Annotated in this window: 35 protein-coding genes; 17 read left to right on the forward strand and 18 right to left on the reverse strand. The window is 59.1% G+C overall.

Annotated elements, in window-relative coordinates; all coding sequences use genetic code 11:
- From ACU8YE_RS22740 to ACU8YE_RS22785, 10 genes are all read left to right on the forward strand, one after another.
- The coding region (locus tag ACU8YE_RS22740) for an efflux RND transporter permease subunit (protein WP_446929657.1) at positions 1 to 1,778 on the forward strand (1,778 nt) is incomplete at its 5' end.
- 14 nt (positions 1,779 to 1,792) lie between these two features.
- On the forward strand, positions 1,793 to 2,800 hold the full coding sequence (locus tag ACU8YE_RS22745) for a WD40/YVTN/BNR-like repeat-containing protein (protein ID WP_446929658.1): 1,008 nt from the start codon (positions 1,793 to 1,795) through the stop codon (positions 2,798 to 2,800).
- Between the two features lie 666 nt (positions 2,801 to 3,466).
- A complete protein-coding gene (locus tag ACU8YE_RS22750; protein WP_446929659.1) occupies positions 3,467 to 4,360 on the forward strand; it encodes a LysR substrate-binding domain-containing protein in 894 nt (297 codons plus the stop codon).
- Between the two features lie 149 nt (positions 4,361 to 4,509).
- The gene (locus ACU8YE_RS22755) at positions 4,510 to 5,259 is read left to right on the forward strand and encodes an SDR family NAD(P)-dependent oxidoreductase (RefSeq protein WP_446929660.1); all 750 of its coding nucleotides are present in this window, start codon (positions 4,510 to 4,512) and stop codon (positions 5,257 to 5,259) included.
- Between the two features lie 99 nt (positions 5,260 to 5,358).
- Complete coding sequence (locus ACU8YE_RS22760) at positions 5,359 to 6,684, forward strand: MFS transporter (protein WP_343619141.1); 1,326 nt, start codon at positions 5,359 to 5,361, stop codon at positions 6,682 to 6,684.
- 52 nt (positions 6,685 to 6,736) lie between these two features.
- Positions 6,737 to 7,588, forward strand: a complete 852-nt coding sequence (locus ACU8YE_RS22765; RefSeq protein WP_440839118.1) for a thiamine pyrophosphate-dependent enzyme — start codon at positions 6,737 to 6,739, stop codon at positions 7,586 to 7,588.
- A complete protein-coding gene (locus ACU8YE_RS22770; RefSeq protein WP_446929661.1) occupies positions 7,585 to 8,586 on the forward strand; it encodes a transketolase family protein in 1,002 nt (333 codons plus the stop codon). The genes ACU8YE_RS22765 and ACU8YE_RS22770 overlap by 4 nt, the downstream gene beginning before the upstream one ends.
- Before the next feature lie 807 nt (positions 8,587 to 9,393).
- Positions 9,394 to 10,773 carry an APC family permease gene (locus tag ACU8YE_RS22775; RefSeq protein WP_446929662.1) on the forward strand — a complete coding sequence of 460 codons (1,380 nt, stop codon included), beginning with the start codon at positions 9,394 to 9,396 and terminating at the stop codon, positions 10,771 to 10,773.
- 336 nt (positions 10,774 to 11,109) lie between these two features.
- Complete coding sequence (locus ACU8YE_RS22780; protein WP_446929663.1) at positions 11,110 to 12,006, forward strand: sugar phosphate isomerase/epimerase family protein; 897 nt, start codon at positions 11,110 to 11,112, stop codon at positions 12,004 to 12,006.
- Positions 12,007 to 12,146: 140 nt separating this feature from the next.
- Positions 12,147 to 13,214: a LacI family DNA-binding transcriptional regulator gene (locus ACU8YE_RS22785; protein ID WP_446929664.1), complete on the forward strand. Its 1,068-nt coding sequence runs from the start codon at positions 12,147 to 12,149 to the stop codon at positions 13,212 to 13,214.
- Between the two features lie 106 nt (positions 13,215 to 13,320).
- On the opposite strand, the gene ACU8YE_RS22790 is transcribed toward ACU8YE_RS22785, so the two are convergent.
- The 8 genes from ACU8YE_RS22790 to hisD all read right to left on the reverse strand — a co-directional run bounded on the left by ACU8YE_RS22790 (position 13,321) and on the right by hisD (position 22,476).
- Positions 13,321 to 13,680 carry a RidA family protein gene (locus ACU8YE_RS22790; RefSeq protein WP_446929665.1) on the reverse strand — a complete coding sequence of 120 codons (360 nt, stop codon included), beginning with the start codon at positions 13,678 to 13,680 and terminating at the stop codon, positions 13,321 to 13,323.
- A 25-nt stretch (positions 13,681 to 13,705) separates the two neighbouring features.
- Positions 13,706 to 14,404 carry a GntR family transcriptional regulator gene (locus ACU8YE_RS22795; RefSeq protein WP_446929666.1) on the reverse strand — a complete coding sequence of 233 codons (699 nt, stop codon included), beginning with the start codon at positions 14,402 to 14,404 and terminating at the stop codon, positions 13,706 to 13,708.
- A gap of 10 nt (positions 14,405 to 14,414) precedes the next feature.
- Positions 14,415 to 15,671, reverse strand: coding sequence for an NAD(P)/FAD-dependent oxidoreductase (locus tag ACU8YE_RS22800; RefSeq protein WP_446929667.1), 1,257 nt, complete (start codon positions 15,669 to 15,671; stop codon positions 14,415 to 14,417).
- The gene (locus ACU8YE_RS22805; protein WP_446929668.1) at positions 15,668 to 17,440 is read right to left on the reverse strand and encodes an ABC transporter permease subunit; all 1,773 of its coding nucleotides are present in this window, start codon (positions 17,438 to 17,440) and stop codon (positions 15,668 to 15,670) included. The genes ACU8YE_RS22800 and ACU8YE_RS22805 overlap by 4 nt, the downstream gene beginning before the upstream one ends.
- Entirely contained in the window at positions 17,433 to 18,653 is a 1,221-nt protein-coding gene (locus ACU8YE_RS22810) for an ABC transporter ATP-binding protein (RefSeq protein ID WP_446929669.1), read from the reverse strand. The genes ACU8YE_RS22805 and ACU8YE_RS22810 overlap by 8 nt, the downstream gene beginning before the upstream one ends.
- Entirely contained in the window at positions 18,638 to 19,723 is a 1,086-nt protein-coding gene (locus ACU8YE_RS22815; protein WP_446929670.1) for an ABC transporter substrate-binding protein, read from the reverse strand. The genes ACU8YE_RS22810 and ACU8YE_RS22815 overlap by 16 nt, the downstream gene beginning before the upstream one ends.
- A gap of 313 nt (positions 19,724 to 20,036) precedes the next feature.
- Positions 20,037 to 20,996 carry a LysR family transcriptional regulator gene (locus tag ACU8YE_RS22820; protein WP_446929671.1) on the reverse strand — a complete coding sequence of 320 codons (960 nt, stop codon included), beginning with the start codon at positions 20,994 to 20,996 and terminating at the stop codon, positions 20,037 to 20,039.
- A 166-nt stretch (positions 20,997 to 21,162) separates the two neighbouring features.
- Complete coding sequence (gene hisD / locus ACU8YE_RS22825) at positions 21,163 to 22,476, reverse strand: histidinol dehydrogenase (RefSeq protein ID WP_446929672.1); 1,314 nt, start codon at positions 22,474 to 22,476, stop codon at positions 21,163 to 21,165.
- Positions 22,477 to 22,604: 128 nt separating this feature from the next.
- Between hisD and ACU8YE_RS22830 the strand changes: the two genes are divergently transcribed.
- Positions 22,605 to 23,390: an inositol monophosphatase family protein gene (locus tag ACU8YE_RS22830; RefSeq protein ID WP_446929673.1), complete on the forward strand. Its 786-nt coding sequence runs from the start codon at positions 22,605 to 22,607 to the stop codon at positions 23,388 to 23,390.
- A gap of 131 nt (positions 23,391 to 23,521) precedes the next feature.
- On the opposite strand, the gene ACU8YE_RS22835 is transcribed toward ACU8YE_RS22830, so the two are convergent.
- On the reverse strand, positions 23,522 to 23,830 hold the full coding sequence (locus ACU8YE_RS22835; RefSeq protein WP_446929674.1) for a YciI family protein: 309 nt from the start codon (positions 23,828 to 23,830) through the stop codon (positions 23,522 to 23,524).
- A 65-nt stretch (positions 23,831 to 23,895) separates the two neighbouring features.
- Complete coding sequence (locus ACU8YE_RS22840) at positions 23,896 to 24,519, reverse strand: FMN-dependent NADH-azoreductase (RefSeq protein ID WP_446929675.1); 624 nt, start codon at positions 24,517 to 24,519, stop codon at positions 23,896 to 23,898.
- A gap of 140 nt (positions 24,520 to 24,659) precedes the next feature.
- Here ACU8YE_RS22840 and ACU8YE_RS22845 point away from each other — a divergent pair, with 140 nt between their 5' ends.
- Entirely contained in the window at positions 24,660 to 25,607 is a 948-nt protein-coding gene (locus ACU8YE_RS22845) for a LysR family transcriptional regulator (protein WP_446929689.1), read from the forward strand.
- 56 nt (positions 25,608 to 25,663) lie between these two features.
- On the opposite strand, the gene ACU8YE_RS22850 is transcribed toward ACU8YE_RS22845, so the two are convergent.
- The 7 genes from ACU8YE_RS22850 to ACU8YE_RS22880 form a co-directional block, all read right to left on the reverse strand.
- Complete coding sequence (locus ACU8YE_RS22850) at positions 25,664 to 26,395, reverse strand: alpha/beta fold hydrolase (protein ID WP_446929676.1); 732 nt, start codon at positions 26,393 to 26,395, stop codon at positions 25,664 to 25,666.
- Positions 26,396 to 26,505: 110 nt separating this feature from the next.
- Complete coding sequence (locus tag ACU8YE_RS22855; protein ID WP_446929677.1) at positions 26,506 to 27,471, reverse strand: dienelactone hydrolase family protein; 966 nt, start codon at positions 27,469 to 27,471, stop codon at positions 26,506 to 26,508.
- Between the two features lie 20 nt (positions 27,472 to 27,491).
- Entirely contained in the window at positions 27,492 to 28,571 is a 1,080-nt protein-coding gene (hppD, locus tag ACU8YE_RS22860) for a 4-hydroxyphenylpyruvate dioxygenase (protein ID WP_446929678.1), read from the reverse strand.
- 31 nt (positions 28,572 to 28,602) lie between these two features.
- Positions 28,603 to 29,538, reverse strand: coding sequence for an electron transfer flavoprotein subunit alpha/FixB family protein (locus ACU8YE_RS22865; protein WP_446929679.1), 936 nt, complete (start codon positions 29,536 to 29,538; stop codon positions 28,603 to 28,605).
- Between the two features lie 52 nt (positions 29,539 to 29,590).
- Positions 29,591 to 30,340: an electron transfer flavoprotein subunit beta/FixA family protein gene (locus ACU8YE_RS22870; protein ID WP_446929680.1), complete on the reverse strand. Its 750-nt coding sequence runs from the start codon at positions 30,338 to 30,340 to the stop codon at positions 29,591 to 29,593.
- A gap of 20 nt (positions 30,341 to 30,360) precedes the next feature.
- Positions 30,361 to 31,746 carry an FAD-binding oxidoreductase gene (locus ACU8YE_RS22875; RefSeq protein WP_446929681.1) on the reverse strand — a complete coding sequence of 462 codons (1,386 nt, stop codon included), beginning with the start codon at positions 31,744 to 31,746 and terminating at the stop codon, positions 30,361 to 30,363.
- 45 nt (positions 31,747 to 31,791) lie between these two features.
- Positions 31,792 to 33,081: an MFS transporter gene (locus tag ACU8YE_RS22880; RefSeq protein ID WP_446929682.1), complete on the reverse strand. Its 1,290-nt coding sequence runs from the start codon at positions 33,079 to 33,081 to the stop codon at positions 31,792 to 31,794.
- A gap of 125 nt (positions 33,082 to 33,206) precedes the next feature.
- On the opposite strand from ACU8YE_RS22880, the gene ACU8YE_RS22885 reads away from it, so the two are divergent.
- Positions 33,207 to 34,142 (forward strand): LysR family transcriptional regulator, encoded by a 936-nt coding sequence (locus ACU8YE_RS22885; protein WP_446929683.1) that lies wholly within the window; start codon positions 33,207 to 33,209, stop codon positions 34,140 to 34,142.
- Between the two features lie 180 nt (positions 34,143 to 34,322).
- On the opposite strand, the gene ACU8YE_RS22890 is transcribed toward ACU8YE_RS22885, so the two are convergent.
- On the reverse strand, positions 34,323 to 35,498 hold the full coding sequence (locus ACU8YE_RS22890) for a LacI family DNA-binding transcriptional regulator (protein ID WP_446929684.1): 1,176 nt from the start codon (positions 35,496 to 35,498) through the stop codon (positions 34,323 to 34,325).
- Positions 35,499 to 35,700: 202 nt separating this feature from the next.
- Here ACU8YE_RS22890 and ACU8YE_RS22895 point away from each other — a divergent pair, with 202 nt between their 5' ends.
- The 4 genes from ACU8YE_RS22895 to ACU8YE_RS22910 all read left to right on the forward strand — a co-directional run bounded on the left by ACU8YE_RS22895 (position 35,701) and on the right by ACU8YE_RS22910 (position 41,129).
- Positions 35,701 to 36,366 (forward strand): ThuA domain-containing protein, encoded by a 666-nt coding sequence (locus ACU8YE_RS22895; RefSeq protein ID WP_446929685.1) that lies wholly within the window; start codon positions 35,701 to 35,703, stop codon positions 36,364 to 36,366.
- A gap of 43 nt (positions 36,367 to 36,409) precedes the next feature.
- On the forward strand, positions 36,410 to 38,197 hold the full coding sequence (locus ACU8YE_RS22900) for a thiamine pyrophosphate-binding protein (protein ID WP_446929686.1): 1,788 nt from the start codon (positions 36,410 to 36,412) through the stop codon (positions 38,195 to 38,197).
- Between the two features lie 15 nt (positions 38,198 to 38,212).
- Positions 38,213 to 39,808, forward strand: coding sequence for a GMC oxidoreductase (locus ACU8YE_RS22905; RefSeq protein ID WP_446929687.1), 1,596 nt, complete (start codon positions 38,213 to 38,215; stop codon positions 39,806 to 39,808).
- Positions 39,809 to 39,902: 94 nt separating this feature from the next.
- The gene (locus ACU8YE_RS22910; RefSeq protein WP_446929688.1) at positions 39,903 to 41,129 is read left to right on the forward strand and encodes an MFS transporter; all 1,227 of its coding nucleotides are present in this window, start codon (positions 39,903 to 39,905) and stop codon (positions 41,127 to 41,129) included.
- Positions 41,130 to 41,301: the final 172 nt, after the last annotated feature.

Genomic DNA, 41,301 nt, shown 5'->3' on the forward strand with positions numbered 1-41,301 from the left:
TGCTGGAAGATAAGATTCGCAAGAAGTTCGAAGACGGTAACTACGAGATCCAGATCATCGGCTTTGCCAAGCAGATTGGCGACATCGCCGACGGCGCAAAGGGCGTGCTGGTGTACTGCGGCATTGCGCTGGTGCTGACCGCGTTGGCCGTCTATTGGTACTGCCGCTCCATCCGCTTCACGATCCTCCCCGTTGCGTGTTCGCTGACTTCGCTGATCTGGCAGTTCGGGACCCTGCGCATGCTGGGTTATGGACTCGATCCGCTTGGGGTTCTCGTTCCCTTCCTTGTCTTTGCCATCGGTGTCTCCCACGGGGTGCAGCAGATCAACTTCATCGTCCGCGAGCTGGCACACGGTAAGACAACGATGCAGGCCGCCCGTCTGAGCTTTACCGGCCTGCTGATCCCCGGCACGTTGGCGCTCATCACGGCGTTCGTCTCGTTTGTGACGCTCCTGCTGATTCCGATCCCCATGGTGCGGGAGCTGGCAGTCACGGCCTCCATCGGGGTGGGCTACAAGATCATTACCAACCTGATCATGCTCCCGGTCGCGGCATCGTTCTGCCACTTCTCCAAAGAGTATGCCGAGAACGCCATGCTCAAACGCGAGCAACGCTCGCAGTGGCTTCGCTTCCTGTCCCGCGTGGCCGAGCCGCGAAACGCGGTGCTTGTAACGGTGGCCGTGGCGGGGCTGTTTGGCGTCGCCGTATGGGAGAGCCGTGATCGCGTGATCGGAACGCTGCAGCCTGGCGCACCGGAGCTGCGTGCGGACGCGCGCTTCAACCTCGACGCTGCGCAGATTGCTGCCAACTACGACATGGGTCTGGACTGGCTGTCGATCGTGTTCGAGGCACCGGCCGAGTCGTGCGACAACGTGGCAATCGGCGCGATGCAGGAGGACTTCACCTGGAAGATGCAGAACGTGCCCGGCGTGCTCTCGGCAACCTCGTTCTCCAGCCAGTTGCAGACCTACAACGCGGGCTACAACGAAGGCAACCCCAAGATGTCGGTGGTGCCTATCGACTCCGCCAACTACGCGGCATTGGCGGTGGAGATTGCGCGCATGCGCGGCTTCGTTCGCAAAGACTGCAGCATGAGCGCGGTGCACCTGTACCTGAGCGACCACAAGGCGAGCACCATCAACCGCGTGATCGCCGCCGTCAAGGAATACCGGCAGAACAGTAAGCTCGATGGTGTGAACATCCGCCTTGCTGCGGGCAATGCTGGCGTGCTGGCCGCCATCAACGACGAGGTCGAGAAGAGCGAGCTGCCGATGATGCTGTACGTGTACGCCGCCATCATCATTCTGGTCTTCCTCGCCTACCGTGACATTCGCGCCATGATCGCCTGCTGCGTGCCTCTGACCGTGGCCACGTTCATCGGCTATTGGTTCATGAAGGAGCTCGACATCGGGCTCACCGTTGCGACGCTTCCCGTCATGGTGCTCGCTGTCGGTATCGGCGTTGACTACGCGTTCTACATCTATAACCGCATGCAGCTTCACCTGGCTGACGGCGAGACCATCGCCAAGGCACTGGAGCACTCGATCCTCGAGGTGGGCATGGCCACCATCTTTACCGCGATCACGCTGGCCATCGGCGTTGCCACCTGGGCGTTCTCGGGGCTGAAGTTCCAGGCCGACATGGGCAAGCTCCTCGCCTTCATGTTCATTGTGAACCTGGTCATGGCGCTCACCGCGTTGCCTGCACTCGCAGTGGTGCTCGAGAAGCTGTTGCCACGTCGTCGGCCCGTCAAGGCCCCTGGCATCCTGTCCCACTAAGAGGAGCATCGATCATGAACCGCAATTGGAAGATCTCCTCCGCTCGCTTGGGTGCCTCTCTCGGTTTGGCATTGCTCGGCAGCGTGGCGCTTGCCCAGCAAGCCCCCGAAGCAGCGAAACAGGAACACGTGCTGGCGACCTTCCCAGCACGTCACATGGAAGGCGCGCTGCTCGCGCCCATCAACGAAGCGACACGCGCTGGCAGCCGCATTGTTGCAGTCGGCGCGAATGGCGTGGTCCTTCTGTCCGATGATGAAGGCAAGCACTTCCGGCAGGCCAAGAGCGTGCCGATCCGCTCCACGCTCACCAGTGTGAGCTTTGCGGATGCCCAGCACGGCTGGGCGGCCGGGCACTGGGGCATCATCCTCGGCACCACGGACGGGGGCGAGAACTGGTCGATCCTGCGCAAGGACACGAGCGTTGACCAACCGCTGTTCTCGATCCGCTTCAAGAACGCCAACGAGGGTCTTGCAGTTGGCCTGTGGTCGCTCATGCTCGCCACGACCGATGGCGGGAAGTCCTGGTCGAGCGTTCAACTGCCCAATGCGCCTGGCCGCAACAAGGCGGATCTGAACCTCATGCACATCTTTAGCGGGCGCAATGGCCAGTACTTCATTACGGCCGAGCAGGGCGTTGTGCTCAAGTCCAGCGCAGACTGGCAGCACTGGGAATACCTGAGCACGGGCTACAACGGCACGCTCTGGACGGGCACGTCGCTGCCCGACGGCAAGCTCATGGTGGCGGGCCTGCGCGGCTCGCTGTACTCCAGCGAGGACGACGGGGCCACGTGGAAGCGTGCCGATACGCAGACCAGCAGTTCCATCACGGATATTGCTGCGTCCAACGGGGTGGTGATGGCTGTTGGGCTGGATGGTGTGACGCTGGAAAGTGCGGATGGTGGCCACCTGTTCAGAACCCGGCAGCGTGATGATCGGCTGTCGTACACGGCCTTGGTACCACGCACCACCGGCGGCTTCGCTTTCATGTCTGTGAAGGGTCCTGTGGATCCGTCCAAGGAGTAGCAATTGTTCGCCACCTCCGACGCCGCAACCCGAGTCATGAGCCTGTTATACGTGACGCTGGTGTTGTCCGGCGCTCCTCAACGATTGGCTGCGGACCTCGTTGACAGTCCGCTCCTATGTGGGTACGGAGGTGGCGTCCTTGCCCATGTGGGTTCAGTGCAATACTGAATCTTGCATTAGGTTGCAGCTTTGGTTGCTGCTGACGATGCTGTAATAGTGCCACGAGTCAAGAAGTGTCTTCATCGACAATCTCCGCGCTGTGTGGCACACGAGTCAGTATGGTTGGCTCAAAAAAAAACCCCAAGCGTCTGTCCATTGTTTTCAGTATCAATGCATGCCCTTTGGCAATAGCATCAGCGTTACGCTCGCCACGTGGAGCAAAGTCTTCTGGTTGATTAGCGGTCTTCGCGCAACGCTAGCCTCCCTTCCATTGCCGACGCACACGCGATGAGGGATCATGTGCTATCGGTCGGTGCATCTTTCGGTTTGTGCTAACCACTTCGCTGTTGGGCATGGCGCACGGTCTTCGGACGGAAGTGATTTCAGCCTCGTAGGTGTCAAAGTCAACCTCAGGAGGGGAAGCCAAGGGCCTCGCTGTTGCCTGCGGTGGAGCCGCTGCGGTTGAATTTGGGGGATAGTGCGCCTTAATGGGATACATCAAGCCACATGCGCATTCCCCCAATGAAATCCATCATCGCGTTCGAGTCCGTCGCACGAACCAAGAGCGTGAATCGGGCGTCGGAAGAACTTGGGCTCACCGCCTCGGCCGTCAGTCATCAGATCAGCAACCTAGAGGCGGTAGTCGGTCAGCCCCTTTTCTTCCGTCAAGGCCGAGGCCTGGTGCTGACGCCTGTGGGAGAACAATACCTACGCGATGTGACAGGGGCGCTGGCCGAGCTCAACCGCGCCACCGAACGTGCCTCCAGCCGTACCGACGTCGAGATCCTTCGCGTGCACTCCAGCCCCAGCTTTGGCCTGATGTGGCTGTTGCCCCGGCTCGCCGCATTCCAGGAGGATCACAGCGACATTCGGTTGAACGTGTCGTGTTCGTATGAAGACGTGTCGTTCACCAGCGGCTTCTACGACCTCGACATCCGCTACGGCCACGCGCATTGGCGCGACGTGCAGATCAGGACCTTGCGCACCGAGCACATCGCTCCCCTGGCTTCACCGGCATACCTCGAACGGCACCCCGTGCAGTCGCCGCAAGACTTACTCGCGCATCGGCTCATTCGGTCGGAGACGCCGATCGTGCAGTGGCAGCAGTGGTTTGCACGCGTTGGCGTCGAGCACATGCACGTGTCGTTCGACTTCGCCTTCGACCGGTCGTACATGTCGCTCGAGACTGCGGCGCTCGGCCTGGGCGTCGCGCTGGAGAGCACGTTGCTCGCATCGGTCCTGATCGACCAGGGCCGGCTCGTGCCGGTATTTTGCAAGGACCACGCGCTGGAGGTGGCGGGCCACCATATCGTGTTCCCGCCCCAGAATGCCGAACTGCCGCGCGTGGCGCGCTTTCTCGCCTGGGTCGACCGGCAGCTCAAAGCCGCGCCAGGCGCCTAACGTGCAGGGGCGGCATGGTGCGCCGCACCAGTGGCGTGCCCAGCGTCATCTGAAAATTTCTCAGCCATAGTTGAATCCAACTGCGTTGATCGAATCGTCTGCTGGAACAACACTCCAGTCAACAAGATTCCAACAGCCAGGAGACAACGATGTTGCTTGAGAACAGGGTCGTGATCGTGACCGGTGCCGCCTCGCCGCGCGGTATTGGGCGAGCCACCGCAAAGGCACTTGCCGCACAAGGCGCACATGTGGTTGTACTCGACCTGCGGCGTGAAGATGCCGAACAGGCGGCGCGCGAACTCGGTGAAGGCCATCTGGGCCTGGCCTGTAATGTGACCGATCGGGCTGCGTGCGATGCGGCTATGCAGGCCACGCTGGCCAAATACGACCGCATTGATGGGCTCATCAACAACGCAGGCATCACCCAGCCTCTGCGCACGCTCGACATCCAGGCGGGCAATTTCGATGCGGTGTTAGACGTCAACCTGCGCGGCACGCTGTACATGTCGCAGGCCGTCCTGCCGCATATGAAAGCGCACAAGCGCGGCAGCATTGTCTGCATGTCGTCGGTGTCTGCGCAACGCGGCGGCGGCATCTTCGGCGGCCCCCACTACAGCGCTGCCAAGGCAGGCGTGCTTGGCCTTGCCAAGGCCATGGCCCGCGAATTCGGCGGCGACAATGTCCGCGTCAACTCCATCACGCCAGGACTCATCCAGACCGACATCACCGGCGACAAGCTCACGCCCGACATGCGCGCCGAGATCATCAAGGGCATCCCCCTTGGCCGGCTCGGCGATGCGGCCGACGTTGCCAACGCGTGCCTGTTCCTGGTGAGCGATCTGTCTGCCTACCTGACCGGCATCACGCTCGACGTGAACGGCGGCATGCTGATTCACTGAACGATCCAACCTACATCGCCACGGCGCGTACACCGGCCGTGGACTTCTTCGAGACACACACGCACCCGGGCCCACCCGGGGCACATGGTAGGAGACACCATGACCACGAAGTTTGCATCGCCCTTGCCGGGCGACGAGTCGGCGCGCGCCGATGCGGCCACGTTCGAGTCCCGCACCTACGCCAAGGTTGCGCGTCGGCTCATTCCCTTCCTGATGATCTGCTACCTGGGCGCCTATCTGGACCGCGTCAACGTGGGTTTCGCCAAGCTGCAGATGCTCAACGACCTGCGTTTCAGCGAGACGGTGTACGGCCTTGGTGCCGGCATCTTCTTTCTCGGCTACTTCCTGTTTGAAGTGCCGAGCAATGTGATCCTGCACAAGGTCGGCGCGCGCAACTGGCTCGCACGCATCATGTTGACGTGGGCAGTCATCTCAGCAGCTTTTGCCTTCGTCAACACACCGACGTCGTTCTACGTGCTGCGCTTTCTGCTCGGGGTGGCCGAAGCCGGCTTCGCGCCAGGCGTCATCCTGTACATGACGTACTGGTTTCCGTCGCAGCGCCGGGCCAAGGCATTGTCGATGTTCTTCATGGCGATTCCGCTTGCAGGCATCGTCGGGGGGCCACTGTCGGGCTACATCCTGCACACCTTTCACGATGTGGCGGGGCTGGCTGGGTGGAAGTGGCTGTTCCTGATCGAAGCTTTGCCGTCGCTGCTGCTGGGCGTCGCCATCCTGTTCTATCTCGACAATGGCATCGCACAGGCCAAGTGGCTGACCGACGCAGAGAAGGCCCTGCTCGAGCGCAACGTCGCCGGAGACAACGCGCAGAAGACCGCGCATGGCTCCGTGGGTGCATTCATCGCAGACCGCCGCCTGTGGCTGCTGGCCGCCATCTACTTCTGCGTGGTGCTCGGGCAATACGGCCTGACATTCTGGCTGCCGACCCTCATCCGCAAAGCCGGTGTCGCCGATCCATTGTGGGTGGGCGTGTTCACTGCGGTGCCGTATATCTGCGCCATCGTCGCGCTGCCGCTCATCGGCATGAGCGCAGATCGCCGCCGCGAGCGTCGCCTGCATCTTGCTGTGCCCATGCTGGTGGCCGCCGGCGGATTCGCGGCGCTGCCCCTGATCGGCAACGTAGGCGCCGCGCTGGTGTGCCTAAGCATTGCTGCCGCCGGGATCCTGTCTTCTTCATCGCAGTTTTGGTCGTTGCCCACCGCCATGCTGGGCGGCATGTCGGCCGCTGCGGGCATCGCTGCGGTCAACTGCTTCGCCAACCTTGCCGGGTTCTTCTCGCCGGCCATCGTCGGGTGGCTCAATGACCTGACGGGCAAATCGACGGCTGGCCTGATCTTCATCTCCTCAGCCATCGTGCTTGGCGCCGTGCTGGTGTTCTTCGTGCCTGCAAAGACCGTCAACCGTTGAGGCGCTGACTGTCTCTGCCCCCCGTGCTTCCAGCTTCATCACAGGAACCATCATGACTTCAACATCATTGCCCCCAACCGACGCTCTGCCTCTGGCCGAGCGCGCTTACCGGATCCGCCGCAACGCCCTGCTGATGGGCGAAGTGCAGGGCCAGGGCTATATCGGGCAAGCGCTCGACATTGCCGACGTGCTGGCCGTCACCTACTTCGGCGCCATGCGCTATCGACCCGAAGACCCCGACTGGGAAGGCCGCGACCGCTTCCTGCTCTCCAACGGCCACTATGCGATCGCGCTCTACGCCGCCTTGCTCGAAGCCGGCATCCTGCCCGCCGAAGAGCTGGAGACATACGGAAGCGACGACAGCCGCCTGCCGATGTCTGGCATGGCCAGCTATACGCCCGGCATGGAGATGTCCGGCGGCTCGCTCGGTCAGGGGCTCACGATTGCTGTCGGCCGCTGCCTCGGGCTCAAACGCAAGGGCTCCGACGCGTTCGTCTACACGCTGTTCTCAGATGGCGAGCTGGATGAAGGTGCCGTGTGGGAGGGTCTGCTGTCCGCCGCGCACTGGAAGCTGGACAACCTCATCGCCGTGGTGGACGTGAACAACCAGCAGGCCGACGGCCCGTCGACGCAGATCATGGCGTTCGAGCCGTTGCTGCCGAAGCTTGAAGCGTTCGGCTGGTTCACCCAGCGCGTGGATGGCAACAACATCGACGCGGTGAAGGCCGCGTTTGACGCAGCGCGCGCACACAAGGGTGCGCAGCCGCGCATGATCATCTGCGATACCCGCATGGGTTGCGGTGTTCCGTTCCTGGAGCAGCGCGAAAAGAATCACTTCATCCGCGTTGACGCGCACGAATGGCAGCTCGCGCTGCAAGCACTGGAAGCCGGGAGGACCGCATGAGCAACACCGTCATCAACAAGCCCAAGCTGAAGACCTCCGCAATGATTGCCTCCATTGCGGGTGAGGGGCAGGCGACACGCCCGGCGCCGTTCGGCCACGCGCTTGCGGAGCTGGCGCGCATGAAGCCGAACGTCGTCGGCATGACGGCAGACCTTGGCAAGTACACCGATCTGCACATCTTCGCCAAGGAATTCCCCGACCGCTACTACCAGATGGGCATGGCCGAGCAACTGCTCATGGGCGCTGCTGCCGGCCTGGCCAACGAAGGTGCGCAACCGTTCGTGACCACCTATGCCGTCTTCGCCACCCGTCGTGCCTACGACTTCATGCACCAGACGATTGCCGAAGACAACCTCGATGTGAAGATCGTCTGCGCGCTGCCCGGCCTGACCACCGGCTATGGGCCGAGCCACCAAGCCGCCGAAGACCTGGCACTGATGCGCGCCATGCCCAACATGACCGTCATCGACCCATGCGACGCGCTGGAGATCGAGCAGATGGTGCCGGCCATTTCGGCGCATGAAGGGCCTGTCTATGCGCGTCTGCTGCGCGGCAACGTGCCCGTGGTGCTCGACGAATACGGCTATCAGTTCGAACTGGGCAAGGCCAAGCTGCTGCGCGACGGCGCCGAAGTGCTCGTCATCTCGTCGGGCATCATGACGATGCGCGCTCTGGAAGTTGCCAAGGCGTTGCAGGGTGACGGCATTGGTGTGGGCGTGCTGCACGTGCCGACGATCAAGCCGCTCGACACCGAGACGATCCTGCGCGAGGCACGGCGCTCGGGCCGGCTCGTGGTGGTGGCCGAGAACCACACCGTGATCGGCGGCTTGGGCGAGGCGGTTGCCGGCACCCTGATGCGCGCCGGCGTGAGCGTGCCGTTCCGCCAGGTTGGGCTGCCGGACGCATTTCTCGATGCCGGAGCACTCCCCACCCTGCACGACCGCTACGGCATTTCCACCAATGTCATGGCATCCACGATTCGGCGCTGGTTGGATTGACACAAGATGCCTCTACTCATCGGTGGAGGCTCATTCCCCATTCAGCGCGAAATCTTTTCGCGTGCTTCCGATACTGACCAGCCGCGTGTTGAAAGATGTGCGCGCACGGAGTCAGTAGCACGATGGTGCTAGCGCGGGGTAGCGTGGCGATCAGGGCGTCCACGCTTGCTGTATCGGTTTGGCTCGTGCAAAGCTGGCGCTCGATTTCCATCGCGCCGGTTCTCCAGTCGCGAGCGTTTCGTTTGGCTGCGAAAGTCGGGTCGAGCGCTTCTCCATGGTCGAGGGAGAGGTGCTCGTCGGCTGGCCACCACTGTAGTCATTGCCACGGCTTTTAATTCGCAGTCCGTGTCCCTGACGGTTGCGTCCGGGCATGGCAAGTCTCTGACGTGGGTTTCACGGTGGACCGATCCCCCATGATCCACGCGTTGACTCCCATGGCAGTGCCGTGATTCGCAACCATTTCAGGGCGTCGAAAAGACCGACCCTGGACCTGATCATATGGATCAAACGGCAGTAGCACTGTCGACGGGATAACACGCGCTGTCGTGTATGCGGCTACTTTTTGCGAGCCGTTTATTGGTCCCGCTCCCGAGGCGGACGGAGAGAAAGGGCGCTTCTGGAAAGGTAGGGTAAACAGGGATCACATCACGATTGACACCCAGACGTGCTGCAGCGAAGAATTAACTTATACGTATAAGTATCGGCGTTGTAGTTGCACGAGACTGTGGTGGCTGACGCGGCGCCGGTGAATTGTTCCAACAAAGGCTGGCATCTAGCGACGCCGGAAGTCTTGTAAGGACGTTCTGTATGACGACCACGATCCCCCAACAACTGGCCAATCAAGAGATTGCGGACGACCGCATAGAGGGTGAATTGACACTGAGGCGAGCGCTCAGCGTCACCGATCTCATCATCTACGGCATGGTGTACATGCTGCCTATCGCCCCATTTGCGATGTACGGCGTGATTGCAAATGCTACCGGCGGCATGGTGCCTCTTGTGTACATCCTGAGCGTTTTGGCGATGGTGTTTACCGCACGCAGCTATCAGGTGCTTAGTAAGGAATTTCCCGTCGCCGGTTCCGCATACGCATACGCACGGAACGGACTCGGAGAGTTCGGGGGCTTCTTTGCCGGTTGGATGGTCTTTCTCGACTACATCATTATTCCCGGCCTGCTTGCGGTGGTTAGCGGCGCTGCAATGAACAGCCTGTTTCCCGAGATTCCTCGCTGGGTCTGGATTTTGGGCTTCGTTGGAATGGGCACCGCGCTCAACCTTGTCGGGGTGTCTGTCACAGCAAAGGTGAACAAGATCTTTCTGTATGGAATGATGGTCGTTCTAATCATCTTTCTTGTCACGGGACTGTGGGCATTGCATCAAGGCAAGGGACATGGCGGGCTAACCATGGCATCGCTCTTTGATCCTCACTCGTTCACCTGGGCTGGCATCGGAACGGGCATCCTGATCGGCTCAACGAACTTTCTGGGGTTCGATGCAATTACGACGCTTGGTGAAGAGGTCCGACACGACCAACGTCATCTGCTGGGTTTTGCGGGCATGGCCACGCTAGCAATCATCGCAGTGCTCTTCGTCGCTCAGACGTGGATTGCGGCGGATCTCGCTTCGGGGGCGCACATTTTGTCCCCCGACAGCGCGTTCTACGACATTTCGCGCTATGCCGGCGGAAACTGGCTCTTTGGCCTGACTTCAATCAGCACAGCGGTGGCCTTCGGTGTGCCCTGCACCATTGTGTGCCAGATGGGTGTGACTCGAATCATCTACGCAATGGGTCGTGACCGCCAACTTCCGCATGTGTTTGCGCGACTGAGCAAGGGAAGCCGACAACCTTGGGTTGCAAACATCTTCGTGGCCGCTGTAACGCTTGTACTTGCGCTCGAATTCCAGGACCGGCTGGACGACATCGCTCTTTTCCAGAATTTTGGTGCGCTCTCTGCCTTTATTCTCGTCAATGTTTCGCTGATCGGATATTTCTGGTTCAAGAAGCGTTCGGGCAAGATTTTTCAACACTTGATTCTGCCTCTCATCGCGTTGGCGATTATCTTTGCGCTGATGGCGGCGATGCGTATTTTGACTTTGCGGATGGGTGCTTGCTGGTTGATTGCCGGTCTCGTCTACTACGTCGTTATGCGTTATGTCTTTGGCCGAAGTGCCGCAATCAAAGTGTGAGCTTGGTTGCTCATGAGGATGCGATGTCGTGTGGCCCCGAAGTGCCATGGCGATGGTGTTTCCTGGTAGCGCTGTGAATGGCTCTTCTATTTGGTTGCTCCGGAAGCGGCACGGTTCTGCGGTGGCGTAGCCCACGTACCCTCTCCTAGGGTACGCAGTGCACCTGCGGGAGTGGCGACGCAGTGCTGTCAGTATCAGCAGCGCAATTGCACGAGAGCGGACGACGCTCCGGTCGTTCTAAGCCCCGCGCGCCAGCATTGCTCAGTTGCGAAGTCTTCGTCATCGAACCGGGCCAGGGACGAACCCCGTAGTTGGGTTGTTTATCAATTGAAGTGGATGATCCAGATGGTCATAGAGCACAAGCCTAATGCGCTGATTCTTCATACGACAGTCGCAAAATTCTCTAACCTGGTCACCGACCTGGATACGATGAGGGCATTGGATTTTGATGGCATCGAACTCGGAAGTAACAAGCTCGAGAGCTACCTTGCAGCAGGTTATACCCGCCGGGAGCTCAGTGCATTGCTTCAAGGCGTGTATGTGCCGGGCATGGGCTTTCTGATTGACATCGAACGACAGGGCGAGCTGGCCATCGACTTGTTCAAGCGTGCTGAAGAGCTGTTTGAATTGGCTTCGCTTGTCGGTGCAAAAGGTGTCCAGGTGCTGACAGGCCCCGTTGATTGCAACGCGGTGATCGAGTGGGAGCGGGATGGCAGAACAGATCTGTACAAAGGCGTTCTCGGAATGCCTCCGAGCGAGCAAATTGCCGTTACTGCTTCAAACCTCAGGCGGATTGCAGACATGGCTGCGGAGCGCGATCTCGTGCTCTACCTTGAAACGTTGTCATGGGCACCCATTCGAGGGATCGAAAAATCGATTGAGCTGATCAATGCAGCTGGCCGAGAGAACGTGAAGATCGTGATCGACTACTGGCACTGCTATACGTCGGGAGTTACACCGGACGACGTGGCCAGACTTGACGCTCGCCTGATCTATGGCGTTCATGTTTGCGATTCGTTGCCTTTTGACGGCGGGATTCCCAACGAGGTCGTATTGCGCGACGTCCCGACGGGGGAAGGTGTGCTGGACTTGCAGCAATGGACAGACGCAGTTAAATCAACAGGCTACAGGGGATGGTGGAGTTGCGAACTGTTCTGCCAGAAACAGCAGCAGCAAAATGCAATACGCGTCGCGGCAGAACTCAAAGATAGAATGGCAACCCTGATTGCATGATCAGAGATTGACCGGTTGCTGCAGATTGTTGCGCGATCGTCGCCCCTGCTTCGTACATGGCCGCAGTTGGCCATTGCCGCGCAGTTTCCTCATTGTTTTTCTTAGGCTTAGTTTGCTAACGGATGAAGCGAACCGTTTCAATGAAGGACGTTGCGATTGCTGCAGGAGTTTCGCAGCCCGCAGTCTCATACGCGTACAACAAACCAACACAGATCTCCGAAGCTCAGCGCGAACACATTTTTAAGGTGGCGAAAGATCTCGGATACCCCGGACCCAACGTTCGCGGTCGCAGCCTGCGCTCCGGGCGTGTGGGCGCCATTGGCCTGATGATCATGGACGAGCTGCCGTATGCATTTTCAGATCCATCGACCATCGGTGTTCTCAAAGGTATCGCGGAGTTTGGCGAACTGGCCAGCATCGCTCTGTCGCTGTTTCCGCTCCAAAAGGATTTCGCTGAAGGTGGTGCCGAGTCGAGAAGTATGAGCCTTGCGTTTCGGGGCCTTGTTGACGGTTTGATTGTTCACTGTCTTCCGGACAACTATCCGGGCATTCGCGTCGCCTTGAAGCAGGGCATTCCTATGGTTATGGTTGATGCACCCGTCATCAAAGGTATGCCATTTGTCGGGATCGACGACTTCGGCTCGGCTAAGACGCAGATGAAGCATCTGCTTGAGCTGGGTCATCGGCGCATTGCTGTCATGGTTGACCGATTGAGGCCGGACGGCCAGAAGGGGCTTGTTTCCAGGCGTCGTATTCAAGAATCCACAGAACACGTGGTTTCAGAACGCATCTCTGGATACCTGACTGCAGCGAAAGCAGCTGGACTGACTTTTGACGATTTGGTCGTGATGGAGGCCGGGGGCTTCGACTATGCGCAAGGTCGTTGGGCGGCAGAGCAATTGCTCGAGAAGAGAGGCATTACTGCTGTCGCGGCCACCTCGGATGTCATGGCGATTTCGATGCTAACGACGGCCAGTAACCGAGGCGTCTCGGTGCCGGGGCAACTCTCGGTGGTTGGTTTCGACGACATTCCTGAAGCAGCGGGGTTCGGCCTGACGACGATCAGACAGCCCCTTATCGAAAAGGGGCGAGTCGCTGCCAAAATGCTTCACGAAATGCTGAATGCAGACGCTCGTGAGGCTGCCGAGCCAAAGAGGATTATTCTGCCGACTGAGCTTGTCGTTCGTACAAGCACCTCTGCGGCGTGAGCAACCGCGACCATTGGATAGAGAACTACAAGAAACGAGGTTACGTTGCTGTACCCGGAATGTCGTTGCCCCACAGCGCTCTCCCGTGGGGCCACATCGCTACGACTTACTTGTTTTGGGCTGCAACCGTGACGATTTCAACTCGCCAGGCTGGATTATTCAGCGTGGCTTGCACAGTCGCGCGGCTGGGGCATTGGCCCTTTACCACCCACTGGTCCCAGACGCTGTTCATGCCGGCCAAGTCACCGATGTCCTGCAAGAAGATCTGGCACGACAGGATGCGCTCCTTGCTTGAGCCAGTCTCGGCTAACAGTTTGTCGATGGTGGCCAGAACCTCTGCTGTCTGAGCTTCAATACCTTGATCCGTCGTTTGACGAGGTACCTGACCTGCCAGATAAACGATGCCGTTGTAAACCGATGCGTCCGACAGTCGAACGCCAGAGTTGATGCGGGTGATATCGCTCACGTTGATCCTTAGTTGAAGAGTCGGGTTAAGCAAAAAGCGAACCGTTGCGCTGCTTGACGATGTCGAGAACCGCTTGCCTACTGCGCTTGATGCCAGCAAGAGTCCTATTTGCCGCCTCTTGAGCGTCGCCCGACACGAGCACGTCGATCATGCCTTCGTGCCCGTGGCGCCACGTTGCAGAGCGGTCGCTCGCGCTGATGCTCAGATAGAGGACGCGTAGGCTTTGTTCGTGCAGTTGCTCGAGCATCAGAGCGAGGCGGCTGTTGCCGCATGCGCGGCCAATAGCTACGTGGAAAGCAGAGTTGGCGAGCAAGAAAGTGCGCTTGGCCTCTTTGTCGTCGAGGTCGTACTCCTTGGTGCACGCGTTGTTAAGTTGCACGAGCATGTCCTTAGACACGCGGCCAGCACAAAGGCGTGCCGTTTCTGGTTCGATCAGCTCGCGCGCATCAAATATCTCGATGACATCTTTGAGCTGTAAAGGCGATACGACATGCCCTTTTCGAGGAGCGCTCACAAGCCAACCCGCTTCCGTCAGGCGCGTCAACGCGCTGCGGATCGGCGCCTTCGTGACGCCATACTCTTCAGCCAAGGCTTTCTCAGTCACCTCCGCGCCTGGCAAGAGGTCACATGTTATGACGCGCCGCTTGATGTCGTCGAAGATGAGGCGCTGCAGGGGACGGGTGTCGCCACCTTCGGCTAGCGCCAGAGGATCAATGGCATTCATAGGAGTGTCCTTACGCGAAACGTGAGATGGAGAACTCGCGCCAAGTGTCTGAAATCGACGAGTTCTGCGCGGCCAATGCCACCGCTCGACCGGTGAACGATGCCGCAGTTAATCCAATGTGGCCGTGCCCAAATGCGCAAATGACTCGATCGTTTCCCGGTAGCGGCCCGATCACCGGAAGTGAGTCGGGCGTGCATGGACGGTGGCCCATCCATTCCGTCCGACTCTCAGTTCGCACGTTGGGATAGACGTCCTTCAGTGTTCTGAGAAGTTGCTCGAAGCGCCGGGGCGTTGGCGCTGCACTGAGGCCACCAATCTCCGCCGTTCCTGCCACTCTAAGTCCACCGTCGATTGGCGTGACTAGCGTCTTGCGCTCGGCCCACATGATATTGCGGCTGGCGTGGATCCCAGTGTCACTGACTTGCAGGTGATAGCCGCGATGGCTTTCCAAGGGCACATTCCAGCCCAGACCCTTCATCAGAGTTTTGGAATGGATGCCTGCTGCAATGACGACCTGTTTGGCGATTCGATCGCCACCCGAGGTGCGCACTCGAACGCCTTCGCTTGCGGGCTCTATCGCGATCACGTCCTGTTGCAGCAACTTCGCACCGCCTTTGGCCACGCAGGAACTGACAATCCGTTCTACAAATTGCTGAGGATTCGAGCAGTGACCATGTCCGGGGAAAAGGATGGCATGCTTGAATGCGCCGGATAGGGCAGGCTCATATTCCTTGAGTTCGGTGGCGTTCAGTACCGTTTGTTCGACCCCAAGTGCGGCTCGTGCTCGGATGCCGGATTGCTCATCGGCAAACGCCTGCTCCGTACTGTACAGATAGAGCTGGCCGACGCGATGAACAAGGTCTTCGGCACCGGCGAAGCTAATGATTGGCGCGTAGTCTTCAAGAGCGTTGCGCATCATCTTTCGCACGCCCTGAGCAGCAACACTCGATCGGGCAGGGGTGGCTTCGTACAAGAATTTTAGAAGCCATGGCAACGCTGCAGGTAGACGGCGCCATAGCACCGTGACGGGGCTGGCCGGGTTCACGAGCCATTCGGGGATGTGCTTGTAGATGCCGGGCATGGCCAGCGGAAAGCTAATGCCCGGACTCAAGCCGCCAGCGTTGCCAAAAGAGCAGCCAAATCCCGGCTTTTGGCGATCAATGATTGTGACTCGCCTGCCTTGCTGGACGAGGTTATAGCTCGCAGTCGCACCGATGATGCCCGCGCCGATCACGATCACATCGTCGATGACCTGGTTTGCCGTCATGCTGCAGCTCCCGCCAGTTTTGCCGAGCGGCGGCGAAGAAGATAGGAGACGGCGATCATCAGGAGGATAGCGAGGAAAAGCAGGACAGAGACGGCGGCGAGTGTGGGGCTCACCTTCAGGAGTGCGTCGTCCCACATCTGTTTCGGTAAGGTGGTAAACATTCCGCCGCTAACGAAGAGGGCAAGCGTCAGGTCGTCGAACGACGTGACGAATGCAAAGATAAATGCCGACAGGATGCCCGGTGCGATGATAGGCAGAGTGATCAGTCGGAGGCGGGTCAAGACGCTAGCGCCCGAGATACTGGCTGCATTGTCCAGGCGTCGGTCGTAGGAACGAAGCGCCGCTGAGACCGTGATAACCACATACGGGACGGCCAACGCAGTGTGCCCAATGACGAGCGCGAGGGAAGAGCCGAGCCATCCGAGTCGTGAGAGGACATAAAACAATCCAAGCGCGACGATGATCCGCGGCAAAATCATCGGTGCCAGAATTGCACCCAGCACGAGCGAGCGCATGGGAAGCTTTTGATGCGCGAATGCAAAGGCTGCCGGGATGCCGATGACACTCGCAAGGATAGCGGTGCCGGTCGCGACGCCCACAGAGCGCTGGATTGCACTCATCCAAAGTGGGGCGGCAAAGATCTCCTGATACCAGTGCAGCGTAAATCCCTGGGGCGGCCAATCGATGAATGCACTGGTCGTAAAAGACTCCGGGATCAGCAGCAGTACCGGGAGACTAAGTGCGACGATGATGAGCACGGCGATAGGCTTGGCTAAGCCTTTTGCATTCTCTGCTGCAGGTCGATCGACGAAAAGCGTGCCGACGACCTTGTCGATACTTTTGCCAGCCGCCCAGCAAAGATTCATGGCGGTGTTACGGACAAAACCAGTATTTCCCTTGCTGCCAGACTTGGCGGTCGATGTATCGCCAGTCATTGTCGATAGGCCTACCAGCCGGTCATATACCCAGTAGATGATGAAAGTCGCGGCGAGCGTTACGACGGCGAGCGCAGCTGCCAAGCCCCAGTCCAGCATCTCCTGAACCTGCTGGATGATGAGTTGCGCCATCATCGTTTGCTTGGGGGAGCCGAGTAGCGCGGGGGTGATAAAGAATCCGAGCGCAGAAATGAATGTCGAAAGCCAAGCCGCGGTCACGCCCGGCGCGCCAAGCGGAAGGAATACGGTGAAGAACGTTACACCCGGGCGTGCGCCCAACGTGTGTGCTGCCGCAAAGAGCCGGCTGTCGATGGATTCGAAGACCGGCAGCATGGTAAGGATGGCAAGAGGCAGGAGTACGTGCACCAGCCCAACAATCACGCTGAAATTTGTATAGAGAAGCTCGAGAGGTTCGCTGATCACGCCGACACTCAGCAGCGAGCTATTGACGACACCGGTCCGGCCAAGAATGACAATCCAGGCAATCGTGCGCACGAGGAAGCTGGTCCAGAACGGCAGTAGCACCCCGAGCCACAGCCACTGGCGCCAGCCTGGTGTGGCACGCGCGATCGCTGACGCCACCGGGAAGCCGGCAAATACCGCAAGGGTTGCTGCGGCCGCAGAGAGATAAAGGCTCTGTACTAGAACCTTTGTGTAGACCGGTGTGCCGACAAGGCGTGTGAACGACGAGTATGAGAATCCCGTGTTGTTGAACAGTGATGCGCCCAGTAGCAGGACGACCGGTACAAATACCGTGGCAAACAAAAACACCAGGGTGGGAGCAACCAACGCAGGTCCGGTCCAGCGGCCGCGAAGCGCTGAATAATTAGACATGCTCGTCTCCGAAGATGATGGCGTTTGCTGTCTCGAATGCGGCAAATGCGCTGCACCCTGTCGCCGGCTTGACGGCTTGGGTTAGCGAGACCGACACCATGGTGGAGTTGTCGCCCAATGTCATATGGGTGCGCGACAGCGAGCCCATGACGGTACATTCGTCGACCGTGCATGAAAGTAGATTGCTGTCGGCAGGCGGTGTCTTGCTAACCTGAACGGACTCGGGGCGCACGAGCAGCACTGCTTTGGATCCCACCTGCGCCGACTCTGCTGTCCGTCCCTTCAGGATCGTGCCCGTTGGGAGTTGCAGCGTGCCGATGCCCGAAGCCGCCTCAATGTTGAGCAAGGTTCCGCGAAGGCAGTTTGATTCGCCGAGAAACTGTCCGGCAAATAACGTGCGAGGCGCGAAGTACAGCTCTTCGGGTGCGCCGACCTGCTCGATGGCCGCATTGTTCATGAGACAGATGCGGTCAGACATGGTCATCGCTTCTTCCTGATCGTGGGTCACGTACACCACGGTGATGCCGAGCGCCCTTTGAAGTTGGCGGATTTCAGCTTGCATGTGCGTACGCAGCGCCTTGTCCAAGGCTGCCAGGGGCTCATCCATAAGCACGATTGAGGGCTTGTGGACGATGGCTCGCGCCAGGGCAACGCGCTGTTGTTGACCGCCAGACAGCTGTGTTGGAAAGCGGCCTTGAATCCCCGGGAGCTTGATCAGATCAAGGATGCTATTTACTTCCTGCTTGATCTTGTCTGCGGTCATTCCGCGCATGCGCAGGGGGAAGCCGATGTTCTCGGCGACAGTCATATGAGGGAAAAGCGCATAGCTCTGGAACATCATGCCGATGTCACGGCGGTGCGGCGGTGAGAGCGTGGCGTCCTTGCTCTCGATCCAGATCTGGCCACTCGTTGGCTGCGTCAGACCGGCGATCATCATCAGCAGCGTGGTCTTGCCCGAGCCAGACGGCCCAAGAAGCGTCACGAATTCGCCTTGCCGGACAACCAGATCGGTAGCGGTTAGCGCGTCGGTGTCGCCATAGCGCTTGGAGAGTCCGGCGATGCGCAGCTTTTCGTTGGAAAGGCCAGCATTTGCGCGCTGGTTGAGAGACGGCGTACCGCCGCGTGCACCAGGATGTCCAAAACGGTGCTGGATAGCATTCTGATCTAGCGCTTCCATTTTCATGTCTTTCCCAAAGGTCACGCCAGCAACCATGTATTGAAGGTCTCGGTCAGTTTGTCCTTGTTTTTGCCCCAGTACTTGGCGTCAATCTGGACGGCCTTTGCGATGTTCTCAGGATGCGTCGGCAGTGCTTTTGCGCGAACCGGGTCGATGTACTTGTAGGCATCGGGGTTCGACGGTCCGTAGGACAGTCCCTTCGTATAGATCGCCTGGCGCTTCGCATCGCATGTGAACTTAATGAACTCGCGACACAAATCCGCTTTGGGTGTGCCCTTGAGAATGCAGAAGCCTTCTGTGCTCCAAAGGCCCTGATTCCAGATGATTTTCACGGGGGCCCCTTCGTCGATTGCTGCCTGTGCGCGTGCGTTCCAGGTCGGGCACATATCGACTTCACCGCTCTTGAGAAGCTGCGATGTCTGTGCTCCGCCAGTCCACCAGACGTTCACGCTCTTTTTGATCCGGTCAAGATTGGCGAATGCCGCTTTGGCGTCGAGCGGATAGAGCGCTCCCGCTGCTGCACCGCCGAGGAGCGCCTCCTCAAGCGTGTCCTGTGGCGCACGTCGCAATGCACGGCGGCCCGGGAATTTCTGGGTATCCCAGAAGTCGGCCCAGGACGCGGGCATCGGATGATCCTTAAACTTGTCAGTGCGTACGGCGAGCACGGTTTGGAGCACCAGCGTGGCGATCATGTATGGGCTGTTGTACTTCGCCGGAATCTCTGGGGCGCTTACGTGGACCTCCTCCAGGAATATGCCGGTAGAAGGGTCAGTCAGGACTTCCTGTGATTGCCGGTTAAGCAGCACGAGGTCCCACGCATAGTTCTTCGCTTCGACCATGCCTTTGACCATCGCGGTTGGATCCGCCTGTGCGACGACGGGCACGATTTCTATGCCGGTTGCAGCTTTGAAGGGCTGATAGAACGCTTCAGCGAATGCTGCTGAATAAGGGCCGCCAGGGTCCCGTACGACAATCCGTCGCTCAGCCGCTAGCGAGCCCTTGTTAATGAAAGGGAAGGCGAGAGCGGTGGTGCCTGCCATCAGCTGGCGCATGGCGCGGCGACGTGAGGGATTGATGGCAGGGGGGATTTCGGCAGGGGTGACCATAACAACTCCTTGGCTTCATTTGTTTTTGCAACCACAGTCTGACATGTCAGATGCATCGTAGACATGTCAGTGAATGAAGTCAAAGATGTTCTTATGGGTGTTTACCCGTCGCTCGTGTTGTAAGGGGACGATGGTGCAGCAGGATGGTTTGCTGCAGGATGCGTTCCGAATGAGGCGGCGTGGAGATGCACGTCAACAAAAGACGCCGCCGCGCACGGCGATATGCTGGCGCGCCCCATATATAGCGCGATGCTGTGCAAAAGCAGATGAGAAAACAGGCGCAGCCGCTCGGGGAGCGTTGCGGGGTGGCGGCCTAGAAGAAGAACGCGTCTGTGCTGTTCGCGGATGTCAATATCTCGGCCGTGCCGCGCGAAGAGCTCTGGTAGGACATCAGCGCCGCATGGGCGAGTCGCGCCATTTCCCGCGTGGCGGGTGAAAGCAATTGGCCTCTGCGTTTGATCAGTGCGAGCGTATCAAAGAGCGGCTCCTCGAACGCCACGTGGAATAGGCCCTTGGGAAAAGTGTCGCTCGCGATAGCGGCGCGGCATGCGATCGTGTCACCGATACCCTCGGATACGAGCGCAAGGGCAGATGTCAGGTATTCCACTTCGATTAGCGGGGTCAGACGAATACCCGCGATGCGCGCCCGCTCCGCGAGTTGCCGACGGGCAGGGTCGGTATCGGCATAATGCGCATCGTAAAGAACCAGCGGTGTCTCGCTGAAGGCGCGGATCGGCACGGGCGATACGCACCTTTCCGCAACAGCGCTCACGAAGCAGACCTCGTCTCGCGCGAGAGGCACGATATCTAGGTCAGCATCGTCTACAGGAAGGGTGACGAGTCCTGCTTCGATATATCCGGACGCCACACTGGACGCGGTTTCGGCGCTGTTCTGGCCAATCAGGCGCATGTGCACGTGCGGGTAAAGCGCATGGAACTGTTTGGCGAGATTGGTTCCTAGATAGAAGTCGGCGTTGCGCAGTAGCCCAAATGTGGCAGTGCCGCCGCCCAATGCCATCATGGCCTTGACCGCCCGAGCGCCTTGGTCTGCGGCCACGGTTGCCTGTTCGGCGAAAGGAAGCAACTGTTCACCCGCGAACGTCAGCACCAGTTGCTTATTTGCGCGATGAAATAGCTTTGTACTGACTTCAGCCTCAAGGCGTGCGATCAAGTCGGACACGCCCGGCTGGCTGATGCCCATTTCGCTCGCAGCAGCGCTGAATGTGCCCAGTCGTGCGGAGCGTACAAATGCCTCGAGCTGCACCAGTGTCACAAGTAAACCTTATGGGACATATAAGAGTTTGGGCATTGTCGCATGAGCTACATTGAGGTCCAAACGTTCCCACGCGGGTCTGAAAAGCAAAAAACGTTGCAGGCTCAGTGCCTGCAACGTTTTATGGGGCGGCCGATGCGAGGAAACGCTAGGCCATCAAGGCTGTTCAACCCGCAAGGTCGATTGCCCACTCGGGTTTCTTGCCTTTAGCGCGTGCGGCACGCACATCGCCCGAACGGGCGTGGCCCTCGAAATTCTCTGCACGCGAAGCACGGGCACAAAGTTCGCCCATTGCACCGCTGGCGGCGAGCGAAGTGATCTCCTGGTAAGTGACCGTCTTCAAAAACTTGCCGACCCACAGCCCACCCGTATAACGTGCAGCGTTGCGAGTAGGCAGCACGTGGTTAGTACCGATGACCTTGTCGCCGAACGACACGCAGGTGTTTTCGCCCATGAACAGCGCACCATAAGTGGTGAGCTTTTCGAGTGCGTAGCGCGGGTTCTTCGTCAGTACCTGGACATGCTCACTCCCGTAGCGGTCAGAGACAGCAAACGCTTCTTCGATCGTGTCAGTCACGATGATCTCGCCGAAATCTCGCCACGCGGCCTGGGCAACTTCGCGGGTTACTAGGTTCGACAACTGACTGTCGATCTCCTTGAGCACCGCTTCGCCCAGATTGCGGGATGTCGTGACAAGAACCGCCGGAGAGTCCGGGCCGTGCTCGGCCTGGCTGATGAGATCAGTGGCGACGATGAACGGGTCTGCGGACTCATCGGCAAGGATCAGAACCTCGGTGGGCCCTGCGAACAGGTCGATGCCGACTTCGCCGAAGAGTTGGCGTTTTGCCTCCGCGACATATGCGTTCCCCGGACCGGCCAGCATGTCGACGCGTGACATGGTTTCCGTGCCGATGGCCATGGCACCTACCGCTTGCACGCCGCCCAGCAGATAGATCTCATCGGCGCCGGCGAAATGGGCAGCCGCCACGGACGCATATGGAATTTCGCCGCGGTTGGGCGGTGTGCAAGCAATGACGCGCTTGACGCCAGCCACCTTGGCGGTGGTAATGATCATGTGTGCCGAAGCCAGCAACGGATAGCGACCGCCGGGAATATAGGCGCCAACAGAGTTGATTGGAATGTTCTTTTGGCCGAGCACAATGCCGGGTTGCACTTCGGACTCAAAGTCGGTGATCGACGCGCGTTGCAATTGTGCGAAGCGCTGGACGTTGGCCTGGGCCGCGCGAATGTCAGCAATTGTCTGCGCCGGCAGCTGAGCGATTGCCGCTTCGATTTGTTCGCGAGACAACTTGAAGGACTCTGGAGACCACTTATCAAACTTGGCGGAGAGGTCCCGAACCGCAGCGTCACCGCGCGAGCGAATGTCGCGTAGCGCGTCTTCTACGACTTGCCGCACCTGTGGCGAGGACGCTTCCGCAGCGTTGGCCTGGATAGCGGGGGACTTAAGGTGGTATTCCATGGGATCTCCTTCGGCTGGTCTCGTTTGCGGGGGTCGCGAACTTGTGATGCGGAGATTAAAGACGGGCTATCCATCAGACAATGGACCAAGTATTATGATTTGCATAAGATTAACTTGTGATGATGGCAATGCATGATTCCGATTTGGAGGCTGTGGGTGAGTTCGCTCAGAGCCTTGCCGATCTCGCCCGGCGGATCGCTGAGAGATATTTCCGGACGAGCCTGCGAGTGTCAGTAAAGTCTGACCGCTCTCCTGTCACTCAAGCAGACCAAGAGATTGAGCAGGAGATACGTCAAGCGATCAGCCAGCGTTATCCGCAACACGCTTTTTTTGGCGAAGAGAGCGGGGGCATCATGCAGGACGCCGCGACTTGGGTTGTGGATCCGGTCGACGGCACGAAAAGCTTCATTTGCGGCGTACCGCTTTTTGGTTCGCTTATCGCGTTTTTGATCGACCGCCGTCCGATCCTTGGTGTGTTGGAGATGCCGGCGCTGAAAGAACGTTGGGTAGGGCACTCCGGGCGCACCCTCTTTAACGGGAGGCAGGTGCGCGTCAGCGATTGCAAGCTTCTGATGGAGGCAAGGCTTTTCGCCACCTCGCCGGATATGTTCGCCGGCCCGTTTGCCGATGCATTTGCAGACGTCAGCAGTCGCGTTGCAATGAGGCGTTTCGGCACCGACTGCTATGCCTATGGCCTGCTGGCTTCCGGACACTGCGATCTGGTGATTGAGGCGGGGCTCAAGCCATACGATGTCATGGCCCTGATTCCGGTCATTGAGAACGCGGGCGGCGTGGTGACCGACTGGTCCGGACGAGCGATCGACACTGAATTTTCCGGGCACATCATCGCAGCTGCGAGTCGTGAGCTTCACGAGGAAGCACTACGTTGCCTTGCTAGCCATGCATCTTGGTAGTGAGTCGACTCAACTGCGTGCCAACTTGACGAGCTCACGCCGAGCTCCTTCACAAGGACGTCCTAGACCGCAGGGTAGGACGGCAAGCGGAGGCCCCGACATTGAGCTGAGTTGCTGGTGGGAAGTACCCCTTAGGCGACCTTGGCTACCGCAGCCCATTTAGCAGGAAAGTCCTCCGCGCGTAAGGCTGGCAGGGCAGCCACGACGGTGTAGTCGACTAGCTTGTTGGCGTGGAACGAGTCCTTTTCGAGCATGGCGTCAAGCTCCGCACGGTTTTCACACGCGGCCAGCACAAAGCCGCCGGTTCGCGGTTCCAGCGGTCCGGCCACGAGAATTCGCCCTTGTCTGGTGTATTCGACGAGCCAATCGCGATGGGTATCGAGATGGCCTTCAATCTCCTCGATCGGGCGGATGTAGTTGAGCGTGATGGCGTACAGCATGATTTCAATCTCCCGGGTGATCAGGTTGCTTGGAGTATCTGGCGACGCGCCTGTGTTGAACTGAATCAAAGCACGGTGGAGTAGGCGGTCTCCCGTACGCTGGCGCGCGCCGCCCGCATCGATTCGCTTCGTGCGTCTGCGCCCTTGGAGAGCCGCTCCGCGCGTACGAAACGAACATCGACAATGCCCAGAAAGCCGAACACCGCGCTCAGATAAGCCTCTTGAAAGTCCATGATTGCAGCAGGTCCAGCCGAATACATGCCCCCGCGCGTGGAGGCTACGATCACGCGCTTGCCCTCAACCAGGCCGACAGGGCCGTTTTCGGTGTACTTGAACGTGCGGCCGACCTGGGCCACGCGGTCGATCCAGGCCTTCAACTGGCTGGGCACCGAGAAGTTGTACATCGGTGCGCCCACGACGATCACGTCGCTGGCAAGCAGTTCCTTGACCAGCATTTCAGAGCGCGCGTGCTCTGCTTGCGTGGCCTCATCAAAGTCGCCTACGCCTGGGCTGCGGAAGCCGGCGGCGATGGCGCCATCCAGATGTGGGATCGGCTCAAGCGCGAGGTCGCGATGCACGACCACGGCCGCCGGGTCGTCGCGGCGCAACTCGTCTGTGATGGCGGCACTGAGGACACGCGACGCAGAGGCATCGCCGAGGATGCTGGAATCAAGGTGCAGGATTTGCATGACGTCTCTCCAAAAAATGTTGGGATGGACGTCAAGATAGGGGGACGGCGTTTGTGGAACTAGGGGTGCGTTTCGCTACGGAGCGTCCTATGAATGAGACAATCCTGACTCATCCCAACCAGCGTTTTCGGAGCACCGTCGTGGAGGATCTCAACGACCTCGTCATGTTTGCTGCTGTGGTCACGCATGGCAATTTCTCCAGTGCTGCGCGGGCGCTTGGCATCCCGAAGTCTCGGGTCAGCCGCTGCGTAGCGGAGCTGGAGGAACGGCTTGGCGTTCGATTGCTGCAGCGATCCACGCGGGCCGTGCGCGTGACCGACGTGGGGTCGGCTTTTTATGCGCACTGCGAGGCCATCACGCAATCGGTGCAAGCGGCAATGGAGGTTGCAGAACGAGCAAGCGACAAGCCCTCAGGACGGCTGCGCGTGAGTTGCCCGGTCGGCGTGGCGCATATCTTCCTCGCCCCTGTATTGGCGAAATTTCTTGAGGCCCACCCTGATGTGCGGCTGGAACTTGACCTGACCAACCGTCGGGTCGATGTGATCGCAGAAGGCTACGACGTGGCTTTGCGTATCCGATCCACGCTTGATGATTCGGAATTGGTCTTACGCAGTTTCGGCCTGAGTGAGCAGGTGCTTGCGGCCAGCCCTGCCTTTGTAGAACGGCACGGCCCATTCCATACGGTTGACGCGCTACAAGGCGTGAGCGGAATCGGGCCTGGTGGCGCGCGTGGCGAGCCCGCTCGTTGGGAGGTCACCGGGCCCGATGACCGGGCTCAGGAAATTCACTACAAGCCGAAGCTCGTGACCGACGATGTGTACCTGCTTGAGCAGATGGCACTCCGTGGTGCGGGTGTGGCGCAATTGCCTGTCGATCTGTGCGGACCGGCCATACAGGATGGACGGCTTGTGGTTCTGTTGCCTGAATGCCGTATGCCGTCGCACCAGCTTCATGCGGTGTTTCCCTCGCGGCGAGGTGTCGTGCCGGCGGTGCGTGCCTTCATTGAGTTTCTTGCAGCTGAGTTGCCAGTTATGACCTCCCGAGCCGCTGCCCACGACGAGGCCGCTGCTGGGCCCAGCGCACACTGATGCGGCGATGAAGCCACGAGGTGCACAGCCTCATGAGGCTTCATCGCGGCAGGGTTTCACCGGCGCGCGTCTCGAGCGGCGCGATCAATCAGGTTCGCCACCACGGCCGGGTGTGAGACCAACGACATATGGCTCGATTTCACCGTCGTCACGCGAGCCTTGATCTGTTCGGCCAACTCACGCTGCACGGGCGTCTTGAGCGCATGGTCCTCTTCGGTAACGAGATACCACGTTGGTTTGTCGTGCCATGCCGCATGAGAGACCTTGCCATCAAACGCGGATGCGGAAATGGGCACCTGCGTAGCCGCAAGAATGCGCGCACGGGACTCAGGTACGTCGCCCGCCATGACTTGACGATAGGTTACTGGATCATCGAGCCAGATCAGGCCTTCACCATCAGGCTTGAGTCCGTCCATGGGCGCCTTCAGGCGGGTCAGAAGGTCCGACACCGATTCTCCGCTGTCCGGTACAAGCGCAGAGAGGTAGACGATGCCTTTGACGTTGTCGGCATTCCCCGCTTCAGTTACCACGGCGCCCGCATAGGAGTGGCCTACCAGAATGACGTCACCCGACTGCCGCCCCAGAACACGGCGGGTGGCAGCGACATCGTCCGGCAACGAAGTCAGCGGGTTCTGAACGGCGGTGACGTGGTAGCCCTTGCGCTGCAAGGCCGAGATGACCTCTGACCAACTGGAGCCATCGGCAAAGGCGCCATGCACCAGGACGATATTTCGGATCGGGCTACCCACTTCTTTTGCCTCGCTCGCTAGGGTGAAGAGGCTCGCCATGAGCCCGACAGCGATTGCAGCAGATTTGATCCACCGGCTCCGGGGTACTTTCATATGTTGCTCTCGCACGTTGTATGAAGAAAACAAAGTCAGTCGGATCCCGTGAATCTCTAACGCTGTGAGAAAAGGCTCACCAAATACGCACGGACGTCACGGATCGCCGCATCTCGGGCCTGGGCGTTAGCCCCAACATGGGGGTCCAGTTGCACGCACGCATCCTGGAAGCTGAATTCTGATTGCGTGGCGACGTTGATCAATGTCCCCTTTGCGTCTTCTGCAATCTGGCAGGCTCGGACGGTTTGCGAGCCCTTGGCAACGGTGGGTGCCATATCGAAGGGCAGATCGAATGCATGATGCGCATCGGGATACACCGTCATCACGACGTCTTTGCCCGCCTTGCGTAGCCGCTCGACGTATGCAGCGCATTGCTGGGGCGGATCGTAGTCATCGTCGGCGCCATGGAACTCTCGGATGGGAGCGTCTATGTCGGTGTCGTTTTGATACCGCGTCATGCAGTCCGGGTAAAACGGAATGTATGCTTGGAAGCGCGCGCCGCTCGTATTCCAGAGCCGGTGAAGCCGGCGCATCGCCGCGTATAGCGTGGTTTGCCCGCCGCGTGAAAATCCCATCAGCACAATCTTTCCCGGATCGATTCGCGGATGGTGAGCGAGCACGGATAGCGCCCCATACGCATCGATGATGAGATTTAATCGACCCAGTTGACTTTGGTCGCGACTTGTCGAAACGATGCCGCGCCCCGTGAAGCCGTCGATGGTGAACGTGGCGATGCCCATAGCGTTAAAAATACGCTCCCACATCTCGATGTTGGGGCCAATGCCGCTGGAACCGTGGATGAGCACCACTGCCGGTTGACGACCGCCCGCCTGGGCCAGGCGCAGCACACCCCCCACCGTTACCGGCTTTCCATCTTTGCTGCCGGTCAAGACCTGGGTGTCCGACAGCGTGAGGGACGGAATTGCATGCACTTCAACATGCGCCGCGATATCACCACTTTGCGCCTGTGATGCGGTGGCCCAGCAGCACAGGCCGAGTGCGAAAACAGTCAACCACCTCATTGGCTCACTCCTCTTAGGTGTCATCCTTCAGTTTTGAGCGTCCCGCGCGAAATCTGATCGCGCTCCAAAGACTCGAACAGCGCTTTGAAGTTGCCTTCTCCGAAACCTTCGTCGCCCTGGCGTTGAATGAACTCAAAAAAGACCGGCCCAAGCACCGTTTGGGAAAAGATCTGCAGCAGGAGACGCTGCTTTTCCCCGGATGTACTGCCATCCAGCAGGATGCCACGCGCCTTCAACTGCTCGATCGGTTGTCCATGATTCGGCAGGCGCGCCTCCAGTGCTTCGTAGTAATAGTCGTTCGGCGCGGTCATCAACGGCACGCCAGCCAACTGGAGCTGATCGATGGTGTCGAACAGATTGTCCGTCAGCAGCGCGATGTGCTGAATGCCCTCACCATTGAACTGGAGGAGGAATTCCTCGATCTGGCCGCTGCCTCGGGACGACTCCTCGTTCAGGGGGATGCGGATCTTCCCGTCGGGCGCCGTCATAGCCCGCGACGCCAGCCCCGTGTACTCGCCCTGGATGTCGAAGTATCGAAGCTCTCGGAAATTGAACAGCTTCTCGTAGAAGGCCGCCCAGAAAGCCATGCGCCCACGGTAGACGTTGTGCGTCAGATGGTCGATGCGCTTCAGCCCATATCCTCTGGGGTGGGTCTCTGCCCCTTCGATGAATTCGAAGTCGATGTCGTAGATGGACTTGCCCTCTTCAAACCGATCGATGAGATAGATCGGTGCACCGCCAATGCCCTTGATCGCGGGCAAGCGCAACTCCATGGGTCCCGTCGGAATGTCGATCGGTTGAGCACCGAGTTCAAGCGCGCGGTTGAACGCCTGGTGGGAATCCCCGACCCGGAACGCCATACCGCACGCGCTGGGCCCATGTTCGGCTGCAAAGTAGGCAGCAAGGCTTTTCGGCTCACGGTTGACGATGAAATTGATCTCCCCTTGTCTGTAAAGAAGAACGTCTTTCGAACGATGTCGCGCGACGAGGGTGAAGCCCAACGTCTCAAACAACGGCTCGAGGGTGTTTGGCGTCGGGGAGGCGAATTCCACAAACTCGAATCCCATCAAGTCCATCGGGTTGTTGAATAGATCTGCCATCAGCGTTCTCCACGAGTTTGCTGTTTCCTATTCACTCGACTGCGCCCACCAGCTCCGGCACGACAGCGTTCAGGTCGCCCACGAGGCCATAGTCCGCCACCTGGAAGATCGGCGCTTCCGGATCCTTGTTGATCGCCACGATCACCTTGGAATCCTTCATGCCGGCCAAGTGCTGGATCGCGCCCGAGATACCGACGGCGATGTACAGCTGGGGCGCGACGATCTTGCCGGTCTGGCCGACCTGGTAGTCGTTCGGCACGAAGCCGGCGTCCACGGCAGCCCGCGAGGCACCGAGTGCGGCGCCCAGCTTGTCGGCCAGCGGCGTCAGCACCTTGGTGTAGTTCTCGCCCGAGCCCACGCCACGGCCACCCGACACGATGATCTTCGCGGCGGTCAGTTCCGGGCGATCGCTCTTCGTCACTTCGCGCGAGACGAATTGCGAGATGCCGGCGTCTGCCACGGCGGTCAGGCTTTCGGTTGCAGCGGAGCCACCGGTTGCGGCAGCCGGGTCGAAGGCCGTGCCACGCACGGTGATCACCTTCACCTTGTCGGCCGATTGCACGGTGGCAATCGCGTTACCGGCGTAGATCGGGCGCTCGAACGTGTCCGGGCTGTCGACCTTGGTGATGTCGGACAGTTGGGCCACGTCGAGCTTGGCGGCCACGCGCGGCAGGATGTTTTTGCCGTAGGCGGTGGCGGGCGCCAGGATGTGGCTGTAGTTACCGGCGATGGCCAGGGCCTGCTCGGCGACGTTCTCGGCCAGGCCATCGGCAAACTGGGGCGCGTCGGCCACCAGCACCTTGGTCACGCCAGCGATCTGCGCTGCGGCCTGTGCAGCGGCGCCGCAGCCAGCGCCGGCCACCAGCACGTGGACGTCGCCGCCGCATTGGACGGCTGCAGCCACGGTGTTCAGCGTCGCGGCCTTGATGGATTGATTGTCGTGTTCAGCAATAACGAGTGCGGTCATCTTGATCTGCCTGTTCGGTGTGCTTGAAGTTGCGTGCAAGTAGCGTGACCGCTTACAGCACCTTGGCTTCCGTCTTGAGCTTGGACACCAGCGTGGCCACATCGGGCACCATCACGCCGGCGCTGCGCTTGGCGGGCTCAACCACCTTCAGCGTCTTCAGGCGCGGGGCAACGTCCACGCCCAGGTCTTCGGGCTTGACCGTGTCGAGCGGCTTTTTCTTCGCCTTCATGATGTTCGGCAGCGTCACGTAGCGCGGCTCGTTCAGGCGCAGGTCGGTGGTAACCACGGCCGGCAGCTTGACCGACAGGGTTTCCAGGCCGCCGTCCACTTCACGCGTGACCGAGGCCTTGCCGTCGGCAATCTGCACCTTCGAGGCAAACGTCGCTTGCGGCAGGCCGGCCAGCGCAGCCAGCATCTGGCCGGTCTGGTTTGCGTCGTCGTCAATCGCCTGCTTGCCGAGAATGATCAACTGCGGCTGCTCTTTGTCGACCAGCGCCTTGAGCAGCTTGGCGACGGCCAGCGGCTGCAGTTCTTCAGCGGTTTCGACCAAAATGCCGCGGTCTGCGCCGATGGCCATGGCGGTGCGCAGGGTTTCCTGGCACTGCGTCACGCCGCACGACACGGCGATCACTTCGGTAGCGACGCCAGCTTCTTTCAGGCGAACCGCCTCTTCCACGGCGATCTCGTCGAACGGGTTCATGCTCATCTTGACGTTGGCAAGATCGACACCGCTGCCGTCCGTCTTCACGCGAACCTTCACGTTGTAATCGATCACGCGCTTGACTGCGACCAGGAGTTTCATCGTGCTTTCCTTCTTGCTGTTTATAGAATCCGGCCGCTGTTCAGAATGGAATGGGGATCGAGCAATGTTTTGAGACTGCGCATCAGCGAGATTTCTTCCGGGGACCGGCTGTTGTGCAAGTACGCCTTTTTGATGACACCGATGCCATGTTCCGCGGAGATGGAGCCGCCCACGTCGCGAACTGCGGTGTAGACGATGTCCTCGACGCAATGCAGGCTCTCGTCACTCAGGTGGGGGCCAGAAAGGACATGGAGGTTGCCGTCGCCGATGTGTCCGAAGAACAGATGCCGCTGGCCAGGAAACCTTTGCATCAAAACCTCCCGCGTCGAGCTTACGAACTTCTCCATGGCAGCCATCGGGATTCCTATATCAAACGCAGCATGCGGTTTCATCTGCGCCAGCAACTCACCGACGGTTTCTCGGTACTCCCATAGCCGCTCCTGGTCGCCGAGCGACTGCGCAACGATGACGTCAGTCACTGTCTCCGCTTCCAACGTCTCGCCCAAAAAACTCTCGAGGCGCCGACGTTCTTCATCCTCGGTGGCGCCTAGTGTTTCGATCAGGACGTAAACGGGCGCTTCTGCTGCAAATGGTTGGCGAAGCGATGCAACGTCGATTGCCGCGGCCATGAAGTCGGCCCACATCACTTCGAACGCCGAAAGGCTTGGCAGCGCTGTACGCGCCTGCTTAAGGAGGGCCGCAGCGGACGAGAATGAAGGCATTGCGCACAACGCCGTGCAGGAACTCGTCGGTTTTGGTGACAGCTTGAGAACGAGCCGAGTAATGACACCCAGTGTCCCTTCACTGCCGATGAACAGATGCTTCAGGTCGATGCCGGTTGTGTTTTTCTCGACGCGATTGAGCATCGAGAGGAGTGTGCCGTTGGGCAAGGCGACTTCGATGCCCAGCACCATCGCACGCATGGTTCCGTAACGGATGACGCGGTTTCCACCAGCGTTCACGGCCGCGTTTCCGCCCAGCTGACAGGATCCCCGCGCGCCCAGGTCCAAGGGGAACGACCAACCGTGTTCTTCAACGCTCTTCTGCAGCGTTTCAAGAACCACACCGGCTTGTACAACGGCGATACCCCCAACCGCATCGATTTCTTCAATGCAGTTCAGCCGCGATAGCGAAAGGGCGATCTCGCCCGTGCGCGGCGTTCCACCGCCGGCAAGCCCGGTCAGCCCGCCTTGCACCACGACCGGTTGGGAGAAGCGCGAGCAAATGTCGAGCGCGGCAGCCACCTGTTGCGGCGTCTGCGGAAGCAGAACGAGCCCCGGTGATTGCTTTGGCGCTTCACTCCAGTCTCCGGCGTATGCAGACACGATGCCTTCGTCACGGACGATGCAACCCTCTCCGAGCGCATCGGCCAGGGCGGCATACAAGTCTTGTATGTGGTGCGTCATGATGCAGATTTCCAGTTGGGCTGGCCTTCAATTGCCTTTGGACGGCTAATCTCGGAGCGCGAATACGATCGCACCGGAAGCGGAGAGGCATGCGGCAATGATGTAGAGCGCCAGGTTCGTGTTGCCGGTGTGATCAACAATCCAGCCAACCATGTAAGGGCTCAGGAATCCGGCGAGGTTGGCCACTGAGTTGATCAATGCAATGCCAGCAGCGGCCGCCACGCCACCGAGCATGGACGTAGGGATGCGCCAGAACACGGGGGCAAGGCATTGCAAGCCCATGCACGCCAGCGTGAGCGCCACAATAGAAACGGCTCTGTGGTCGCTATACGCAGCGCTCAAGGCCAATCCCGTCGCCCCGACCATCGCCGCCACGAGGTAGTGCCAGCGATGCTCGTTTCGATGATCAGCGCTGTGTCCGACAACCAGCATGGCGACAATGCCGAAGGCGTACGGAATGGCAGACAGCAATCCGACTTCAGAGGGTGACTGCACGCCCATGCTCTTGATGATGGAGGGAAGCCAGAACCCGAATCCATACTGACCCATGGCTGCGCCGAAGTAGACCAGCGCAAGGATCCAGACAATGGGCTGCCGAAACGCGGCAGACAGTGAAACCGCCGTTTTTCGATGACCATCCGCCTGAATGTTGGAGGACAGCAGATGCTGTTCAGCAGGGGTCAGCCATTTGGCGGACCGGATGCCATCGTCAAGATAGAACAGCGCGGCGATGCCAATCAGCAGCGAGGGGACGCTCTCGATCAGGAAGAGCCATTGCCAGCCGGCCAATCCGCGAGTGCCATCGAACGCCGTCAGGATCCACCCCGACAGCACACCACCGCTGACCCCGGCGATCGGGATTGCCGTCATGAAGATGGCAATCACGCGACTCCTTCGATTGGCGGGGTACCAGTAGGTCAGATACAGGATGATGGCGGGGAAAAAGCCGGCTTCGGCTGCCCCGATCAGGAAGCGCACCACGTAGAAGGCTGTGGTGGAATGGACGAATGCCATGATGCCCGTGAGCAAGGCCCACGTGATCATGATCCGCGCGATCCAGCGCCGCGCTCCCACCCAATGCATGACGAGGTTGCTCGGGACCTCGAAGAGGAAGTAGGCGAGGAAGAATATGCCCGCACCGAAACCGTAAGCCTGCTCGCTCCATCCCAACTGGGAGACCATCTGAAGTTTGGCAAAGGCGACGTTGACGCGATCCAGAAACGCGATCACGAAGCAAAGGCAAAGAAATGGAACCAAGCGCCACGTGATCTTTCTGTATGCGCGTTCTTCGAAGTCGTCCGTCGTGGCTAGGGCCGCAATGGTGGGGGGCGCCATGGTGTCTCCTTGAGTGGAACCGCTCATTTTTTTCTTGAGCTGGCGCGAGCATGCGACACGGCATAGAACAAAACAATCGACGAATAATGGCCTATCATTAAGTTTCTCTTATTAATCGGCCGCGCATGTCTCACACGCGATTCACGCCAAGACAACTCCACGCCTTCTTGACCGTCGCAGATGTTCGCAGCTTTGCCAAAGCGGGCGAGCGGATGAATCTGTCGGCGTCGGCTATCAGCCAACTCGTGGCGGAACTGGAAGTAGCGGTGGGTTTCCGCCTGTTCGATCGGACGACACGCAGTGTGATGCTGTCCCCCGCAGGGCGCGAGTTTCTGGCGCCGGCCAGGAGCGTGCTGAAACACATTGAATTGGCCCAGTCATCAGCGGACGACATCCGCAATCGCGCGGCGGGCATCGTGCGCGTTGCTGCGCCTCTGGTGGTAGCCAGCACCATCTTGCCTGCAGCGATCAAGGCTTACGCGAAGGACCACCCCAAGGTGGTGATCCGGATCCGAGACGCGGCGGTGGACGATCTCATCAACATGGTGGTGAATGCTGACGTTGATCTAGCGATCGGGCCCGACCAGGGGGTATCGGAGGACGTCGCGAGCATCGCTCTGTTCCAAAGTCCTTGGGTTCTCTGGTGTTCGCGCAGCCATCCGCTCGCCAAGCGACGGGAAATTGCATGGGCTGACTTACGCCATCAGCCGCTGGTTGCGGCGGGTCGAGACTACGAGCGCAACGTATCCCTGATGCGAGCCGGCGCTGACGAGCATGAGCGCATTGCACCCATGGATATCGTGGACAACATCAGTACAGCGCTGGGGATGGCGGCCGAAGGATTGGCGCTCACGCTTGCGCCGGCTTATGTCGGTCTCCTGGCCCGCCCACTCGGTTTAGTCATGCGACACATCGTGAATCCGGAAGTGATGCGGCAAGTGTGTCTCTACCATTCCGCGAGCCGAACAGTCTCGCCCGCCGCCGAGGGGTTTCGTGACCACCTGACTGCTTGGCTCCAGGGCCAGGATGATTTGGGGGCATCGGCAAAGAAGGTCCGATGATTGCGCCGGAGCTGCCTTCTCAGTCGACGAAGACCAACGGCTCTTGATTTGAAACTATGATGCGATGAGCAGAGACCGGAAGGACGGCGGTGCTTGAAACGTTGAGGAGGTGACCAGGGCATGAAGATGCCGTTGATCGTCCGACACTGCGCCCAGTTAGCCTAAACGCGCGGTCTAGGGTTAGGCACTTTTGGAGGTGAGAGACTTGCGAGACCCGGTTTTGCGGGGTGTCGATCCCTTCCTGCTTTCGTGGTGCACCACATCGGCTTGTGGAGCGAATTCCCCCAATCGACCAGTCGAGTTCCGAACTACCAGTTGCGTAGCAAAAATCTTCCGCTTCGGGGGCGAGCCTGGTGGCGGTGGCGAATCCAGAATCTCAATCAGGAACTTGGCCGCGCAGACGCCCTTCTCTACAAGAGGCTGACGAATTGTGGTCAGGCCTTGGAGCTCGGCTTCAGGAATGTCATCAAAACCGACGATGGAGAGGTCTTCCGGAATGCGTAGCCCGAGTCCGCGGGCCGCCTTCATGCAAGCCAATGCCATGACGTCCGAGCTTGCAACGACTGCCGTCACATCCTGCTTGCGCAAAAGCATCTCTGCGGCTGCTTCACCACCAGGGGTATCAAAGCCGCCGACCTCAATAATCTGGAGATCGTCGAATTTAATGCCTGCCGCCTCCGCTGCCTCAATGTAACCCGCAAGCCTTTCTCTCGCGACCATCTCGGTGGACTGTTCAAAGCGCTTGCGACTAACTAGGCCGCGATGCCCATCAGGGCGCAATCGCTCTACGATCAGTCCAAGACGTCTATGCCCGAGCGAAAGCACATGTTCGACTTGCTTGCGCGCCGCAGCGCGATCATCGATACCAACATAATGCGTTCCGTCCACCAACGGAGAGTCAACTACAACTAAGGGAATCTTCTGGCGGAGAATTGACAGAACTGTCGGGTGGTCGTCCGGCAGTGTGGAAATAATAAGGCCGTCTACCAAACCACGTGTTGCCAAGGTAGCGCCGCTATTGCCGCTGGCGCCGCCGTCGACAAAGCGCTGATTGTTCATCGGGAACAAGGTCAACGCAACGTTCGACATCTCGTTGACGCTGCTGATCCCGCGCAGCAAAGACATCACCCATGGGTCGGCGCACGCATAAGAGAGTTGGTCCATCACGATCAACCCGATCGCTCCGACACGGCCGGACCGCAAACTGCTTGCCTGCACGTTCGGGCCCGGATATCCCAATTGCTCTGCCACGGCAAGGATGTGCTCGCGTACTGCTTGCGAGACCTTAGGCGAGCCATTGTAGGCATACGTCACTGCCGGCTGTGATACCCCTGCCGCCTTGGCGACGTCCTTCATCGAAACCATTCCTGCTCCTCTGCCTGGCCTTGGTGCCAGGTGATACATATAACACGTTCCTCACGCGCCAGTGTCCTCGCCAGCCCAATGAATGCACCAATCTGGCTCTAAGGGTAATCACTATCCTGACCTTTTTGGTTATTCGTATAACCTACGGGCATCGAGCAGTTCGCAAACACCAATCAACCTTGGGGTATTCGCCGTGACACGTGTTCTGTACCTATATGGTGGCTGGCCAGGCCACTTCCCTTACGAAATCGCAGCTTGGGCGCGGGACCTGTTCAAGGAACTTGAGTTTGAAGTGGACGAGTCCACCGACATCTTCACCCTTGATCGAGATCTGACCGGTTACGACCTGATTGTTATTGGCTGGAACAACGCAGTCACCACCGAAACCCTCACTGCCTCGCAAGAGAACAGGCTTCTGGAAGCCATCGAGGCTGGTACCGGTTTGGTCGGCTGGCATGGCGCCGGTGCTGCGTTTAGGGCCAGTCTCAAATATCACATGGTATTGGGCGGATCCTTCTTGGAGCATCCCGCTGGCGAGGGTTTCCCACACCCCTACATGGTCAACATGCTGGACCGCTCGCACCCGGTATCAGAAGGCGTCAACGATTTTGAAGTTCGGTCCGAGCAGTACTACATGCAGGTTGACCCAAACCTGCATGTGCTTGCCGAAACAACGTTCGACGGCAACCCGATGCCTTGGCTCAAAGGCAATAAAAGTCCGGTCGCTTGGGTGCGCAAGTGGGGCGAAGGTCGCGTGTTCTACCACTCCATTGGCCACGACACCGGCAACCTCGCGGATCCCAATATTCGTCGCCTTACCAAACAAGGTCTGGCTTGGGCCGCGCGCCGCGCCAGCTAATCACACCCTCATTTCTCAATTTCGTATCGCATAGGAGAACGCAGTGACGCGACTCACCGGCAGCCAGATCGTGGCTCAAACACTAAAAAACTACGGCGTCGAGTACGTAGCCGGGATCCCCGGTCATGGCATCTGGACGCTGACGGACGCTTTCCTTGAAGAGGAATCCAAGCTCAAGTTCATTCAGGTATTCCATGAGCAGAGTGCTGTCCACTTGGCCGACGGCTACTACCGCGTGTCTGGCAAGCCGATGGCCGCGGTTACGTCGATCGGTGCGGGTGCGAGCAACACCGTTATTGGCATGGCGACGGCGTTTACTGACTCGACCAGCGTCATGCTGATCACCGGCGGCCCTCCCACTCACATGCGTGGTCACGGCCTGCTGCAAGAGTTGGAGCGCTACACCGACAATGATTTCCCGAAAATCGCTGAAGCGGTTAGCAAGCGCCATTGGATCGCCACGCGCGTCGAAGAGATGCCGTTCATCATGCATCGCGCCTGGAGCTCAATGACGACGGGCCGGCCAGGGCCGGTCCACATCGAGATTCCGATGGATGTGCAAGCAGAAGCAGCTGAAGTCACGCTCCATCCTGTCGAAGAGCGCTTGCCGGTTGGCAAGGTTTTCCCCGACCCTCGTGCTGTCGCCGCGGCGGTTGCCGTCCTTAAGGAGTCGAGTCGCCCTGTCATGGTGATCGGCGGCGGAGTGATCACTGGGGAAGCGTGGAATGAAGTTCTCGCGCTTGCAGAGGCCTGGCAAATCCCGGTAGTGACGACGTGGAACGGCAAAAGCGGATTCCCGGAAGACCATCGCCTTTTTTCCGGTAGCGTGGGTCAGACAGGCACGATGTGCGGTAACGCAATGGCATCGAGCGCGGACGTGATCATCGCTGTTGGGTGTCGGTTCACGGACTGGTCATCCTCAAGCTATGCAAAGGGCGTGACCTTTTCTATTCCGCCGTCGAAGTTGATCCACATCGATATTGATCCACATGAAATCGGCAAGAACTACCCAGCGACCGTCGGTATCGTGGCCGACGCGAAGCACGCCCTGGCTCACATCCTCGCCGCCCTGAATGGCGAAACCGCAGATCGGCCTGAGTACATGGAGGATCTGGCCAAAAACCAGGCCCAGTGGGAGAGCAAGCTTGCTACCCGGCGTGATTCCGACCGTTTTCCGTTCACGTCACAGCGGCCGCTCGGCGCCCTTCGTAAAGTCTTTCCGCGCAACACCATTGTTGTCGTTGGGTCCGGGAATACGCAGGGGGCAGTGAAGCAGACGTTCCCGGTCTATGAGCCTAGAACTCACCTCACTTCAGGCGGCTTCTCTTCGATGGGATGGGCTGTGCCAGCAGCAATTGGCGCCAAGCTCGCAGCCCCTGAACAGCCGGTGGTGTGCATTCTCGGCGATGGCGATTTCCTCATGACCTCGCAAGAAATTGCCATTTGCAAGACCAACAACATACCGGTGGTCTTCCTCGTGCAGAACAACGCGGGCTACATGTCAATTCGTGGCGGTCAGCGTAAGCAAACGAGTCGACATATCGGGACCGAGTTCAACACACCGGATGGTCAGCCTTACTCGCCCGACTACAAGGCGCTGGGGGAGGCATTTGGGCTGAAGTCGTGGCGCGTTGAGCGACCGGAAGACTTGGAGCCGATCCTTCAGCAAGCGTTGGACTGCAATGAGCCGGTCTTGATCGAAGTGCCTACAGACCGCGACGCAGCTGGTCCTTGGGTACCCGGCTGGTGGGATTTCCCGATTCCGGAATACATCACCGATGAGCGCCAGGATGAGTACTGGCAAATCCGCAACTCCGAGCAACACCTGTAAACCACGGATGCACCGATGAGCGATGTAGCGATTTCGCTTCATCACAAGCAATCCGAACCAGCGACGCCGGAGTATCGGCGGTCGCTGGGGACGGTGACGCCTGATGAAAGCGGTTTGATCACCTGCGATGTGCTAGTGATTGGGTCCGGTATGGGCGGGGCAACGTTCGTCCACGGAATCCAGGACAAAGGCCTGGATATCGTTGTGGCTGAGCGGGGTGATTTCCTTCCTAAGGAAATACAGAACTGGAGCGTGGATGCGGTATTCGCCCAGGGCCGCTATCGCAATGCCGACACCTGGTTCGATGAGCAGGACCAGCCCTTCAAGCCTGGCGTTTTCTACTATGTGGGCGGCAATACCAAGTTTTACGGCGCTATGTTGCCTCGTTTTCGAGAGCAGGATTTCGAGGTCATTGAACACCCCGAAGGAGTCTCGCGCGCCTGGCCCATCAGTTACGCAGATCTCGAGCCGTACTACGCACGAGCTGAAGTGCTGTACCGCGTTCACGGAAATCGTGGCGAGGACCCTTGCGAGCCGTGGCGTTCTACTGATTATCCTTGGCCGGGCCTAAAGCATGATCCTGCGCTGCACGCCTTAGAAAGCAGCATGCGAGCAGCGGGTTTGAAGCCCTTTTCAATGCCCGCAGCCGTTGACTACGGGAAGGACCGGCCCTGCGTTCTTTGCTCAACCTGCGATGGGTTTCCATGTCTTGTAGACGCGAAAGGTGACGCCGAGGTCAATGCACTGCGCCCCGCGCTGAACCAGGGGAAAGTTCGCCTTCTTGTCGGAGCCCGCATTGACCAGCTAGTGACTGGTGACGATGGCCGCACCGTAGTTGAGGCTGTTGGGGAGCGAGACGGGAAGCCTGTGCGTATTCGTGCCAATCGGTTTGTTCTGGCATGTGGCGCGGTCAATAGCGCTACTTTGCTTCTGAAATCGGCAGATCAAAACCACCCGTCAGGGCTCGGTAACGGGTCGGGGCAGGTCGGCCGAAACTACATGGTGCACAACAGCACGTTCATGCTTGCCGTGGACCCGCGCCGACGGAATGACGTGCTCTTCCAAAAGACGCTGGCGATCAACGACTGGTACCTCCCATCGGACGAGCGCCAGTATCCGCTGGGCAATGTGCAAATGCTCGGGAAGATCCGGGAAGCCATGATTACTCCAATGCGACCATGGCTGCCGAAGGTCTTGTCGCGCTACATCACGAACCATAGCGTCGATCTATACCTGACCTCTGAAGATCTGCCCAGCGACCACAACCGGGTGGAGTACGACCATAGCAAGCAGGCCATCAAGATCTACTGGCGGCCAAATAACCTGAAAACGCATCGCCAGCTTGTGGCCCGTACCTCGTCGATGATGCGCAAAGCTGGTTACCCAATCATTGTGAGCGAGCGTATGGGAATCGCCACCAACTCGCATCAATGCGGGACCTTGGTGATGGGAATCGATCCAGCCACGAGTGTTCTCAACAGTGACTGCCGGATGCATGAGGTCGACAACGTGTGGGTCGTCGATAGCTCCAGCTTTCCATCATCTGCTGCGCTGAACCCGGCGTTGACGATTGCAGCCAATGCCTTGCGTGTCGCGGATCGCTTCCCTTAGGAAGGGATACCAGTGACGCGCCCATCCCCACCTTTTGCGGCTGTTCACGATTATGAAAACACGAGACAACTCACTGGTTACGCGCCGGATTCGTATGGCTCGCTTTGCGACGTTCTGCGGATTCATTCTGATCGGCGCAATGATGTACATCTGGTCTACGAGCGTCAGTGCGTTCCGATTGCATCTCGGTCTAACAGGACAACAAGGTGATCTCGACTTCGGTGTGATCGCGCTCGGGATTGGAGCCGGGGCGGCCGCCGGGTCTTTGCTAATTGGTCGTTTTATTGATCTTTACGGACCTAAACGGGTAGCGGGCGCGACCTTGGCGCTTTATGCGCTATCTATCATTCCTCTGGGCTTTGCATCCAAGGCAAGCTTTGCGTTGGTATTTGGTGTCTTACTCGGTTTTCTACGAGGAGCCACAGATACAGCGATCAACGCGCATGGTGTTCAGGTTGAGCGATTTTATCGACGTTCAATCATGTCGGCGTTCCACGCATTCTATTCACTTGGCGGGTTTTTGTTTGGAATGCTGGGAAGCTATCTTGCAGCGCAGTACACGCAAAGCGCCACTGTTCCATTTTTGATTTGCGGTTCGCTATTGCTAATTCTTGCGATTGTCATCTACCCGCTTCTGTTGGACAAGGACGAAACGCCGGCTGAAGATCAAGCCGTTGCAGTCGCTTTTGACAGCACCCCACATAAAAAAACCACCGGTCGAATCGTGTTCGTGATGGTGGGCTTCGGTGTCTTGCTGTTGGGCAGCATGGTCGGTGAGAACGCTGTAGCAGATTGGGGCCAAGAATATCTGAGCCGCGAATTGGGAACCACGACATCTCTGGCGGCTATGGCTATCAGCATATTCACCGGTGCACAGTGCTTTGGACGGTTGATCGGCGACCGGATCGCCGAGGCAATTGGAGCTGCGCGAGTCGTCTTCTTGTGCGGGGCGTTTGCGGTCCTTGGATTGGCACTTTCGGCCTTTGGTGAAAAAGCATCTTTCGCCATGCTCGGGTTTGCACTGTTCGGCTTGGGTCTTTCGTGCATTGCACCGCTGATGCTGTCGAGCGCGGGTCGTAAAGATCCGGAGAACGCCGGTAGAAATATCGGCATTGTCAACTGTATTGGCTATTCCGGGATGTTGGTCTCACCCGCAGCTCTATCTTTCATCGTAAGCACATTCGGAATTAGCCGGTTGCTCTATTTCCCGCTCGTCCTTCTTGGACTTCTAACAATTTTTGGACCTCAGCTGATGCGAGCGAGGGCGGACACGCATCAATGGGTGCCGGCATCTCCGCTTGAGGGGCAGAACGCCGACTGAGTGATTGAGAGTTTTATCAACACAAATCATTAAAAACCGTTTTTATACGGAGGAGCAGATGAAACGCAGTGAATGGAAGGCAGGCAAGCGCGGGGTTCTTACGGTGGCGGCGGCGGGTGCGATGGCGCTGATGCTGGTGTCGCAGGTGCAGGCGGCCGGGGCGGACTCGCTG

This window comes from Ralstonia sp. VS2407 (assembly GCF_052950655.1).

Bases quoted from the DNA above. Each gene is read 5' to 3' on its own strand.
- ACU8YE_RS22875 (WP_446929681.1), bottom strand. From the start codon at position 31,746: ATGACGCACCACATACAAGACTTGTATGCCGCCCTGGCCGATGCGCTC.
- ACU8YE_RS22840 (WP_446929675.1), bottom strand. From the start codon at position 24,519: ATGCAAATCCTGCACCTTGATTCCAGCATCCTCGGCGATGCCTCTGCG.
- ACU8YE_RS22770 (WP_446929661.1), top strand. From the start codon at position 7,585: ATGAGCAACACCGTCATCAACAAGCCCAAGCTGAAGACCTCCGCAATG.
- ACU8YE_RS22835 (WP_446929674.1), bottom strand. From the start codon at position 23,830: ATGCTGTACGCCATCACGCTCAACTACATCCGCCCGATCGAGGAGATT.
- ACU8YE_RS22810 (WP_446929669.1), bottom strand. From the start codon at position 18,653: ATGGTTGCTGGCGTGACCTTTGGGAAAGACATGAAAATGGAAGCGCTA.
- ACU8YE_RS22775 (WP_446929662.1), top strand. From the start codon at position 9,394: ATGACGACCACGATCCCCCAACAACTGGCCAATCAAGAGATTGCGGAC.
- ACU8YE_RS22870 (WP_446929680.1), bottom strand. From the start codon at position 30,340: ATGAAACTCCTGGTCGCAGTCAAGCGCGTGATCGATTACAACGTGAAG.
- hppD (WP_446929678.1), bottom strand. From the start codon at position 28,571: ATGGCAGATCTATTCAACAACCCGATGGACTTGATGGGATTCGAGTTT.
- ACU8YE_RS22885 (WP_446929683.1), top strand. From the start codon at position 33,207: ATGTCTCACACGCGATTCACGCCAAGACAACTCCACGCCTTCTTGACC.
- ACU8YE_RS22765 (WP_440839118.1), top strand. From the start codon at position 6,737: ATGACTTCAACATCATTGCCCCCAACCGACGCTCTGCCTCTGGCCGAG.
- ACU8YE_RS22880 (WP_446929682.1), bottom strand. From the start codon at position 33,081: ATGGCGCCCCCCACCATTGCGGCCCTAGCCACGACGGACGACTTCGAA.
- ACU8YE_RS22745 (WP_446929658.1), top strand. From the start codon at position 1,793: ATGAACCGCAATTGGAAGATCTCCTCCGCTCGCTTGGGTGCCTCTCTC.
- ACU8YE_RS22785 (WP_446929664.1), top strand. From the start codon at position 12,147: ATGAAGGACGTTGCGATTGCTGCAGGAGTTTCGCAGCCCGCAGTCTCA.
- ACU8YE_RS22805 (WP_446929668.1), bottom strand. From the start codon at position 17,440: ATGTCTAATTATTCAGCGCTTCGCGGCCGCTGGACCGGACCTGCGTTG.
- ACU8YE_RS22815 (WP_446929670.1), bottom strand. From the start codon at position 19,723: ATGGTCACCCCTGCCGAAATCCCCCCTGCCATCAATCCCTCACGTCGC.
- ACU8YE_RS22750 (WP_446929659.1), top strand. From the start codon at position 3,467: ATGCGCATTCCCCCAATGAAATCCATCATCGCGTTCGAGTCCGTCGCA.
- ACU8YE_RS22850 (WP_446929676.1), bottom strand. From the start codon at position 26,395: ATGGCGAGCCTCTTCACCCTAGCGAGCGAGGCAAAAGAAGTGGGTAGC.
- ACU8YE_RS22890 (WP_446929684.1), bottom strand. From the start codon at position 35,498: ATGAAGGACGTCGCCAAGGCGGCAGGGGTATCACAGCCGGCAGTGACG.
- ACU8YE_RS22780 (WP_446929663.1), top strand. From the start codon at position 11,110: ATGATCCAGATGGTCATAGAGCACAAGCCTAATGCGCTGATTCTTCAT.
- ACU8YE_RS22855 (WP_446929677.1), bottom strand. From the start codon at position 27,471: ATGAGGTGGTTGACTGTTTTCGCACTCGGCCTGTGCTGCTGGGCCACC.
- ACU8YE_RS22865 (WP_446929679.1), bottom strand. From the start codon at position 29,538: ATGACCGCACTCGTTATTGCTGAACACGACAATCAATCCATCAAGGCC.
- ACU8YE_RS22755 (WP_446929660.1), top strand. From the start codon at position 4,510: ATGTTGCTTGAGAACAGGGTCGTGATCGTGACCGGTGCCGCCTCGCCG.
- ACU8YE_RS22800 (WP_446929667.1), bottom strand. From the start codon at position 15,671: ATGACGGCAAACCAGGTCATCGACGATGTGATCGTGATCGGCGCGGGC.
- ACU8YE_RS22830 (WP_446929673.1), top strand. From the start codon at position 22,605: ATGCATGATTCCGATTTGGAGGCTGTGGGTGAGTTCGCTCAGAGCCTT.
- ACU8YE_RS22905 (WP_446929687.1), top strand. From the start codon at position 38,213: ATGAGCGATGTAGCGATTTCGCTTCATCACAAGCAATCCGAACCAGCG.
- ACU8YE_RS22760 (WP_343619141.1), top strand. From the start codon at position 5,359: ATGACCACGAAGTTTGCATCGCCCTTGCCGGGCGACGAGTCGGCGCGC.
- hisD (WP_446929672.1), bottom strand. From the start codon at position 22,476: ATGGAATACCACCTTAAGTCCCCCGCTATCCAGGCCAACGCTGCGGAA.
- ACU8YE_RS22795 (WP_446929666.1), bottom strand. From the start codon at position 14,404: ATGAATGCCATTGATCCTCTGGCGCTAGCCGAAGGTGGCGACACCCGT.
- ACU8YE_RS22910 (WP_446929688.1), top strand. From the start codon at position 39,903: ATGGCTCGCTTTGCGACGTTCTGCGGATTCATTCTGATCGGCGCAATG.